Source organism: Mycolicibacterium novocastrense (genome assembly GCF_001499835.1).
GTDB lineage: Bacteria > Actinomycetota > Actinomycetes > Mycobacteriales > Mycobacteriaceae > Mycobacterium > Mycobacterium novocastrense.
On the sequence record NZ_LQIH01000064.1, the window covers coordinates 1 to 57671 of the forward strand.

49 protein-coding genes, 1 tRNA gene and 2 pseudogenes (1 of these 52 running past the window's edge) are annotated in these 57671 nt (G+C 67.2%); 23 read left to right on the plus strand and 29 right to left on the minus strand.

Annotated features, from left to right (window positions below):
• A pseudogene (locus AU072_RS24460) lies at positions 1–758 on the minus strand (hypothetical protein); the annotation flags it as partial.
• Between the two features lie 62 nt (positions 759–820).
• Positions 821–1294: a lipoprotein LpqH gene (locus AU072_RS24465; protein ID WP_064416161.1), complete on the minus strand. Its 474-nt coding sequence runs from the start codon at positions 1292–1294 to the stop codon at positions 821–823.
• 119 nt (positions 1295–1413) lie between these two features.
• On the opposite strand from AU072_RS24465, the gene AU072_RS24470 reads away from it, so the two are divergent.
• Positions 1414–2571 (plus strand): winged helix DNA-binding domain-containing protein, encoded by a 1158-nt coding sequence (locus tag AU072_RS24470; protein ID WP_064416162.1) that lies wholly within the window; start codon positions 1414–1416, stop codon positions 2569–2571.
• A 68-nt stretch (positions 2572–2639) separates the two neighbouring features.
• Here the strand turns inward: AU072_RS24470 and uvrA are convergent, their stop codons facing one another.
• The gene (uvrA, locus tag AU072_RS24475) at positions 2640–5549 is read right to left on the minus strand and encodes an excinuclease ABC subunit UvrA (protein WP_064416163.1); all 2910 of its coding nucleotides are present in this window, start codon (positions 5547–5549) and stop codon (positions 2640–2642) included.
• Between the two features lie 85 nt (positions 5550–5634).
• On the opposite strand from uvrA, the gene AU072_RS24480 reads away from it, so the two are divergent.
• From AU072_RS24480 to lnt, 5 genes and pseudogenes are all read left to right on the plus strand, one after another.
• Positions 5635–6306: an MBL fold metallo-hydrolase gene (locus AU072_RS24480; RefSeq protein ID WP_064416164.1), complete on the plus strand. Its 672-nt coding sequence runs from the start codon at positions 5635–5637 to the stop codon at positions 6304–6306.
• A complete protein-coding gene (locus AU072_RS24485) occupies positions 6300–7160 on the plus strand; it encodes an SDR family NAD(P)-dependent oxidoreductase (protein ID WP_064416165.1) in 861 nt (286 codons plus the stop codon). Before AU072_RS24480 ends, AU072_RS24485 begins: the two co-directional genes overlap by 7 nt.
• A 10-nt stretch (positions 7161–7170) precedes the next feature.
• Positions 7171–10332, plus strand: a complete 3162-nt coding sequence (locus tag AU072_RS24490) for an adenylate/guanylate cyclase domain-containing protein (protein WP_064416166.1) — start codon at positions 7171–7173, stop codon at positions 10330–10332.
• A gap of 107 nt (positions 10333–10439) precedes the next feature.
• Positions 10440–11321: a fructose bisphosphate aldolase gene (locus AU072_RS24495; protein WP_064346245.1), complete on the plus strand. Its 882-nt coding sequence runs from the start codon at positions 10440–10442 to the stop codon at positions 11319–11321.
• Between the two features lie 26 nt (positions 11322–11347).
• A pseudogene (lnt, locus tag AU072_RS24500) lies at positions 11348–12757 on the plus strand (apolipoprotein N-acyltransferase); the annotation flags it as partial.
• Here the strand turns inward: lnt and AU072_RS28730 are convergent.
• Positions 12723–13163 carry a universal stress protein gene (locus AU072_RS28730; protein ID WP_064416167.1) on the minus strand — a complete coding sequence of 147 codons (441 nt, stop codon included), beginning with the start codon at positions 13161–13163 and terminating at the stop codon, positions 12723–12725. The pseudogene lnt and the gene AU072_RS28730 overlap by 35 nt on opposite strands.
• A 224-nt stretch (positions 13164–13387) precedes the next feature.
• Between AU072_RS28730 and AU072_RS24510 the strand changes: the two genes are divergently transcribed.
• Together AU072_RS24510 and AU072_RS24515 are read left to right on the plus strand one after the other, a co-directional pair.
• Positions 13388–14929 carry a glycosyltransferase family 39 protein gene (locus AU072_RS24510; RefSeq protein WP_064416168.1) on the plus strand — a complete coding sequence of 514 codons (1542 nt, stop codon included), beginning with the start codon at positions 13388–13390 and terminating at the stop codon, positions 14927–14929.
• A 35-nt stretch (positions 14930–14964) separates the two neighbouring features.
• Positions 14965–15624, plus strand: coding sequence for a UdgX family uracil-DNA binding protein (locus AU072_RS24515; RefSeq protein WP_064416169.1), 660 nt, complete (start codon positions 14965–14967; stop codon positions 15622–15624).
• Here AU072_RS24515 and AU072_RS24520 read toward each other — a convergent pair.
• From AU072_RS24520 to uvrB, 4 genes are all read right to left on the minus strand, one after another.
• Complete coding sequence (locus AU072_RS24520; protein ID WP_064416170.1) at positions 15621–15893, minus strand: hypothetical protein; 273 nt, start codon at positions 15891–15893, stop codon at positions 15621–15623. The two genes, AU072_RS24515 and AU072_RS24520, sit on opposite strands and share 4 nt — an antisense overlap.
• A 389-nt stretch (positions 15894–16282) precedes the next feature.
• Positions 16283–17695 (minus strand): MFS transporter, encoded by a 1413-nt coding sequence (locus AU072_RS24525; protein WP_064416304.1) that lies wholly within the window; start codon positions 17693–17695, stop codon positions 16283–16285.
• Between the two features lie 47 nt (positions 17696–17742).
• The gene (locus tag AU072_RS24530; protein ID WP_064416171.1) at positions 17743–18540 is read right to left on the minus strand and encodes an HPF/RaiA family ribosome-associated protein; all 798 of its coding nucleotides are present in this window, start codon (positions 18538–18540) and stop codon (positions 17743–17745) included.
• 62 nt (positions 18541–18602) lie between these two features.
• Entirely contained in the window at positions 18603–20753 is a 2151-nt protein-coding gene (gene uvrB / locus AU072_RS24535) for an excinuclease ABC subunit UvrB (RefSeq protein ID WP_064416172.1), read from the minus strand.
• Positions 20754–20815: 62 nt separating this feature from the next.
• Here uvrB and AU072_RS24540 point away from each other — a divergent pair, with 62 nt between their 5' ends.
• Together AU072_RS24540 and AU072_RS24545 are read left to right on the plus strand one after the other, a co-directional pair.
• The gene (locus tag AU072_RS24540) at positions 20816–21322 is read left to right on the plus strand and encodes a ribonuclease FAU-1 family protein (RefSeq protein ID WP_082681016.1); all 507 of its coding nucleotides are present in this window, start codon (positions 20816–20818) and stop codon (positions 21320–21322) included.
• 154 nt (positions 21323–21476) lie between these two features.
• On the plus strand, positions 21477–22007 hold the full coding sequence (locus AU072_RS24545) for an Rv2576c family protein (protein WP_064416174.1): 531 nt from the start codon (positions 21477–21479) through the stop codon (positions 22005–22007).
• Between the two features lie 25 nt (positions 22008–22032).
• On the opposite strand, the gene coaE is transcribed toward AU072_RS24545, so the two are convergent.
• Both coaE and rpsA read right to left on the minus strand, forming a co-directional pair.
• Positions 22033–23244, minus strand: coding sequence for a dephospho-CoA kinase (coaE, locus tag AU072_RS24550; RefSeq protein ID WP_064416175.1), 1212 nt, complete (start codon positions 23242–23244; stop codon positions 22033–22035).
• A 73-nt stretch (positions 23245–23317) separates the two neighbouring features.
• Positions 23318–24760, minus strand: coding sequence for a 30S ribosomal protein S1 (gene rpsA / locus AU072_RS24555; protein WP_064346235.1), 1443 nt, complete (start codon positions 24758–24760; stop codon positions 23318–23320).
• Between the two features lie 168 nt (positions 24761–24928).
• Between rpsA and AU072_RS24560 the strand changes: the two genes are divergently transcribed.
• Positions 24929–26092, plus strand: a complete 1164-nt coding sequence (locus AU072_RS24560) for a PrsW family intramembrane metalloprotease (RefSeq protein ID WP_064416176.1) — start codon at positions 24929–24931, stop codon at positions 26090–26092.
• Here the strand turns inward: AU072_RS24560 and AU072_RS24565 are convergent.
• Complete coding sequence (locus AU072_RS24565) at positions 26077–27312, minus strand: threonine/serine exporter family protein (protein WP_064416177.1); 1236 nt, start codon at positions 27310–27312, stop codon at positions 26077–26079. The genes AU072_RS24560 and AU072_RS24565 overlap by 16 nt on opposite strands.
• 12 nt (positions 27313–27324) lie before the next feature.
• A complete protein-coding gene (gene polA / locus AU072_RS24570; protein WP_064416178.1) occupies positions 27325–30054 on the minus strand; it encodes a DNA polymerase I in 2730 nt (909 codons plus the stop codon).
• Positions 30055–30249: 195 nt separating this feature from the next.
• On the opposite strand from polA, the gene AU072_RS24575 reads away from it, so the two are divergent.
• Genes AU072_RS24575 through AU072_RS24590 form a run of 4 tightly spaced genes read left to right on the plus strand, consistent with a single transcriptional unit; the run spans position 30250 to position 32768 of the window.
• A complete protein-coding gene (locus AU072_RS24575; RefSeq protein WP_064416179.1) occupies positions 30250–30687 on the plus strand; it encodes a Zn-ribbon domain-containing OB-fold protein in 438 nt (145 codons plus the stop codon).
• The gene (locus AU072_RS24580) at positions 30669–31883 is read left to right on the plus strand and encodes a lipid-transfer protein (RefSeq protein ID WP_201028907.1); all 1215 of its coding nucleotides are present in this window, start codon (positions 30669–30671) and stop codon (positions 31881–31883) included. Before AU072_RS24575 ends, AU072_RS24580 begins: the two co-directional genes overlap by 19 nt.
• Positions 31873–32547, plus strand: a complete 675-nt coding sequence (locus AU072_RS24585) for a YwaF family protein (protein ID WP_064416306.1) — start codon at positions 31873–31875, stop codon at positions 32545–32547. The genes AU072_RS24580 and AU072_RS24585 overlap by 11 nt, the downstream gene beginning before the upstream one ends.
• Positions 32526–32768 carry a DUF167 domain-containing protein gene (locus AU072_RS24590; RefSeq protein WP_234787747.1) on the plus strand — a complete coding sequence of 81 codons (243 nt, stop codon included), beginning with the start codon at positions 32526–32528 and terminating at the stop codon, positions 32766–32768. Before AU072_RS24585 ends, AU072_RS24590 begins: the two co-directional genes overlap by 22 nt.
• A gap of 13 nt (positions 32769–32781) precedes the next feature.
• Here AU072_RS24590 and AU072_RS24595 read toward each other — a convergent pair whose 3' ends face one another.
• The 6 genes from AU072_RS24595 to AU072_RS24620 form a co-directional block, all read right to left on the minus strand.
• Entirely contained in the window at positions 32782–33534 is a 753-nt protein-coding gene (locus AU072_RS24595) for an ABC transporter ATP-binding protein (RefSeq protein WP_064416180.1), read from the minus strand.
• A complete protein-coding gene (locus tag AU072_RS24600; RefSeq protein ID WP_064416181.1) occupies positions 33518–34345 on the minus strand; it encodes an ABC transporter ATP-binding protein in 828 nt (275 codons plus the stop codon). The genes AU072_RS24595 and AU072_RS24600 overlap by 17 nt, the downstream gene beginning before the upstream one ends.
• The gene (locus AU072_RS24605) at positions 34342–35511 is read right to left on the minus strand and encodes a branched-chain amino acid ABC transporter permease (protein ID WP_064416182.1); all 1170 of its coding nucleotides are present in this window, start codon (positions 35509–35511) and stop codon (positions 34342–34344) included. The genes AU072_RS24600 and AU072_RS24605 overlap by 4 nt, the downstream gene beginning before the upstream one ends.
• Positions 35508–36554 carry a branched-chain amino acid ABC transporter permease gene (locus AU072_RS24610; RefSeq protein WP_064416183.1) on the minus strand — a complete coding sequence of 349 codons (1047 nt, stop codon included), beginning with the start codon at positions 36552–36554 and terminating at the stop codon, positions 35508–35510. The genes AU072_RS24605 and AU072_RS24610 overlap by 4 nt, the downstream gene beginning before the upstream one ends.
• 82 nt (positions 36555–36636) lie before the next feature.
• The gene (locus AU072_RS24615) at positions 36637–37851 is read right to left on the minus strand and encodes a branched-chain amino acid ABC transporter substrate-binding protein (RefSeq protein ID WP_064416184.1); all 1215 of its coding nucleotides are present in this window, start codon (positions 37849–37851) and stop codon (positions 36637–36639) included.
• 187 nt (positions 37852–38038) lie between these two features.
• Complete coding sequence (locus AU072_RS24620; protein ID WP_064416185.1) at positions 38039–38671, minus strand: two-component system response regulator PdtaR; 633 nt, start codon at positions 38669–38671, stop codon at positions 38039–38041.
• A gap of 92 nt (positions 38672–38763) precedes the next feature.
• Here AU072_RS24620 and AU072_RS24625 point away from each other — a divergent pair.
• Both AU072_RS24625 and AU072_RS24630 read left to right on the plus strand, forming a co-directional pair.
• Positions 38764–38840 (plus strand) — tRNA-Leu (locus tag AU072_RS24625).
• A gap of 47 nt (positions 38841–38887) precedes the next feature.
• Positions 38888–40189, plus strand: coding sequence for an adenylate/guanylate cyclase domain-containing protein (locus AU072_RS24630; protein WP_082681019.1), 1302 nt, complete (start codon positions 38888–38890; stop codon positions 40187–40189).
• Here AU072_RS24630 and AU072_RS24635 read toward each other — a convergent pair.
• The 8 genes from AU072_RS24635 to AU072_RS24670 form a co-directional block, all read right to left on the minus strand.
• The gene (locus tag AU072_RS24635; RefSeq protein ID WP_064416186.1) at positions 40164–40613 is read right to left on the minus strand and encodes an SRPBCC family protein; all 450 of its coding nucleotides are present in this window, start codon (positions 40611–40613) and stop codon (positions 40164–40166) included. The two genes, AU072_RS24630 and AU072_RS24635, sit on opposite strands and share 26 nt — an antisense overlap.
• 121 nt (positions 40614–40734) lie before the next feature.
• Positions 40735–41226: a Dps family protein gene (locus tag AU072_RS24640; RefSeq protein ID WP_064416187.1), complete on the minus strand. Its 492-nt coding sequence runs from the start codon at positions 41224–41226 to the stop codon at positions 40735–40737.
• 55 nt (positions 41227–41281) lie between these two features.
• The gene (locus AU072_RS24645; RefSeq protein ID WP_064416309.1) at positions 41282–43012 is read right to left on the minus strand and encodes a DUF2339 domain-containing protein; all 1731 of its coding nucleotides are present in this window, start codon (positions 43010–43012) and stop codon (positions 41282–41284) included.
• Between the two features lie 43 nt (positions 43013–43055).
• A complete protein-coding gene (locus AU072_RS24650) occupies positions 43056–43709 on the minus strand; it encodes a response regulator (RefSeq protein ID WP_064416188.1) in 654 nt (217 codons plus the stop codon).
• A complete protein-coding gene (gene macS / locus AU072_RS24655) occupies positions 43682–44809 on the minus strand; it encodes a MacS family sensor histidine kinase (protein ID WP_174523818.1) in 1128 nt (375 codons plus the stop codon). The genes AU072_RS24650 and macS overlap by 28 nt, the downstream gene beginning before the upstream one ends.
• A 4-nt stretch (positions 44810–44813) precedes the next feature.
• A complete protein-coding gene (locus AU072_RS24660) occupies positions 44814–45566 on the minus strand; it encodes an amino acid ABC transporter ATP-binding protein (RefSeq protein ID WP_064416311.1) in 753 nt (250 codons plus the stop codon).
• 5 nt (positions 45567–45571) lie between these two features.
• The gene (locus tag AU072_RS24665) at positions 45572–46504 is read right to left on the minus strand and encodes an amino acid ABC transporter permease (RefSeq protein WP_064416189.1); all 933 of its coding nucleotides are present in this window, start codon (positions 46502–46504) and stop codon (positions 45572–45574) included.
• A gap of 11 nt (positions 46505–46515) precedes the next feature.
• Positions 46516–47364 (minus strand): ABC transporter substrate-binding protein, encoded by an 849-nt coding sequence (locus AU072_RS24670; protein WP_082681015.1) that lies wholly within the window; start codon positions 47362–47364, stop codon positions 46516–46518.
• A gap of 255 nt (positions 47365–47619) precedes the next feature.
• Here AU072_RS24670 and AU072_RS24675 point away from each other — a divergent pair, with 255 nt between their 5' ends.
• The 6 genes from AU072_RS24675 to AU072_RS24700 all read left to right on the plus strand — a co-directional run bounded on the left by AU072_RS24675 (position 47620) and on the right by AU072_RS24700 (position 54396).
• Entirely contained in the window at positions 47620–48222 is a 603-nt protein-coding gene (locus AU072_RS24675) for an HdeD family acid-resistance protein (protein ID WP_064416191.1), read from the plus strand.
• Positions 48223–48284: 62 nt separating this feature from the next.
• Positions 48285–49739 carry a cytochrome ubiquinol oxidase subunit I gene (locus AU072_RS24680; RefSeq protein WP_064416192.1) on the plus strand — a complete coding sequence of 485 codons (1455 nt, stop codon included), beginning with the start codon at positions 48285–48287 and terminating at the stop codon, positions 49737–49739.
• Positions 49740–49768: 29 nt separating this feature from the next.
• Positions 49769–50809 (plus strand): cytochrome d ubiquinol oxidase subunit II, encoded by a 1041-nt coding sequence (cydB, locus tag AU072_RS24685; protein WP_064416193.1) that lies wholly within the window; start codon positions 49769–49771, stop codon positions 50807–50809.
• 23 nt (positions 50810–50832) lie between these two features.
• Positions 50833–52383 carry a thiol reductant ABC exporter subunit CydD gene (gene cydD, locus AU072_RS24690; RefSeq protein WP_064416312.1) on the plus strand — a complete coding sequence of 517 codons (1551 nt, stop codon included), beginning with the start codon at positions 50833–50835 and terminating at the stop codon, positions 52381–52383.
• Positions 52376–53866, plus strand: a complete 1491-nt coding sequence (locus AU072_RS24695) for an ATP-binding cassette domain-containing protein (RefSeq protein WP_064416194.1) — start codon at positions 52376–52378, stop codon at positions 53864–53866. Before cydD ends, AU072_RS24695 begins: the two co-directional genes overlap by 8 nt.
• Positions 53863–54396, plus strand: coding sequence for a DUF4190 domain-containing protein (locus AU072_RS24700; RefSeq protein ID WP_064416195.1), 534 nt, complete (start codon positions 53863–53865; stop codon positions 54394–54396). The genes AU072_RS24695 and AU072_RS24700 overlap by 4 nt, the downstream gene beginning before the upstream one ends.
• Here AU072_RS24700 and AU072_RS24705 read toward each other — a convergent pair whose 3' ends face one another.
• The 3 genes in view from AU072_RS24705 to AU072_RS24715 are tightly spaced (at most 26 nt apart) and all read right to left on the minus strand, a layout consistent with a single transcriptional unit that may run on beyond the window.
• A complete protein-coding gene (locus tag AU072_RS24705; protein WP_064416196.1) occupies positions 54397–55257 on the minus strand; it encodes an acyl-CoA thioesterase II in 861 nt (286 codons plus the stop codon).
• Complete coding sequence (gene pyk / locus AU072_RS24710; RefSeq protein ID WP_064416197.1) at positions 55254–56672, minus strand: pyruvate kinase; 1419 nt, start codon at positions 56670–56672, stop codon at positions 55254–55256. Before pyk ends, AU072_RS24705 begins: the two co-directional genes overlap by 4 nt.
• Before the next feature lie 26 nt (positions 56673–56698).
• Positions 56699–57671 carry the 3' portion of a glutamate synthase subunit beta gene (locus AU072_RS24715; RefSeq protein ID WP_064416198.1) on the minus strand. The gene runs 536 nt beyond the window's last position, so 973 of the gene's 1509 nt are visible here — the last part of the coding sequence; the start codon falls outside the window, past its right edge — the gene reads right to left on this strand; the stop codon is at positions 56699–56701.

The window sequence follows — 57671 nt, forward strand, 5'->3', positions numbered from 1 at the left end:
TGGTCGGTGGGGGACCGGCCGCAGGCGCAGACGTTGGTCCACGAGGCATATCCGGCCATCGCCGAACATCTTCGCGCCTCCGCGCGCGCCCCCGCCCGCCGCAGCCAGGGCTCGGCCGCAACGAGCCGACCGGTCTCGACGCAGAACCTGCCATAGCCGGTGGCTCCCAGGACGAGAAGGTGATCGTGGTGTTCACTACCATCACCCGGGCGATCGATCACGTCGATCACGCGCTCCCACAACGGGATCGACTTCACGTGCAGGTCATCGTCGCACAGTGCGACCGCGCACAGGATCTCGGCGTACGTGATCAGGAATCGGTGCTCGGCGGTGAGTCCGGCAACCGGCTCGTCGTCGGTCAGCGCAATCAGCGCGGCCTCGGCGGTCTCGTGGTCCCCGTGTGCAGCGGCCAACCCGGTCTGCAGGAACTGTGCCCGCCGCGAGTACCGGCGCACTATCAGCTCGATCTCGGCCGTCGACATCGTCACCTGTGCCGCGGCCTCGGGCTTGCTGCCCGCGAGGATCGCCGAATAGGCAGCCAGGCACTCACGCATCCGGTGCAGGCATTCCTCGGTGCCGTTGTACGCCGTGCGGACCAGGTAGATCTCGCCGAGCAGCGCGTACACCTCGAGCATCCAGTCGTCTCGGCCGGCCTGTTCGATCTGCGGCACCAGAGACAGCAGGAGATCCTTGGCCGCCTCTTCGTTGGCGGCGAACGCCAGGTGACGCGCACGCTCGAGGTCCGCGGGGATCGCCACGGTCGAATCATAGAAAGCGGCGGGCATGCCTGGCACGCCCGCCGCTTCAGGAGGTGGATCGCTCAACTGCAGTTGACCTTGACGGTGAACGGCTTGGTGATCGACCCTGCCATCGGGTTCGAGATGTCGGCGCCCGTCGCTTCGCCGGTGATGGTGTAGGTGTCGCCGTCGACCTTCACCTCGGCCGAACCGACCTTGGCGCCCATGGTGTTGCTGACCGCGAGGGCGTTTCCGTCGACCACCATGCCCAACGACTCCACCTTCGGGTTCGCCTCATCGCTCATCACGATGCCCAGACCCTGCTGACCGCCGATCGCGCCGCTGGCGACGTTGATCCGGCCACCCTGCTTCACGCACGTGACGGTGTTGAGGTCCAGTCCCTCGAGGTCCTTGCCGTCGACCTTCACCTCGGTGCTGCCGCCACTGCTCACGCCCGCCGCGCTGACCGCGGGGGCGCTTCCCTTGTCGTCCGAACACCCCACCAGCACGGTGGCACCGGCGACCAGTCCGATCAGACCCACAACAACGCGATTCATCGATCTTCCCTTCTTTGGGACGTCGCCCCGATGGCGCCCGTCATGGCGGTAAGTCAAAACCGCGCCGGTCGCTACCGATCCCAAACTTTGTCGGCGCCCGACGGTACGGTTCGCAGGCGATGCGCAGATTCACGATCGACGAGCGGCGGGCACGGCTCGCGCGTCGGCACTTCCTCTGTTCACCGGCGGGCTCCATCGGTGCTGTGGTCGACGGTGTGCTCGGGCTGCATGCGACCGATCCGGCGACCCCGTACCTGTCGATGTGGGCGCGGCTGCAAGGGTTCGACGTCGCCGATCTGGATGCCGAACTCTACGAGCGGCGCACGCTGGTCAAACATCTCGCGATGCGCAGAACGCTGTGGACCGTGCGCACCGCCGACGTGCCGCTGATCCAGTCCGCGGCAAGCGACCGGGTTGCCGACACCGAGCGTCGGCGGCTCGTCGCTGATGCGCAGAAGGCCGGTGTCTGCACCGATGGCGACGCATGGCTCGGCGCGGCCCGCGCGGCGGTCCTGATGCATCTGGCCGAACGGGGACCCACGAGCGCGAAGGACCTGCGCGAGGCGCTACCCGAGTTGGCGGGGTCCTGGGACCCGGCCCCGGGTAAGCGGTGGGGCGGCGAGACCCCTTTGGCACCGCGCATCTTGACCGTGCTGGCGGTGCGCGGCGACATCATGCGCGGCCCCAACGACGGAAAATGGACGACGTCACGACCGCGTTGGGTCGCCACAGACGACTGGATCGGCACGCCCGATGCGGCCGACCCGCAGACGGCCCGCGCGGAGCTTGTGCGCCGCTGGCTCGCAGCGTTCGGCCCGGCCACCGTGGCGGATGTCAAGTGGTGGTTCGGCAACACCCTGACATGGGCGCGGGAGGCGTTGCGGGACGTCGGCGCGGTCGAGGTCGATCTGGACGGCATACCGGGCTTTGCCCTGCCCGACGATCTCGACGTCGAACCCGAACCCGAACCGTGGTGCGCCCTGTTGCCCGGTCTGGACGTCACGACGATGGGTTGGTTCGACCGCGACTGGTATCTCAGGCCATACCGGGCGCAGGTGTTCGACCGGAACGGCAACGGCGGGCCCACCGCATGGTGCGACGGCAGGATCGTCGGTGCGTGGGGCCAGGGTGACGACGGCCGGGTCGAGTTGCGACTGCTCGAGGACGTCGGTCGTTCGGCGCACGCCCGCTTGCAGAAACGGGCCGACGAGTTGACCGCGTGGCTCGACGGTATACGGGTCAGCCCGCGATTCTCGTCGCCGCTGTCCAAGGGCTGACGCCGAGACTGCGCTTTTTGACGGATTTCGACCGAATCCCGTCAGAAACCGCATTCTCGGCGAAGGCGCTATGCGCTGACCTTGGCCCGCTTCCCGTTGCGCGCCTTGGGTTTCGGTCGTGCGACACCCAGGCATTCGGCGAGGAAGTGACCGGTGTAGCTGTCGGGGTTGGCCGCGACGTCCTCCGGGGTGCCCGACGCGACGAGGGTGCCGCCGCCCGCTCCGCCCTCGGGCCCCATGTCGACGATCCAATCCGAAGTCTTGATCACGTCGAGGTTGTGCTCGATGACGATCACCGTATTGCCTTTGTCCACAAGGCCGTTGATGACCTTGAGCAGCTTGCGGATGTCTTCGAAGTGCAGGCCGGTCGTCGGCTCGTCGAGGATGTACACCGTGCGGCCGGTCGACCGCTTTTGCAGCTCGGAGGCCAGCTTCACGCGCTGGGCCTCACCACCGGACAGCGTCGGCGCCGGCTGGCCGAGGCGCACGTAGCCCAGGCCCACGTCGACGAGCGTCTTGAGATACCGGTGGATCGAGGTGATCGGCGCGAAGAACTCCGACGCCTCCTCGATCGACATGTCGAGTACCTCGGCGATGGTCTTGCCCTTGTAGTGCACCTCGAGCGTCTCGCGGTTGTACCGGGCGCCGTGGCACACCTCGCACGGCACGTACACATCGGGCAGGAAGTTCATCTCGATCTTGATGGTGCCGTCACCGGAACACGCCTCGCAGCGACCGCCCTTGACGTTGAACGAGAACCGTCCAGGTTGATACCCGCGCACCTTGGCCTCGGTGGTGGCCGCGAACAGCGTGCGGATCTTGTCGAAGACGCCGGTGTAGGTGGCGGGGTTGGACCGCGGTGTGCGGCCGATCGGTGACTGGTCGACGCGGACCAGCTTGTCGAGCTTGTCCAGCCCCGTCACCCGGGTGTGGCGACCCGGCACCTGCCGCGCCCCGTTGAGCTTGTTCGCCAACACCGACGCCAGGATGTCGTTGACCAACGTCGACTTACCCGATCCCGAAACGCCGGTGACCGAGGTCAGCACCCCGAGCGGGAAGGATACGTCGATCTCGCGCAGGTTGTGCTCGCGGGCGCCGACCACCGTCAGCAGCCGCTTCTTGTCGACCGGCCGCCGGATCGCCGGCACCTCGATCTCTTCCTTGCCCGAAAGATAGGCTCCCGTAAGCGATTCCGGGTTCTTCAGCAGCTCGTCGTAGGGTCCGCTGTGCACTATCTGACCGCCGTGCTCGCCCGCCGCGGGTCCGATGTCGACCACCCAGTCGGCGTGGGCGATGGTGTCGAGATCGTGCTCGACGACGATCAGCGTGTTCCCCAGATCCCGCAACCGGACGAGCGTGTCGATCAGCCGACGGTTGTCCCGCTGGTGCAGCCCGATCGACGGTTCGTCGAGCACGTAGAGCACCCCGACGAGCCCCGATCCGATCTGCGTGGCGAGCCGGATGCGTTGCGCCTCACCGCCGGACAGCGTGGCGGCGGCCCGTGACAGCGACAGGTAGTCCAGGCCGACGTCGAGTAGGAAGCCCAGCCGCGACTGGATCTCCTTGAGCACCTGGCCGGCGATGGCCTGTTCGCGTGCGCCCAGCGTCAGCGCATTGAGGAACTCCGAGCACTCCGCGATGGACAACTCGGCGACCTCGGCGATGGACTTCGGGCCGAACTCGCCCGCCGTCAGCGTCACCGCGAGGATTTCGGGTTTGAGCCGTGTGCCCTCGCACTCCGGACAGGGCACGTCGCGCATGAAGCCCTCGTAACGCTCCTTCATCTGCTCGGAGTCCGTCTGCTCCATCCTGCGCTGCAGGAACGCCATCACACCCTCGAAATCGGCGTAGTACGAACGGGTTCGGCCGTAGCGGTTCTTGTACCGCACGTGCACCTGCTCGTCGCAGCCTTCGAGAATCGCCCTGCGCGCCTTGGCAGGCAGCTTCTTCCAGGGCGTGTTCACGTCGAACCCGAGCGCGTCGCCGAGACCCGCCAGCATCCGCGTGAAGTACTCCGCGGTCTGCCCCATCGACCAGGGCGCGATCGCCCCCTCCGCCAGGGTCAGGTCCGGATCCGGCACGACCAGTTCGGGATCGACCTCCTTGCGTATGCCCAGGCCCAGGCATTCGGGGCAGGCGCCGTAGGGCGAGTTGAAGGAGAACGACCGCGGCTCGAGGTCGTCGACGGCCAACGGGTGCCCGTTGGGGCAGGCCAGCTTCTCGGAGAACCGCTGTTCGCGGTGCGGGTGGTCGTCCTCACGATCGACGAACTCCAGCACGACGATGCCGTCGGCGAGATTCAGCGCGGTCTCGATCGAGTCGGTCAGCCGCTGCTTGGCGCTGGCCTTCACCGTCAGGCGGTCGACGACCACCTCGATGTCGTGTTTCTCCTGCTTCTTGAGCTTCGGCGGATCGGTGAGCGGATACACCACACCGTCGACCCGCACGCGGCTGTAGCCCTGCGTGTTCAGCTTGTCGAACAGGTCGACGAACTCGCCCTTACGCGTGCGCACCACCGGCGCGAGCACCTGGAAACGCAGGCCCTCGTCCATGGCCAGCACCTGATCGACGATCTGTTGAGGCGTCTGCCGGGCGATGCGCTCACCGCAGATGGGACAGTGCGGAGTGCCCGCGCGGGCGTACAGCAGGCGCAGGTAGTCGTAGACCTCGGTGATGGTGCCGACCGTCGACCGCGGGTTGCGGTTGGTCGACTTCTGGTCGATGGACACCGCCGGGGACAGACCCTCGATGAAGTCGACGTCGGGTTTGTCCATCTGACCGAGGAATTGGCGGGCATAGGCCGACAGCGACTCCACGTAGCGGCGCTGGCCCTCGGCGAAGATCGTGTCGAAGGCCAGCGACGACTTCCCCGACCCCGACAGCCCGGTGAAGACGATCAGCGCGTCGCGTGGTAAATCAAGATCGACACTTCGCAGGTTGTGCTCGCGCGCACCCTTGACGACAAGGCGGTCAGCCACCCGGTTTCCTCCCGAAGACATAGTTCAAAACCACTCTATGTGGACCCACCGACAAGCCCCAGACAAGGCGGATACGGTGAAACACATGACCCTCGTCGACGACAACTACACCGGCCACGTCGAGCCAGGGACCGCGGCCCGGCGCGCGCTCCCAGGCGCCTCGATCGTCAAGGTCTCGGTCGGCCCGATGGACAACAACGCCTACCTGGTCACGTGTTCCAAAACCGGCGAAAGCCTGCTGATCGACGCCGCCAACGACGCACCGGTCCTCCTCGACCTGATCGAGAAGCACGCCCCGACACTGTCGCTGATCGTCACGAGCCACCAGCACTTCGACCACTGGCAGGCGCTGGAAGAAGTGGCCAAGGTCACCGAGGTGCCGACGGCCGCGCACCAGCTCGACGCCGACCCGCTGCCGGTCCGGCCCGATCGGATCCTCGCCCACGGGGACAAGGTCGACATCGGGGAGCTGTCCTTCGACGTCATCCATCTGCAGGGCCACACTCCCGGCTCGGTGGCGCTCGCACTCGACGGGGCCGATGAGTCGACGCACCTGTTCACCGGCGACTGCCTGTTCCCCGGCGGTGTCGGCAAGACGTGGGAGGACGGGGCTTTCGACCAGTTGCTGGGGGATGTGACCCGCCGCGTGTTCGAGGTCTACGACGATTCGACGGTGGTCTACCCGGGCCACGGCGACGACACGACGCTCGGAGCGGAGCGGCCGCATCTGGCCGAGTGGAAAGAACGCGGTTGGTAGACGCGCCGGTCGCAGTCGTCACGGGTGCCAGCCGCGGCGCCGGCCGCGGAATCGCACACGCCCTGGGCAGCCACGGCTGCACGGTGTATGTCACCGGACGCACCGAGCGCGCGGGCGAATCGGTGCTCGACGGAACGATTCACGAGACCGCCGAGCTGGTCACGGCGGCCGGCGGCACCGGGATCGCCGTCCGCGTCGACCATGCCGACGACGAACAGACGAAGGCCCTATTCGAGCGGGTCGGGCGGGAACAGGCCCGGCTGGACATCCTGGTGAACAACGCGGTGACCATCCGCGACGAGATGATGGGCCGGACCCGGTTCTGGGAAGAGCCCGTCAACGTCATCGACACCCTCGACGTGGGACTGCGCAGCAGCTATGTCGCGACCGTGTACGCAGCCCCGCTGATGCTCGCGCAGCGGCGTGGCTTGGTGGTGTTCACCTCCGCGCCCGGTGCGGCCCACTATGTGTTCGGCCCGGCGTACGGCGTTCACAAGGCCGGCACCGACAAGATGGCCGCCGACATGGCGGTCGACTTCCGCGACTTCGGCATCGCGACGGCCTCGATCTGGATGGGCGTGCTGTTGACCGAACGCTTCAAGAAGCTCGTCGCGACCGCGCCCGACAAGCTCGCCCATCTCCTCGACAACACCGAGACACCGGAGTTCACCGGGCACCTGATCTGGGCCCTGTTCCACGACCCCCAGTTGATGGACAAGAGCGGCCAGACCTTCATCGGCGCGGAGTTGGCGGCGCAGTACGGCATCAAGGACGCCGAAGACCGCGAGCCGGCGTCGTACCGCGACCTGCACGGAATTCATCCGATCAGGCAATTCGACCGCGTCCTGCGGTGACACTGATGGTGTGGACGACGCGCGCTGTCCGTCGTGTGACACCGAAGTGGGGACGCGGGCCAAGTTCTGCAGCGAGTGCGGAACACCGCTGAGCCGCGCCGCGGGCGCGGCCGAGTACAAGCAGGTGACGGTGCTGTTCGCCGATGTCGTGCGTTCGATGGACATCGCCAGGACGGTGGGCCCCGAGCGGCTGCGCGAGATCATGGCCGATCTCGTCGACGTGGCCAGCTCGGTCGTCGCGCATTACGGCGGCACGGTGGACAAGTTCACCGGCGACGGCATCATGGCGGTCTTCGGCGCGCCGCTCGCGCTGGAGGATCACGCGGTGCGCGCGTGTCTTGCTGCACTGCGCATCCAGACCGAGATGCACGCGGTTGCCACCGACGTCGGCAAGCGCGACGGAGTCGACCTCCAACTGCGCATCGGCCTCAACTCCGGACAGGTGATCACCGGCGATATCGGTTCGGGCGCTTTGGGATACACCGCGATCGGAGAACACGTCGGGTTGGCTCAACGGATGGAGTCGATAGCCCCGCCGGGAGGGGTGATGCTCAGCGCGTCGACGGCGCGGCTGGTGGAGTCGGCGGCCACGCTCGATGCGCCGGAGTCGGTGCGCGTCAAGGGCGGCGACGAACCCATGCCCGCCCGACGGTTGCTGAGCATCGGCCGCGGGCAGGGCTCTTTGCGATCCGATACCGCACTGGTCGGACGGCGGTGGGAGAAGTCGGCGCTGGAAAGCTTGTTGGACAGGGCGATCGACGGTCAGGGCGCCGTTGTCGGTGTCTCCGGACCACCCGGCATCGGCAAGAGCAGACTCACGCGCGAGCTCGCGGCGACTGCGGCCAGCCGAGGAGTGCCGGTGTACACCACGGCATGCGAGTCCCACACCACCCAGGTGCCGTTCCACGTGGTGGCCCGGCTACTGCGGGCGGCGACCGGTGTCGAGCATCTGGATGCATCGACCGCCCGTTCCCTGATCGCCGGGACCTTCCCCGACAAAGGCCGTGACGACGTAGCCCTCCTCGAGGACATGCTGGGCATCGCCGATCCGTCGGTCGAGCCGCCGCGGATCGACGCCGACAGCCGTCGGCAACGCCTGATCGCACTGGTCAATTCGGCTGCACTGGCCACGCCGACGCCTGCCCTCTACATCATCGAAGACGCCCACTGGATCGACGAGTCCAGCGAGTCCATGCTCGCCGCGTTCCTCACCGTCATCCCCCAGACACCGCTGCTGACGGTCATCACGTACCGACCCGAGTATCGCGGATCGCTGACCCAGGTGCCGGGGACGCAGACGATCGCGCTCGGCCCGCTGAACGACGCGGAAACCGCCGATTTGGTCACCACCCTGCTCGGACCGGATCCCTCCGTGCGCCAGATCACGCAGACTATCGCTCAAAAGGCCTTGGGCACACCATTTTTCGCCGAGGAGATCATTCGCGACTTCGTGGAACGCGGCGTACTGCAGGGGCGCCCGGGCGCGTATGCGTCAACCGCGGAGGTCGCCGATGTCAGTGTGCCCGCCACGTTGCAAGCGACGATCGCAGCCCGCATCGACCGACTCGATCCCGCCGCGAAACGCACCCTCAATGCGGCGTCGGTCGTCGGATCACGCTTCGGCACAGAGCTGTTGAAGGCGCTCGACATCGAACCGCGCCCGGCCGAGCTGCTGACGGCTCAGCTCATCGACCAGGTCACGTTCACCGACGAACCGGAATTCGTGTTCCACCATCCGCTCATCCGAGCGGTCGCCTACGAGGCCCAGCTCAAGTCCGACCGGGCAGAATTGCACCGCCGGGTGGCCGCCGCGATCGAACGACGAAGCGCGGGCAACCTCGACGAGAACGCGGCGCTCATCGCCGAACATGCCGAAGCCGCAGGCGATCTGCACGCGGCCTTCGGCTGGCATATGCGAGCCGCCGAATGGTCGAACAATCGCGACGTCTCGGCCGCACTGCTCAGCTGGGAGCGCGCGTGCGGGGTCGCCGATGCCCTGCCCGAGGACGATCCGGGGCGCAATGCGATGCGCATCGCACCCCGCACCTATCTGTGCGCCAGCGGTTGGCGGGTCGCCCGCGAGTGCGGCGCGCGCTTTGAGGAGTTGCGCCAGCTCTGCGATATGACGGGAGACAAGGCCTCGCTGGCGATCGGGATGATGGGGCCGATGTCCGACTGTCACTTCCGAGGCGAGACACTGGAGTCGTCGCGAATGGCCACCGAACAGATGGCGCTCCTGGAATCGATCGGCGACCCTGGGCTGGCCGCACAGGCCGCTTTCGGCGCAATAGGCATCAAGATCCAAAACGGTGAGCTGGCCGACGGTTTGCGGTGGGCCGAGAACACCATCGAGTGGGCCGCAGGTGACCTGACGAAGGGGAGCCTCGTGGTCGGTTCGCCGCTTGCGATCGCCACGGCGTTGCGGGGATTGGCCGGGTGGTGGTTCGGCCTCCGGGGATGGCGAGACGACGTCGATGTCGCCTTCGAGTTGGCGGAGCAAAGCAACGAACCTCTGACCATCGCCCTCACCACCTCGTGGAACCTGGGGCTCGGTGTGGCCTTCGGCGCGGTCTCCTGCGATGGATCAGCGATGGCGAAGGCCGAAGCGACGTTGCGCGTCGCGGAGGCGTTCTCCTACGGCTACGCCGGCGAGATCGCGCGGTACGTACTCGGTGGACAACTGCTGTATCAGGACACCGAGGACGACTGGGACCGCGGACTGCAGATGGTCACTCAGGTCAGGGACGCCTGGACCCGCAACCGGACGATGCTGGTCGAGGTCACCTTCATGGACGCCCTGCTCGGCGTCGATCGGGCAAACCGGGGCGAATTCGACGCGGCTGTCCCCCTCCTCCGAGAGGCTGCCCAAACGATGTTCGGCCGCAGGCAGTACACGTACTGGATTCCGGTGGTCGGTTTCCTCGTCGAAACATTGCTCAAGCGCGGGGCCGACGACGACACCGCCGAAGCCGCCGACATCATCGCCGAATTGGAGCGCGCACCGCTCGACGGATCGGTCATCCGCGACGTCTGGGTTCTCCGAGTGAAGGCGCTGCTGGCCCACACCACAGGCGACGACGCCGCGTATCGCGAACTCGCAGATCGTTATCGGAAGATGGCGCATGACCTCGGATACGAGGGACATCAGAAGTGGGCCGCGGCGATGCCATGATCGTCGCCTGCCACGATCTCGGGGGCGCTGCGACGCCGTTGAGCGGCCATCTGACGATCGGCCTTGCGAACTTCGATAGATTGCCTGGTGACGAAGAAAGGGCAGACATGAACACCGATCAGTTGAAGAAGGCGCAAAGCGGCGCCGGGTTCATCGCGGCACTCGACCAGAGCGGCGGCAGCACCCCCAAGGCGCTGAAGCTCTACGGGATCGCCGAGGACGCCTACTCCGGCGACGACCAGATGTTCGACCTCGTGCACGAGATGCGCACCCGCATCATCACCAGCCCCGCCTTCGACGGCGACCGCATCATGGGCACCATCTTGTTCGAGCAGACGATGGACCGTGAGATCGAGGGCCGTCCGACCGCCGATTACCTGTGGAACGTCAAGAACATCGTGCCGTTCCTCAAGATCGACAAGGGCCTGGCCGAGGAGAAGGACGGCGCGCAGACGATGAAGCCGATGCCCGGCCTCGACGATCTGCTCGACCGCGCCGCCGCGAACGGGGTCTTCGGCACCAAGGAGCGTTCGGTCATCAAGCTGCCCGGCGCCGGCGTGGACGCGGTCGTGGCTCAGCAGTTCGAGGTCGCCGAGCAGGTCCTCGCCAAGGGCCTGGTGCCGATCATCGAACCCGAGGTCGACATCAAGAGCCCGAAGAAGGCCGAGGCCGAGGACCAGCTCAAGGCCGCGCTGCTCGAGGGCGTTGGCAAGCTCGGCGACAAGAAGGTCATGCTCAAGCTGACGCTGCCCGACACCGACAACCTGTACAAGGATCTGGTCGAGCATCCGAACGTGCTGCGGGTCGTGGCGCTGTCGGGTGGTTACAGCCGCGATGAGGCGAACGAGAAGCTGGCGCGCAACATCGGTGTCATCGCGAGCTTCTCGCGGGCGCTGACCGAGGGTCTGACGGCCCAGCAGAGCGACGAGGAGTTCAACTCCACGCTCGACCAGGCGATCGCGAGCATCGCCAAAGCGTCGAGCACCTGATCTCGCTGCGGGGTTACGCGTCGGCGATCGTCGCCGGCGCGTTCCCCGCGCTCGCGTTCCCGGCGCCCGCACTGTGGTGGTTGGCCTGGATCGCGCTGGTCCCGCTGCTGCTCGTGCTCCGTGCGGCGCCGACGGCCGGACAGTCCGCCGCGCGAGCCTGGCTGGGGATGGCCGCGTTCGTCGGCGTCACCCAGTATTGGCTCTGGCCGAGCACGGGTCTGCCGCTGCTCGTTCTCGCGGCCGGACTCGGTGCGTTGTGGTTGCCCTTCGGTTGGGCGGCGCACCGTCTGCTCGTCGGTGATGTCACCTTCGCTCGCGCCGCCAGCGCCGTGGCGGTACTGCCCAGCGTGTGGGTGCTGACAGAGGCGGTCCGGTCGTGGGACCGGCTCGGCGGGCCGTGGGCACTGCTCGGCGCATCGCAGTGGAATCAGCCGGCCACGCTGGCGCCCGCCGCGCTGGGCGGCGTATGGCTCGTCAGCTTCCTCGTGGCGGCGGTCAACACCGCGATTGTCTTGGTCCTGGTGCTGCGTTCGGCGGCGCCGGTTGTCCTGGCAGCTCTTCTTTTGACGGTCGGTCCCGCCTGGTTCTGGTGGGGTCCGGAACCGACGCCCGGTCCGACGGTGCGGGTCGCGCTCGTCCAGCCGGGTGACATCGCCGAGGCCGCCGAGCGCCAGGCCGCCGGCGAAGGTCTGACCGAGCAGCTGGCCGGGCAGCGAGTGGACCTGGTCGTGTGGGGTGAGAGCAGTGTCGGCGTGGACTTGGCGACCCACCCCGAAGTCACCGCGCGGCTCGCCGCCCTGTCCCGGCGTGTGGGGGCGGACCTGCTGGTCAACGTCGACGCCCGGGCGGCATCGGGCGGCATCTACAAATCGTCGGTGCTAGTCGGACCGGACGGCGTGCAGGGCTCGTACGCGAAAACGCGACTGGTGCCCTTCGGCGAGTACGTGCCACTGCGGCCCTTGATCGGCTGGGCCACGTCGAACACCCAAGCCGCTGGCGAGGACCGCCGTCGTGGGGACGGACCCGTCGTCCTGCACACCGACGCCGTCGCGATCGGACCGCTGATCAGCTTCGAGACGATGTTCTCCGACCTCGCCCGGGACGGCGTCCGGCGGGGAGCGAAGCTACTCGTCTACCAGAGCTCGACGTCGTCATACCAAGGAAGTTGGGCGCAACCGCAACTGGCGGCGATGCCCGCCGTACATGCGGTCGAAACGGGCCGGCCCGCGGTTCATGCCGCGTTGTCCGGGGTCAGTTCGGCGTTCGACGCGCGCGGCCACCGGCTGGCATGGATGCCCGCCGCCGAACGTGGGGTCACGGTTGTCGACGTCGCGTTGGACGCGCGAACGACCCTCTATCAGCGGTGGGGCGACTGGATGATCGTGGCGGCGCTGGTGGTGGTTACGGCGTGGTGTGCACGATCAGCACATCGCTCTTGGAGCGGCGTGCGACATTGGCGGGAACGGAACCGAGCAACCGGCCGGCGATGGTGGACAGGCCGACGTTACCGACGACCAGCAGATCCGCCTTGACCTCCTCGGCGAGTTCGACCAGCGCGTCGACGGGGGCGCCGACGACGGCCTTCTCCTCGACGTTTGTGGCGCCCGCCTGGTGGGCGCGTTCTTTCGCCTCGCGAAGGATTGCGTAGATGGGCGCGTTGCCGGCCATCTTGTAGCCCTCGTCCTTGAGCACGTCGGCCGCACGCTGATCTTCGTCCTGGGGGAAGTACGCCGTCGCGATGACCAACTTGGCGTCACCGGCGATCTGACCAGCTTTCTCGACCGCGCGCAGCGACGAGTCCGATCCGTCCGTGCCAACCAAGACGGTCTGATAGGCGCTCATCCACATCCTCCCGATTTCAGTTCCGTTGCCACCCGGAACAGTAGCCGCTCCAGTGGCATTTGCCTGCGATTTCGTCCTACTTCACACCCAACGTCACGCTGGGCCGCCCCAGGTGACGCCGCCTACACCCGGTCATCACGATGACTTCCCCACCGATTCGGCGAGCGCGGTACAAGCGCACACGCTAGCGTTTTGCCGTTCGCGGGAAGGGTGGGTAGCAGCGCGTGGATCTGTCGCTGGTACAGCAACGCCTCGCGCGCCTCGACCCGTCGGGATCCCTTCGCGCCGGCCGGTACGACGCTGCGCTGACGGCGGTGTTCGCGGTCGCGGTGTCGGCGGCGGGCGCGGCCCGGCCGTCGCTGTGGTTCGACGAGGCGGCCACGATCTCGGCCTCGACGCGGTCGATCCCCCAGCTGTGGGGCCTGCTGCACAACATCGACGCGGTGCACGGCCTGTACTACCTGCTGATGCACGGGTGGTTCGCGGTGTTCCCGGCCGCCGAGTTCTACTCCCGGCTGTCGAGTTGCCTGGCCGTCGGGCTGGCCGCCGGCGGTGTTGTCGTCATTGCGCAACGCTTCGCTTCCCGGACGACGGCTGTCTGCGCGGGGATCGTGTTCGCGATCCTGCCGCGCATCACGTGGGCGGGCATCGAGGCGAGGTCCTATGCGCTGACGGCGGCCGCGGCCGTCTGGCTGACCGTGTTGTTGATGCTCGCACTCCGCCGCAATACCCGGTGGCTGTGGGGCTGCTACGGGCTGGCGCTGGTGGGCTCGTCGCTGCTGAACGTCTTCGTCGTGCTGATGGTGCTGGTGCACGCGGTTGCGCTGGCAGCGGTGACTACTCGGCGAACGGTGGTGCGTCGCTGGATCGTCACGGTTGCGGTGGCGATCGCGGTTGTGGGGCCCTTCCTGGCGTTCAGCCGGACGCAGGTCGCCCAGGTGCAGTGGATTTCGCCGCCAGGCTGGCACACGGTCGCAGAAGTGATGCAGGAGCAGTACTTCGACCACAGCGTGGCGTTCGCGGTCTCGGCGGGACTGGTGCTCGTTTTGCTCGCGATCCGACGCTTCCGGCCGACGGAAGCCGGCGTCCGATCGCTGGTGGCGATCAGCGCGGCGTGGATCGTGCTTCCGACGGGAGTGCTGCTGCTCTACTCCGTGTGGTGGGAGCCCATCTACTACCCGCGCTATCTGAGCTACACCTCCCCGGCGATGGCGCTGCTGTTGGCCGTCGGCATCACCGCCGTCGCCAGATCGCGCGAGACCGTCGCGGTGGTGCTGACCGTGTTGGCGGTCGCGGCAACCCCAAACTACCTGCTCCAACAACGGGGTCCGTACGCCAAGGAGGGCATGGACTTCAGCCAGGTGGCCGACGTCCTCACGACGCACGCCTCCCCCGGCGACTGCCTGGTGCTCGACAACACCACCAACTGGGCACCCGGCCCGATTCGACCGTTGACGGCCGCGCGGCCCGAGGCGTACGCCGCGCTCGTGGACCCCGGGCGCGGTCGCCGCGCCGCCGACCGAAACCGCTTGTGGGACGCCCATCTTGGGATCTGGGGTGTGGCCGAGCAGCTTCGGCCGTGCACCGTGCTGTGGACGGTTTCACAACGCGACGCCACCGTCCCGGATCGAGAAACCGGGAACGCGCTGAATCCGGGACCCCGCCTGCGCCGTGCGCCTGCGTACCGGGTACCGCACGCGATGGGCTTCCGGCTCGTCGAGCGCTGGCAGTTCAGCTTCGCTCAGGTGGTCAAGTCGACGCGGTAGAGGGTGACCGCGCCGGAAGCGGGTAACCATCCCCCATGCCTGCAAGGCCGGCCCACACCGCCGCGGAGTTCGTGCCCGACACCCGCGATCTCGCTGCTCTCGCCGAGGCCGCGCACGGTTGCAAGGGCTGCGATCTGTACCTCGATGCGACGCAGGTGGTGTTCGGCGGCGGTTCCTCCAGCGCGGACATGATGCTGGTCGGCGAGCAGCCCGGCGATCAGGAGGACAAGGCCGGCGAGCCGTTCGTCGGCCCGGCAGGCAAGCTGTTGGACAAGGCGCTGGTGCAGGCCGGCATCGACCGTGAACGGGTGTATGTGACCAATGCGGTCAAGCACTTCAAGTTCACCCTGCCCGAACGCGGCAAGAGACGAATCCACAAGACGCCGGGCCGCACGGAGGTGGTGGCATGCCGACCGTGGCTGCTGGCCGAGCTGGATGCCATCAGACCCCAGGTGCTGGTGCTGATGGGCGCGACCGCTGCACAGTCGCTGCTGGGCAGCAAGTTTCGGCTGACCGCGCACCGCGGCGAGGCGCTGGAACTTCCGGTTGTCGACGAGCTCGATGTCGCTCCCGAAGTCGCCGTGACCGTGCATCCGTCATCGGTGCTGCGCGGGCCACCAGAGGATCGGGAGAAGGCGTTCGAGGCGCTGGTGTCCGATCTGCGGTTCGCCGACGGCCTGCGCTCACACCGCTAGCAGGCGGCCGGCGGCACCCACATCGAGACGGCGGGAGGCACCCAGGCGCACGGACCGCCGTAATGCGGGCCGTCCCAGTAGGCCGGACCGTTCCAGCGCTGACCACGACGGTCGTCCCAGTCGTGCCGGTCATCCCACTTGTCGAGCTTCCACGTCATGCCCGGTGCGCTGGGCACCTCGGCGTTGGCGACACCCGCTCCGACGCCCAGTGTGGTGAACGCCAGCGCGCCGACGAGCCCCGCTTGCACTCCGACCTTCTTTACGCTCACGACCAATCCCTCACTATTGCAACAATTATCGGTTCCGACCCGCGTCGATCTTATACTCGCGGCCCTGACGCCGACGACCGGCGTGGCTCGCTTCGAAGCAGCAAAGGGTAGTCCCGATGCGGGGACGGTGCGCTGAAAAGTGCTGTCGCGCAGCTCAGTTGAAATGCGTTAATTTGCTCTTCGGAAATGCCTCATCACGCGCTGCAAAGAGCAACGGCCCATGCGAGCGAGTGGCGGGATTCGAACCCGTGTAAACGGCTTTGCAGGGCGACCGCCGTAGCCACGGCGATGAGCGCCTGCGCGAAGAGGATCAGTGAAGCCACACCCGCATTGACAGTGAGTGTCCCAGCGCGATCAGTCACCGCCCAGCGTTGAAATCGCCGTGATCGTTATCGCGGTTCGCCAGAAGGGTGTCGTCCGCTCCGCGTCGAGCCGACCAGCCCCACCGCGGCCAACGCAGCGAACGCCGCCAGCAGCCACCGCGCCGGCGTGGCGTCGCCGCTGTCGGTCATGTTCACCAGCACTCCGGCCAACCCCGCGCCGAAAGCGCCGGAGATCAGTTGGACGGTGTTGATTGCAGCAGCCGCGGTCGGCCCCTCCGACGGGTCGTCCACCCGGCTCATCGCCCACGCCGACAGATGCGGCCAGGCGATCCCCACCCCGGCGCCCGTCACGATCAGCGCGACCGCCCAGACCGCCACCACGGCGAACGGTGCGTCGTCCCGCATGGTCACCGCCGCCAGCGCGAGGCCAATAGCCATGAGCGCGGGCGCGACAGCGACCGTGCGCTTGATCGCTCGCAGGTTGCTCATCGAGGCGCTACCGATCTCCCCGACCGTCCAACCGAGCGCCAGACCCGCACCGAGAAATCCCGCCGCGACCGGTGTGAGATGGGCCAGCCGCTGCCCGAACAGCGGAACATACATGTCCGCCATCGTCGCAGCCATCAACACAGCGAGGGTCAGGTAGATCCACTTCAGCGGTCCGCGCCCAAAGGTGCTGGGCGGCAACACCCCAGCGGGTAGCCGCCGGTCGACGAACAGGAACACCGCCACCAAAACGCCTCCGAAGCCGAGCAGCACGGCGGTGGGCCACACCCCGCGCGGGATACCGGCTGCGCTGACGGCCAACGCCGCGACACCCAACAACAGCAGCGACCACATGGGTATCGGCGTTCGCGGCGCATGGACGTCGGCGCGAGTGTGCCTGGGCAACGCCAGCGGGACCAGCACCGCGATGGCTGCGGTCAGGATCGCCAGCGCACCGAACGCCCAACGCCACGAACCATATTGGGAGAACAGACCCCCGGCGGCAGGGCCGAGCAACGTCCCAACACCCCACATCGCCGAAACGAGGGCCGACGCCTTGGTCCACAACCACTGAGGCAACGCCGTATTGATCACCGCATAGCCCAACCCGGCCAGCAGCCCGCCCGCCAGCCCCTGCACCGTGCGGCCGACAAGCAGGGCTTCCATCGTGGGCGCCGCCGCACAGGCGACGCTGCCCAGACCGAATACGGACAGCGCCGCCAGATACGACACCCGCGGCCCGATACGCATCAACGTCGAGTGCACGGTGGTCGCGGCGATCACCGAAGCGACCAGGTACACCGTGGTCACCCATGCGTACAGCCGGTAACCGCCGATATCGGCCACCGCGCTGGGCATCAGGCTGATGGTGAGGAACTCGTTGGTGGCGTACAGCGCGACCCCGCCGGCCAGGACGGTGCTGGCGCCGAGGTACTTCGGTCCCAACAGATCGCGCCAGCGCCCGGTACTGGTTGTCGGCGCGGTGTCGGTCACGCCGGACACGCTACGAGCTCAACCTTCGTTCAGGTCAAGCGGCGGCCTCAACCGGCCGGGGTGATGAGCCCGTAGTGGCCGTCGTAACGGTGGTAGAGCACGGCTGCACGACCTTGTGCCGCGTCGATGAAGAACATGAACGGCAGCCCCAGCAGACCCATCCGCTCGGCGGCCTGCTCAACGGTGAGGCACGGCGCCGGCTGCGGACTGATGGTCAGCGGCAATTCGAACGGCGCCAGCTCCTCCTCCGAGGCCGGCTGCACCTGTGCCAGCCGGTGACCGGTCGGGCCGTCCTTGTAGAGCACACTCGCCATCCCGGTGCGCTCCTCGGTGAACAGGTGGAAGTCGTAGTCGAGCAACGCCATCTCCAGCGCCGCCTCGTCAACAGTGCACGGCGCGAGCGTGAAGGACTTGCGCCGCACGATCCGGCGTTCGTCGGGCGCCACGTTCAGGCGGGTCGGCCGTTGCGTCCGTTCGGCGTCGGCTTCGTCGGGAACCCGGATGGTCCGGCCGTCGCGTCGCGCCTCCCAGTGGTCGGCGGCTCGCCGGAGCCGACGTCGGAGGCGCTCCTCGAGCCGGTCGATCGCGTCACGCGCGGTCTCGCCCTCAGCCTCCGCCCGCACCAGCCGGCCATTCAGGTCGAGGTTGCCCTGGGCCAGTACCGGACGCTCGGTATCCGGATCCCCGTGGCGGGTCAGTTTGACGTGGGCGTGCGTCAGCGGGCGGTGGACGAACCGGGACAGGTCGGCGATCTTGGTCCGCGCGTATTCGGCGGCACCCGGAAGATCGCCGCGTGTGGTGACGTCGACGTGGACTGTGGGCGCGATATCGATTCTGTCACTCATACTTTCGTTCTACGTGACCCGCGCCTTAGGCGCTAGGGACGAAAGTCCCTGCGACGCGCCGATCACTTCAGGCCCGCGGCGTCCATCCCACGCAGTTCCTTCTTGAGGTCGTGGATCTCGTCGCGGATGCGCGCGGCCAGTTCGAACTGCAGATCACGTGCCGCGGCCATCATCTGTTCGGTCAGGTCCCTGATCAGGTCGGCCAACTCGGCTCGCGGCATGTTCGAGGTGTCGCGCCCCTCGATGATGCCGGCGCTGACCGCCCGCCCGGGCTCGCTTTGTGCCCGGCGTCCCCGCGACGCGTTCCGCCCGGAACCGCCCACCTCGACATCATCGGCTTCGCGGTACACCTGGTCGAGAATATCGGCGATCTTCTTGCGCAACGGCTTTGGATCGATACCGTGCGCCTCGTTGTAAGCGATCTGCTTGGCACGACGGCGCTCGGTTTCGTCGATGGCTTCCCGCATCGATTCGGTGATGTTGTCGGCGTACATGTGGACCTCGCCCGACACGTTGCGGGCGGCGCGGCCGATGGTCTGGATCAGGCTGCGGGTGGACCGGAGGAACCCTTCCTTGTCCGCGTCGAGGATGGCCACCAGTGACACCTCCGGCAGGTCGAGACCCTCGCGGAGCAGGTTGATGCCGACCAGTACGTCGTAGTCGCCCAGGCGCAGTTGACGCAGCAGTTCGACCCGGCGCAGCGTGTCCACCTCGGAGTGCAGGTAGCGAACCCGGATCCCCATCTCGAGCAGGTAGTCGGTGAGGTCCTCGGCCATCTTCTTGGTCAGCGTGGTCACGAGCACCCGCTCGTCGCGCTCGGTGCGCGCGCGGATCTCGCCGATCAGATCGTCGATCTGCCCCTTCGTCGGCTTCACGACGACCTTGGGATCCACCAAACCCGTTGGGCGGATGACCTGTTCGACGAACTCACCGCCGGACTGACTGAGCTCGTACGGTCCTGGCGTCGCCGACAGGTACACCGTCTGCCCGATGCGGTCGGCGAACTCCTCCCAGGTGAGCGGGCGATTGTCGACGGCCGAGGGCAGCCGGAAACCGAAGTCGACGAGGTTGCGCTTACGCGACATGTCACCCTCGTACATGCCGCCGATCTGCGGCACGGTCACGTGGGATTCGTCGATGACGAGCAGGAAGTCCTCGGGGAAGTAGTCGAGCAGCGTGGCGGGCGCCGAGCCGGCGGGCCTGGCGTCGATGTGACGCGAGTAGTTCTCGATGCCCGAGCAGAAGCCGACCTGACGCATCATCTCGACGTCGTAGTTGGTGCGCATCCGCAGCCGCTGCGCCTCCAACAGCTTGCCCTGCCCCTCCAGCTCGGCCAGCCGCTCCTCGAGCTCCTGTTCGATGGTCGATATTGCGTGTGCCATGCGCTCCGGGCCCGCGACATAGTGGGTGGCCGGGAAGATCCGCAGCGAATCGACCTTGCGCACGACGTCGCCGGTCAACGGGTGCAGGTAGTACAGCTCCTCGATCTCGTCGCCGAAGAACTCGATGCGCACCGCCAGCTCCTCGTAGGACGGGATGATCTCGACGGTGTCGCCGCGCACGCGGAAGGAGCCGCGGGTGAACGCCATGTCGTTGCGGGTGTACTGCACGTCGACGAGCAGTCGCAGCAGCCCGTCACGCGGCACCTCCTGGCCCACCTGCAGCTCGACCGACCGGTCCAGGTATGACTGCGGTGTGCCCAGGCCGTAGATGCAGGACACCGAGGCGACCACGACCACGTCGCGACGGGACAGCAGGCTCGAGGTGGCCGAGTGCCGCAGCCGCTCGACGTCGTCGTTGATCGAGCTGTCCTTCTCGATGTAGGTGTCGGTCTGGGCGATGTACGCCTCGGGCTGGTAATAGTCGTAATACGAGACGAAGTACTCGACCGCGTTGTGCGGCAACATCTCCCGCAGTTCGTTTGCCATCTGCGCGGCGAGCGTCTTGTTCGGCTCCATCACCAGGGTGGGCCGCTGTACCCGCTCGATGAGCCACGCCGTCGTCGCCGACTTACCGGTGCCGGTGGCACCCAGCAGCACCACGTCGTGCTCCCCCGCCCGGATACGGCGCTCCAGCTCGTCGATGGCCGCCGGCTGGTCGCCCGCCGGTGCGTACGGGCTGACCACCTCGAAGCGTCCGCCTTTGCGCACGATCGCATCGACGGGGCGGTACTCCGAGTGCGCGAGCACGGGGTGTTCAGTCGCGAAAGCCATAATCACCCAGGGTAAGCGCGTGCTCTGACAAGTTCATTCCCGCTGCGTCCTATCCTGTCCTCATCCACGCTCCCAAACACGAGACATTCGACCTCGTCGCCCGCACCAACACCGATCCGAAGGGCATCGTGCGGGCGGTCGACGTCTACACCGTCCAACCGTGGGGCCTGTACATGGCCCGCCCCACTCCGGGCCGGGCGCAGTTCCACTATCTGGAGTCCTGGCTGCTGCCCTCTCTGGGACTGCGCGCGACGGTGTTCCACTTCAACGCAGGTCACGAGCGCGACCAGGATTACTACCTGGACGTTGGCCACTACACGCCGGGCCCCGAGGTCTGGCACGCCGAAGACCACTACCTCGACCTGGTGGTCCGAACCGGCCGCGGCGTCGAACTGCACGACGTCGACGAACTGCTCACCGCCATACGGCACAACCTGCTGGCGCCCGAGACCGGTGAGCAGGCCGTCCAGACCGCGGTGGCCGCCATCGACGGGCTGGCCCGCCACGACTACGACCTCAACCGGTGGCTGGCCGAAAGTGGTATGCCACTCACCTGGCGCGACGACTAGACGTGCCCCGCTGCGGCGCCCGACTCGCACGGGGCCGCATCGCGGGGAGAACATCGGCCGACGGGTAACGAACGACCTGCACTTATCGATCTTGATTGCGATGGTTACCGCTACGAATTTGTCTGCCCAGGTAAGGCCGGTATTCTCTCGTCGCATGTCCCCCACAGCCCGCACCGCAGGCGCGACGGCCGCGGCGATGCTCGTGGGCTCGGTCCTGTTCCCGGGTGGCGCCGCGGCCCAACCGAGCGCCGAGACCGAGGCGCAGCCTGCGCCCGAGGTTCTGCACAACGTCATCTACCGAGCGCGCGCGGACGGTACCTCCCGCGGCGCGGTCGTCGCGTACAAGATGGACGACCACAACGTCAACAGCGCGCAGCCCACGCTCCTACCCGGTCAGACGTTCGAGGTCAACGCGGTGCTGGCCGATCCCCAACTGGCCGGGATGGAGATCTCCATCGAATGGCCCTACGGCTCCAACCTGCACTGCGAGATCCTCGTCGACGACCAGGTCGTCGCCAAGGCCGACCAGTTCATCGCGCCGCGCCTGCTCCGGCCCAAGGACGACCCGATGTACGGCGTGCTGCAATGCGGAGCCCCGCTGAACCTCCCGATCGACGGGGTGGGCACCCCACCGCCCGACGCCGGAACCCCACCGCCCGACGCCGGAACCCAGCCGCAGGCCTAGGCGCCGGCGGGCATCCCGCTGGGGACTACGGCCGCCATCCGGTGGCGTCGGCCCATTCCCACGCGCGCCGATAGGCGTCGAGGAACCAGGGCTCCTTCGCGTCGGCGTAGGCACCCGTGGACACGTGTCCCTCCCCGGCGACCCGCCGCTTCAACGAGAGGTAGTCGGCCTGGACGCCGGGGTTCGCGCGCATCCAGTCCACGAACAGCAATGCGAACTGCTGACCCGGCCATCCGTCGACACGAATGTGAAGGTTGGTCGGTCGTCCGGGATCGGCCGAGCTGTGAATACGTTTGTGCCACAACGCCTCGTCGTTGGAGTGGTCGAACTCGGCGACCGTGCTGCGGGCATCCGGCTTGGCGACGTCCGCGGTGACCGGCCCGCGCACATATCCCGCAGCGGTCAGCGCCTCGTCGAGTTCGTCGGCATCCGCGAGCGACGCGACCGTCACCTGAACGTCGATCACGTCCTTGGCGTCCATCCCCGGCACCGCCGTGGAGCCGATGTGGTCGACGCGGACGGCGCGGTGCCCGCATGCGGTGTTGAGCCGCGCCACGATACGCCGCGCGTGATCGGGCCATGCCGGGTCGAAGGGCACCAGGACCGGCTTCGAGGGCGCGGGCCGATTCTCGTGCAGGTTGTGCGCGAACGGCAGGATGCGCTCGTGCCACAGCGCGCGGGCTTTCTCGACCAGTTCGCCCGCCGTACCCGAGTTGTCGAGCCAGACGTCGGCGACCGCGCGGCGCTGTTCCTCGGTGGCTTGCGCGGCGATCCGGGCCCTGGCGTCCTCTTCGGTGAAGCCCCGGTACTCGATCAGCCGCTTCACCCGTAGCTCCTCATCGGCGTGAACGATCACCACCAACGGAAACATCGGCGCCATACCGGATTCGACGAGCAGCGGGATGTCCTCGATGATCACGGCATCGTCGGCCGCGGCCGCGATGAGCTCGGACCGCCGGTGGGCCACCAGCGGGTGCACGATGCCGTTGAGCGTTTGACGCTTCTCCTCGTCGCTGAACGCGATCGCGGCCAGCGCGGGGCGGTTCAACGCCCCGTCATCGTGCAGGATCTCGCGGCCGAACGCGTCGACCAGCTTGGCCAACCCCTCGGTCCCCGGTTCGACGACCTCCCGGGCTATCACGTCGCCGTCGACGACGATGCCCCCCAGATCACTGAACGTCGAAGACACAGTCGATTTTCCGGCGCCGATACCGCCGGACAGGCCAATGCGCAGCACGGCACCAGTCTGTCAGGGCCTCTCGACGACGAAGGCCCCGGCTCGGGGAGCCGGGGCCTTCGGTCGTTGACAGTTAGGCGTTGCCTGCGAGCTTCTCACGCAGCGCCGCGAGCTGCGCGTCGCTGGCCAGCGAGCCGCCCGCCGACTGCTCCTCGCCGCGTGAAGCGCCGTTGGCCGCCGGACGGCTGGCCGCCTCAGCCTCGGCCGCGGCGAACTTCTCCATCTGCGCGGTGTGCATCTTGTGCCGGCGCTCGGCCTCGGCGTAGCGGGACTCCCACTCCTCACGCTGCTTCTCGAAACCCTCGAGCCACTCGTTGGTCTCGGAGTCGAAGCCCTCCGGGAAGATATAGTTGCCCTGCTCGTCGTAGCTGTCGGCCATGCCGTACTTGCTGGGGTCGAACTCCTCGGTGTAGTCCTCGTTGGCCTGCTTCAGGCTCAGCGAGATGCGGCGACGCTCCAGGTCGATGTCGATGACCTTGACCATCGCGTCGTCGCCGACCTGGACCACCTGATCCGGGACCTCGACATGGCGCTCGGAGAGCTCGGAGATGTGCACCAGACCCTCGATGCCCTCTTCGACGCGGACGAACGCACCGAAGGGCACCAGCTTGGTGACCTTGCCGGGCACGATTTGACCGATCGCGTGGGTGCGGGCGAAGTGGCGCCACGGGTCTTCCTGAGTTGCCTTGAGCGACAACGAAACCCGCTCGCGGTCCATGTCGACGTCGAGCACCTCGACGGTGACCTCGTCGCCCACCTGAACCACCTCGGACGGATGGTCGATGTGCTTCCAGGACAACTCGGAGACGTGCACCAGGCCGTCGACGCCGCCGAGATCGACGAACGCACCGAAGTTGACGATGCTGCTGACGACGCCCTTGCGGATCGCGCCCTTCTGCAGCTGGTTGAGGAACTCGCTGCGCACTTCGGACTGGGTCTGCTCCAGCCACGCGCGGCGGCTCAGCACGACGTTGTTGCGGTTCTTGTCGAGCTCGATGATCTTGGCCTCGATCTCCTTGCCGATGTACGGCTGCAGATCGCGGACACGACGCATCTCGACCAGCGACGCCGGCAGGAAGCCGCGCAGACCGATGTCGAGGATCAGGCCGCCCTTGACGACCTCGATGACGGTGCCCTTGACGGCCTCGTCCTTCTCCTTGAGCTCCTCGATGGTGCCCCAGGCGCGCTCGTACTGGGCGCGCTTCTTGGACAGGATCAGGCGGCCTTCCTTGTCCTCCTTGGTGAGAACGAGGGCTTCGACCTCATCGCCCACGGAAACGACCTCGTTGGGGTCGACGTCGTGCTTGATGGAGAGCTCACGGGAAGGGATGACGCCTTCGGTCTTGTAACCGATGTCGAGCAGGACTTCGTCACGGTCAACCTTGACGATGGTTCCCTCGACGATGTCGCCATCGTTGAAGTACTTGATGGTCTTGTCGATGGCGGCGAGAAAGTCCTCGCTCGAGCCGATGTCGTTGACGGCTACTTGCGGCGAGGTGACGGAGGGACTTGGCATGTGGTGGGTTGCTCCGGACAGGTTTGATCGTAGGGACTTAGGACATTCGAGTTATTGGTGTTACCCGCCGCAGAAGATGACGAAAACCACAGACAGGTACCCGTAGAGGTTACTCGACTGGGCACATGCTGGACAAACTCGGTCCCCACCGGCCGCTAGTCTGCTCTGGTGTCACATCCCGGCGCCCCGCATCACCCCTGGCTGGTTGCACCGCCGTTCCAACGCAAGGTTCGCAAAGTCGGGGCGCCGCTGGCGGTGCTCATCCTGCTCGCCACCGTGGTCGGGCTGATCATCATCGGGCTGACCGCCCTCAATCCGATTGGGGCCGGCATCGGGCTGGTGCTGTCGAGCCTGGCCATGGTGGTCGTGGTCCTGGCGTATGTGTGGCTGGACCGCTTCGAGCCCGAACCGCCGCGGTTGTTGGCCTTCGCCTTCCTGTGGGGCGCCTCGGTCGCGGTCGTGTTGTCGGTGATCCTGGGGCTTTACCTCGAGTCGTTGATCGTCACGGGTGACTCCGACGGGGTCAGCCCGGTTTCGGTGGTGGTCATCGCGCCGGTCATCGAGGAGGCGGCCAAGGGCGCGTTCCTGCTGGTCATGATGACCGGCCGACGCCGCCGGGAGCTGAACTCCCTGACCGACTGCCTGGTCTACGCCGGGCTGGTCGGCGCGGGATTCGCCTGGCTGGAGGACATCCTGTACATCGCCAGCGGTGAATCGCTCGGCGACTCGCTGCTGACGGCGGCATTACGGCTGGTGATGGCTCCGTTCGCGCATTCGCTGTTCACCACGTTCTTCGGTATCGGCGTCTATTTCGCCCTGCACCGCCGCGACTCGTCCGCCAAGGCCGGCGTTGTTCTCCTGGGGTACCTGGCCGCGGTGTTCACCCACGCGCTGTGGAACGGGTCGTCACTGCTGGGTGTCGGCTGGTATTTCGGCGTCTACCTGTACTGGATGATGCCGCTGTTCGCGCTCGCGATCGTCCTGGGCCTGCAGAGTCGCCGACGCGAGCAGGCGATCGTCGCGAGCAAGCTGCCCGGCATGGTGCACGCCGGTCTGGTCACGCCTGTCGAGGCCGCCTGGCTGGGCTCGCTACGGAACCGCAAACTGGTGCTCGCCCAGGCTGCCCGCCAGGGAGGGCGTCCGGCCCGAAACGCGGTCAAGAGGTTCGCCGGCCAGGTCGTCGAGCTGGCGTTCGTACGCGACCGTATCGACCGCGGGTTCGGCGATCCGCGGGTGCAGGCGATGCTGGTCGAGGAGACCTACGCCCTCTACGCCGCCCGAGCGGCCGCCGGCCCGGTGCTGCAGTCGTTGGCCGGCTACCGCGCGCCCTGACCCTCCCGTCCGCGGTGCTGGGCCAGTTGCCACAGCACCAGCCCGGCTTGCAGCCCCAGCGCCACCGAGATCATCGAGATCACCGTCGCCGGGAAGGCGGAGTCCCCGTCGGCGCCGAAGAGTTCGGTCACCCCGATCAGGCCCAACGACCCCGGCACGAGCAACCAGAAACCGGGCAGGATCATCGTGATCGCCGGCGGTGCACCGCGTCGGCGGGAGATCGCCAGCGCGGCGACCGTGAGTACCAGCCCGCCGCAGAAGCCGCTGGCGTAACTCCCGAACATGAGGTCGCCGGCGAACTGGGCGGCGAATGCGGTGTACACGATCAGCGTGAGCCACGGCAGGAATGACAGGGGCGGCGCCAGGAAGAGCAGTACGCCGACGGCATAGACCGCGACTCCCACCCACGGCGACCACGGCCCGATCTTGTTGACCACATCGGGACTGAGCTGGCTGCCGTCTGCGCCTAGTAGCTGGGTGGCGATGAGAATGCCGAAAGCCAACTGGGCGATCTGCATGAAACCACTGATCAACCGGCTGGAGCCGGAAATGACGTCGCGGGCGGTCAATTCGACCACGGCCAGCGTGATGGCGGCACCGGGCAGGAACGTCGCCAGCGGCGGGATCAGGGCCCGCAGGCTGACGTGGTCGAGGCCCATGCGCTGTGCGCCGGCGATGCAGATCGCCGACACCGCGAACGCGCTGATGGCCGGGATCAGATGTTGCAGCACGGCGACGCGGCGCCCGGCCGCGCTGAAGGCACCCACCATGAACCCCAGCACGGTGGCGACCAGCAGATTCAACGGCGTCGGCTCCATCACCAGCGCGAGACCGGCGCTCTGGACGCCGTACCCGAACACGGTGACCCAGCTCGGATACCTACTGCGCATCGCCAGGATGTCATCGAGTCGGGCTTCACCCTCCTCAGGAGATACCCGGCCGTGCCGGGCATCGGAGATCAGCCGCGCCAGCGGGAAAGTCTGGTCGAACCGCAGGTCCTGATCGAGGTTCGCCGCCTCGACCACCGTCCCGCTATCGGTGGAGGGACCCACCACCTGCACGTAATTGGGCAGCGCGATGTAGTGGTTGGGCACGCCATAGGCCGCCGATACCTGAGCCAGCATCTGCCGGATCAGGGTGACCGGATAGTTGGCGGCACCCATGGCCGCCCCCAACCGAGCGATGAACCGGATTTGTTGGTGGGCAACGGATTCGGTCATCGCGATGGGTCTCTAGTGCGCCGCGGCGTCCCAGCTGCGGCCATAGCCGACCGACACCTCGAGCGGCACGTCCAGCGGATAGGCGTTGCCCATCTGCTCGCGGACCAGGGCCTCGACCGTCTCCCGTTCGCCCTCGGCGACCTCGAAGAGCAGCTCGTCGTGCACCTGGAGCAGCATCCGCGACTTCAGGCCGGCGTCCTTGAGCGCCGTGTCGACGTTGATCATCGCGACCTTGATGATGTCGGCCGCGCTGCCCTGAATCGGCGCGTTGAGCGCGGCGCGCTCGGCGGCCTCGCGGACGTTGCGGTTGCTGCTGTCCAACTCCGGTAGATAGCGCCGCCTGCCGAACACGGTCGACGTGTAACCGTCCTTGCGCGCCTGGTCCACCACGTTGCGCAGGTAGTCGCGCACCCCGCCGAACCGGTCGAAGTACTGCTCCATCTGCACCTTGGCTTCTTCGGTGGAGATCTTGAGCTGAGCGGCCAGCCCGTAGGCGCTCAGCCCGTAGGCCAGCCCGTACGACATCGCCTTGACGCGGCGCCGCAGTTCGGCATTGACCTCGTCGATCGGCACCGAGAACGCCCGTGATGCCACGAAGGAGTGCAGGTCCTCTCCGGTGCGGAATGCCTCGATCAGACCCTCGTCCTTGGACAGGTGTGCCATGATGCGCATCTCGATCTGGCTGTAGTCCGCGGTCATCAGCTCCGCATAACCCTTGCCCACCACGAAGGCATCGCGGATCCGACGGCCGGCGTCGGTGCGGATCGGGATGTTCTGCAGGTTGGGCTCGGTCGACGACAACCGCCCGGTCGCCGCGATCGTCTGGTTGAACGTGGTGTGAATGCGGCCATCCGACGCGACGGAATTGAGCAGCCCGTCGACGGTGACCTTCAGCCGCGTGGCGTCGCGGTGGGCCAGCAGATGCTGCAGGAACGGATGGCCGGTCTTGTCGAACAGCGACTGCAAGGCGTCGGCATCCGTCGTGTAGCCGGTCTTGGTGCGCTTGGTCTTGGGCATCTCCAGCTCGTCGAACAGCACCACCTGCAGCTGCTTGGGCGAGCCGAGGTTGATCTGCTTACCGATCACCGCGTACGCCGCCTCGGCCGCATCGCGGATGTGGTCGGCGAACTCGCTCTGCAGCCGGCCGAGTTCCTCGAGGTCCACCGCGATGCCCGCGGTCTCCATCTCGGCCAGCACCCGCTGAACCGGCAACTCCATGTTGCTCAGCAGCGCCAGCGAGTCGATGCGGGCCAATTCCTCGTCGAGCGCGTCGGCGAGGTCCATCACCGCGCTGGCCCGCAGCATCACGGTCTGCACGGCCTGGTCATCGACGCCGTCCGTATCGTCAAGCAGCGAAAGTTGTTGCTGCTCAGGGTTTTCGGCCCGCAGTTCACGCTTGAGATAACGCAGCGAGAGGTCGTCGAGCGTGAAGCTGCGCTGCCCGGGCCGCACCAGGTATGCGGCGAGCGCGGTGTCCGAGGTGACCCCCGCGAGCTTCCACCCGCGGCCCTCGAGGTCGTGCATCGCCAGCTTGGCCTCGTGAAGCGCCTTCGGCGGGCCGGGGTCGGCGAGCCATGAGGCCAGTGCGGCCTCGTCGTCCTCGGTCAACGTGGCCGTGTCGATGTAGCGCCCGTCGCCGTCGGCGGCGACGATGCCCAACGCCGTCGCGTCCGCGTCGAAGGCCAGATGTGTGCCGACGACGGCCAGCCCGAACCGCTTGCCCGAGCTGTGCTCGGCCAGCCATGCCGCGAGCTCTCCCGGTTCCAGGGCCCGCCCGCGCACGTCGAAGCCCTGATCGACCTCGGGATCCGCCGAGGCCAGCGTGTCGAACAACCGATCCCGCAGGACGCGGAACTCCAGGTCGTCGAATAGCCGGTGGATCTGGTCGCGGTCCCACGGCTGCATGCGCAGGGTGTCGGGGGTTTGCGGCAGCGGCACGTCCTTGACGAGATCGGTCAGTTCCCGGTTGAGCACGACGCTGGACAGGTTGGCCCGCAACGCGTCCCCGACCTTGCCCTTGACGGTGTCGACGTTGTCGACCAACGCCTGCAGCGAGCCGAACTCGGCGATCCACTTGGTCGCCGTCTTCTCGCCGACACCGGGGATGCCGGGCAGGTTGTCGCTGGGGTCGCCGCGCAGGGCCGCGAAGTCGGGGTACTGCTGCGGGGTCAGGCCGTACTTGTCCAGCACCGCCTCCGGCGTGAACCGGGTCAGTTCGCTGACGCCCTTGCGGGGATACAGCACCGTGACGTCATCGCTGACCAACTGCAGCGAGTCGCGGTCGCCGGTGACCACAAGGACCCGGTAGCCGCCCTGCTCGGCCTGCGTGGCCAGCGTGGCGATGATGTCGTCGGCCTCGAAGCCCGGTTCGGCGAGCACGGTGATGCCCAGCGCGCCGAGCACCTCCTTGGTGATGTCGATCTGCCCGCGGAACTCATCGGGCGTCGACGAGCGGCCCGCCTTGTACTCGGGGTATTTGTCCACGCGAAACGTTTGGCGCGACACGTCGAACGCGGCGGCGATGTGGCTGGGTTGCTCGTCGCGCAGCAGGTTGATCAGCATGGCGGTGAACCCGTACACCGCGTTGGTGGTCAGCCCGCCCTGTGTCTTGAAGTTCTCGGCGGGCAGTGCGTAGAACGCCCGGTATGCCAACGAATTGCCGTCGAGCAACATCAATGTCGGCTTCTGGTCGGTCGGCTGGGACGCCGTCTTCTTGCCGGTGGCGGTGGTGGCAGGGCTCACGGCCCTAACTCTATGCATCCGGCCCGACATCGAGACCACCGCCGCAGCGACCAACCCGGGCCCGCGAATGTGCGATTTCATCCCCGACTCGCCGCTGCGTCGAATCATTTCGCACACTCACGACGTGGCAGACCGTTCGTCCCACTGAACTGGAACACGTTTCAGTTCTGCCGCACGACTCGGTACTCTGAGCGCGTGTCAGCTTCCACTCAGCCCGCGATCGACGGCTGGTTCGCCACCGACGGGTCCGGAGAGGCCTATCTGATCGGCGGCAAGTGCCACCAGTGCGGCACCTACGTTTTCCCGCCCCGCGCCAACAACTGCCCCAACCCGGCATGCGACGGTGACGAACTGGCGCAGGTTCCGCTGTCGCGGCGCGGAACCCTGTGGAGCTACACCGAGAACCGTTACGCTCCCCCGCCGCCGTATCCCGCGCCGGATCCCTTCGAGCCCTTCGCCGTTGCCGCGGTACAGCTCGCCGACGAGGGCCTGATCGTGCTCGGCAAGGTCGTCGAGGGAACCCTGGCCGCCGACCTGAAGGTCGGGATGGAGATGGAACTGACCACGATGCCGTTGTTCGTCGACGACGACGGTGTCGAACGTGTCGTCTACGCATGGAGGCCCGCCTCATGAGTCCCGAACCGCTGTACATCCTCGGCGCCGGCATGCACCCGTGGGGGAAATGGGGCCGCGACTTCACCGAGTACGGCGTCGTGGCCGCGCGGGCGGCGCTGGCCGAGGCGGGTCTGGATTGGCGTCAGATCCAGCTCGTCGCGGGAGCCGACACGATCCGCAACGGTTACCCAGGATTCGTGGCCGGCTCGACGTTCGCGCAGAAGCTGGGCTGGAACGGTGTGCCCGTGTCGTCGAGTTACGCCGCGTGCGCCAGCGGCTCGCAGGCACTGCAGAGCGCCCGGGCTCACATCCTCGCCGGATTCTGCGATGTGGCGCTCGTGATCGGCGCCGACACCACCCCGAAGGGCTTCTTCGCCCCGGTCGGCGGCGAGCGGAAGAACGACCCCGACTGGCAACGCTTCCACCTGATCGGTGCCACCAACACCGTCTACTTCGCCCTGCTGGCTCGCCGCCGCATGGACCTCTACGGGGCCACGCTGGAGGATTTCGCCGCGGTGAAGGTGAAGAACGCCAAGCACGGGTTGGACAACCCGAACGCGCGCTACCGCAAGGAAGCCACGATCGACGACGTGCTCGCCAGCCCGGTGGTCTCCGATCCCCTTCGGCTGCTTGATATCTGCGCGACGTCGGACGGCGCGGCCGCGTTGGTGGTGGCGAGCAAGTCGTTTGCCGAGAAGCATCTGGGCTCGGTCGACGGGGTGCCGTCGGTGCGCGCGATCAGCACGGTGACACCGCAGTACCCGCAGCATCTGCCCGAATTGCCGGACATCGCAACCGATTCCACGGCAGTGGTGAATGCGCCCGAGCGAGTGTTCAAGGACCAGATCCTCGACGCCGCCTACGCCGAGGCCGGTATCGGCCCGGAGGACCTGAGCCTGGCCGAGGTGTACGACCTGTCCACCGCGCTGGAACTCGACTGGTACGAGCATCTGGGTCTGTGCCCCAAGGGGGAGGCCGAGCAACTGCTGCGCAGCGGTGCCACGGCGATCGGCGGGAAGATCCCGGTGAACGCGTCCGGCGGCCTGGCGTGTTTCGGCGAAGCCATTCCGGCGCAGGCCATCGCGCAGGTGTGCGAGCTGACCTGGCAGCTGAAGGGACAGGCGACCGGCCGCCAGGTCGAGGGTGCCAAGGTCGGCGTCACCGCCAACCAGGGCCTGTTCGGGCACGGCTCGTCCGTGATTGTTGCTCGCTAGGCAGTTCGAACCGTACGGCCCCTCGTACTGGGGCGCCATCGCCGTGTTCGTGGCCGGCGCCGTCGTGCTGGTGTGGACGGGCCGCAGACAGACGGATGCCCAGGCACAGCGGTGGGGCCGTGCGCTCGGCGGGCTGACGGCGCTGATCTACGCCGCGATCCTGGTTTACAACCTGGTGCCGCCGACGCTGGCCGGTTCGGTGCCGCTTCAGCTCACCGACCTGGCGACCGTCGTCGCGGCCTACGCACTGTGGTCCCGACGGCAGTGGGCGTATGCACTCACCTACTACTGGGGTCTGGTGCTGAGCGTGCAGGCGCTGATCTCACCGGTGTTGCGGGGCCCCGACTTTCCGCACTACCGCTTCCTGGCCTTCTACGCGATCCACCTGCTCGTGGTGTGGGCGGCGATCTATCTGACGTGGGGCCGCGGTATGCGGCCCGATTGGCGCGACTACCGCCTGGCGGTGGCGGTCACCAGCGTGTGGGCGGTGGTGACCGTCGTGTTCAACAGGATCGCCGACACCAACTACGGCTTCACGAACTACAAACCGGATACCGCGTCGGCGTTGGACATCCTGGGGCCGTGGCCGGTGTACGTCGTGGTGACCGCCGCGCTGGTGTTCGCCGTGTGGGCGTTGATGACATGGCCCTGGGTGCGGCGATGATCGTCGTCGTCCGGGTCAAGCCCGGCAGCGCGAAGGGTCCGCTGGTGGAGGTCGACGACGCCGGCGAGCTGACGGTGTACGTGCGTGAGCGCGCCGTCGACGGTAAGGCCACCAAGGCCGTCACCAAGCTGCTTGCCGAACATTTCGGGGTCGCGCCAAGCAGGGTCACACTGGTCTCCGGCACAACGTCGCGGATCAAGCGCTTCACAATCGAGCGTTGAGCGCAAAGTCAGGTCAGGCGACGCCGAGGTAGGCGGCGCGAATGCTGTCGTCGCTCAACAGCTCTCGGGCGTTCCCGGTGCGCGTGACCTCACCGGTCTCCAGGATGTAGGCCCGGTCCGAGCGGCTCAGTGCCTGCTGCGCATTCTGTTCCACCAGCAGCACGGTGGTGCCCTGGGCGTTGATCTCGGCGATGATCTTGAAGATCTGTGAGATCACCATCGGTGCCAGGCCCATCGACGGCTCGTCGAGCAGCAGCACCCGCGGCCGGGCCATCAAAGCACGGCCGATCGCGAGCATCTGCTGCTCACCACCCGACAGCGTGCCGCCGACCTGGCTGCGCCGCTCGGCCAGGCGCGGAAACGTCTCCAGGACCCAGTCCAGCCGCTGCTTGTGCTCGGAGCGGGAGGGGAACCTGCGGCCGTAGCAACCCATTTCGAGGTTCTCCACGACCGTCATCCCCGGGAACACGCCGCGCCCCTCGGGCGCCTGCACCAGTCCCTCGATCACGCGTTGGTGGGCCTTGACCTTGCTGATGTCGCGACCCTCGAACCAGATCGAGCCCGCCGTCAGGGGCAGCAGACCCGAGATGGCGCGCATGGTGGTCGTCTTGCCGGCGCCGTTGGAACCGAGCAGCGTGACGAGCTCACCTTCGTGAACCTTCAACGAGATACCGTGCAGTGCACGGATTCTCCCGTACTGCACGACGATGTCGCGCAACTCGAGGATGACGGGTCGTTCGGATGCCTGATCACTCGACAGCGTCATCGGACACCCCCAGGTAGGCTGCGATGACCTTCGGGTCCTCACGGATCTCGGAAGGCAGGCCGTCGGCGATCTTGCGCCCGAACTCCAGCACCACGATGCGGTCGGTCACCCCCATCACCAGCCTCATATCGTGTTCGATCAACAGCACCGTGTAGCCGTCGTCGCGGATCTTCTGGATCAACTCGATCAGGGAAGCCTTCTCGCGCGGGTTGAACCCGGCGGCCGGTTCGTCCAGACACAACAGCTTCGGTTCGGTGGCCAGTGCGCGCGCGATCTCCAAGCGGCGCTGGTCGCCGTAGGGCAGATTCTTGGCCTTCTCCTCGCCGCGGTGCCCGATCCCGACGAAATGCAGTAGCGCCGCCGATCTTTCGATGGCCGAGCGCTCCTCGCGGCGGTGACGCGGGGAGCGGACCAGCGCGCCCGGCACCGAGGTGAAGTGCCGGGCGTCGGTGCCGACCATGACGTTCTCCAAAGCCGTCATCTCCCCCCACAACCGGATGTTCTGGAAGGTGCGGGCGATACCGCGCCGGGTGATCTGGTGACGTTTGATCCGGCCCAGCGGCGCACCGTCGAACGTGACCGTGCCCGACGTGGGGCGGTACACCCCGGTGATCGCGTTGAAGCATGTGGTCTTGCCCGCGCCGTTCGGCCCGATCATGCCGAGGATCTCACCGCGGCGGATGTCGAACGACACCGAGTCCAGGGCTGTCAGGCCGCCGAACTTCATTGTGAGATCGGTTGTCCGCAAGAGGATTTCACCCTCAGCGGCCTGGATCTCGCGGTGGACGCCCGCCAGCTCTTCGATGGTCATCGCGCCGACTCCTTCTCCGGCGAACGCAGCAGGTCGCGTGCGGCCTTGCCGTAGGCCAGTAACTGCGCTCGTGCCGGGAACAGGCCCTGCGGCCGGAAGATCATCAGCATCACCAGCGCCAGCCCGAAGAACAGGTACTTCAGGTCACCGAGGTTGATGCCGAGGAACTCCACACCCAGCAGCCGGTTCGGCAGGTAGACGATGATGAACGCACCGACCACCACGCCGAGCTTGTTGCCCTGCCCGCCGAGCACCACCGCGCACAGGAACAGCATCGAGTTGATGATGTTGAACGTCGGTGGCGCCACGAACTGCACCTGGCCGGCGTACAGCGCGCCCGACAGCCCGCCGATCGCCGCCCCGATGACAAAGGCCCACAGTTTGAACCGGAACGTGTTGACGCCCATCACTTCCGCGGCGTCCTCGTCCTCGCGGACCGCGATCCAGGCACGTCCGACGCGGCTGCGTTCGAGGTTACCGACCAGGACCAGGATGCCGATCATCAGCACGATGCCCAGCCAGAACCACCACGTCCCGTAGTTGGCGTCGCCCGCGGAGTTACCGCTGGAGAAGACGCCGTCGGGCACGCGTTCGCTGGCACCCACCCGCGGGTAGGCGACCTCGTTGAGGCCGCGGGGCCCATTGGTCACCTCGGAGAGGTTGTCGGCCATGAGCCGGATGATCTCGCCGAAACCCAGCGTGACGATCGCCAGATAGTCGCCGCGCAACCTCAGCGTCGGCGTGCCCAGGATGAGACCCGTCAGTGCGGTGATGGCCATCGCCAGCGGCACACAGGCCAGCCACGCCCAATCCTCGTTGAACCATCCCGTGGCGCCCATCTTTTTCCACGGACTGTTCGGACTGGTCAGCAGCGCAACGGTATACGCACCGACGGCGTAGAAACCGACGTAGCCGAGGTCGAGCAGGCCGGCCTGGCCGACGACGACGTTGAGGCCGATCGCGATGATCGCGACCATCGCGAACTGTGCCATGGTGCCGCCGAAGCTGATGTTCGGCGTGTCCAGGAAGGGCGGGGGGAACAGCGGCAGCAGCGCGAGCAGGCCGAACGCGATCAGACCGAAGCCCCACTTCTGTACGCGGGAAAGCCCGTCCCACCAACGACGCAGTGCGTCGCCGGGTGCCAAGACCTTCTCGCTGGCCCTCATGCGCGCGCCTTCCCGAGGCTTTCCCCGAGTATCCCCGTCGGCCGGAAGAACAGAACCAGGACCAGCAGCACGAAGGCCACGACGTCACGCCACTGGGTTCCGAACACGGCCTGCCCGTAGTTCTCCATGATGCCCAGCAGGAGCCCACCCAGCAGGGCGCCGCGCAGGTTGCCGATGCCGCCGAGGACCGCGGCCGAGAACGCCTTGATGCCCAGCAGGAATCCGCCGGAGTAGATGATGCCCTGGGGCACCTTCAGCGTGTACAGCAGCGCGGCGGCCCCGGCCAGCAGGCCTCCGATCAGAAACGTCGTCATGATGATGCGTTCGCGGGAGACTCCCATCAGGGTCGCGGTGTCCGGGTCCTGGGCCACCGCCCGAATCCCGCGCCCGAACCTGGTTCGGTTGATGGTCAGGTCGGTCATCAAGGCGAGGACCAACGCCGCACCGACGATGATCAGCGTGATGTTGGAGACCGCGGAACCGAACACCGTGAACTGGGTTTCGGGGGCGACGAGCCGGATCGGTTGTTGCGCGTTGGATCCGCCGTACCCGTCGATGATCTTCGGCAGGATGAAGTGCACGAACTCCTGCAGCACGAACGACATGCCGATCGCGGTGATGAGAAACGACAGCCGGTCGGCTTTCCGTCGCCGCAGCGGCCGGTAGGCCACCGCCTCCAGGCCGACCGCGGTGGCGCCGGACACCGCCATCGCGAACAGCATGGCGATACCGAGATAGAGCACCGTCAGCGCGATGCCCTTGTCGTAGGTGTTACCGCTCGGTGTGAAGCCCAGGATCATGTCGAGGCAGAAGTAGGCGCCGAACATGCCGAACATGAACACTTCCGAATGCGCGAAGTTGATCAGCTTGAGCACGCCGTAGACCAACGTGTAGCCGACGGCCACCAACGCATAGATCGCGCCCCACGACAGGCCGTCGATCGTCAACTGCCAGAAGCCGTCTCGCAACCCGTCCAGGTTGAAGCTGATGTTCGCGGCCAAGCAGGTGTACTGGTCGACGCACTCGGGTGGGATCCCGGTCATCCGGTGGCGGCTCCTCGCGGGAACGGGCCTTTAGCGAAAACGCGTCCGAGCCTTGCGGTCTCGGACGCGTTCGCCTCAGCGGCTATTGAACTTTGTAGATCCAGATCAAGCTGGTGGTCAGCTCACCGTTCGGGGTCCACTGGTACTGCCGGGCCACGCCGCGACCGTTGTAGTTGCGGACGAAGTCGAGCAGCGCGGGCCGGGTGATGGCGCCGGAGTCGATGCCCTTCAGCAGGATGGTGCCCAGGTCGTAGCCCTCGCTGCTGTAGGTGCCCGGTTCCTGGTTGAACTTCTTGGTGTACTCGTCGGCGAAACTGCCGGTGGCCGGGCCGCACGGGCAGGACAGCACGGCGTCCTTGGACGCGTCGCCGGCCTGCTTCACGAATTCGGGGTCCTTGGTGCCGTCGGCGCTGGCGAACGTCCCTTCGTACCCGCCGTCGCGCAGCTGCTGTACGAACGGCGCCGCCTCGGCGTAGTAGCCGCTGAAGAACACCGAGTCCGGGTTGGCGCCCTTGATCTGGGTCACCGCCGCCGAGAAGTCCTTGTCGCCCTTCTTGACCGAGATGTTGCAGGATGAGTCGGCCACCGGGCCGAGCGTCTCGCGAACGGTCTGCCCCAGCCCCAGGCCGTAGTCCGTGCTGTCGTCGACCACGCAGACCTTCTTGTGGCCGAGAGTGTTCTTCAGATAGTTGGCCACCGAAGGCCCCTGCACGCCGTCGTTGCCCAGACCGCGGAAGAAGGTTCGCCAGCCCTTGTCGGACAGCGTGACGTTGGTCGCCGAGGCCGTTGCGGCGACGAGACCGGCCTGATTGAAGACGTCGCCGGTGGCCATGGTCTCGCCGGAGAAGGCGGGACCGATCAGGCCGATGGTGAACGCGTCGTTGATGATCTGCGGCGCGATCTGGGTGGCCTTCTGCGGGTCGCCTTCGGTGTCGAAGGTCTTCAACTGGACCTGGCAACCCGGGTTCGCGGCGTTGTGCTTGTCCACCGCCAGCTGGATGCCGTTCTTGATGTTGATGCCCAATGCCGCGTCGGGGCCGTTGAGCGCACCGGCCATGGCCAGCGACACCGGCGGGCACTGCGCGTTACCGTCACCGGCGGGATCGGCGGGCGCGGCACCTTCATCGGCCTTGACCTCGGCCCCGCTCTCGTCGATCTGCACCTGCTCGACGATCTTCAGGGCGGTCTGCGCCTCACCGCCCTCGGTCGGCTCGGCCTGTTGGCAGCCGGCCATGCCGAGCACAACCAGACCAGCGCTGCTGATAGCAAATGCTTTCCGTGCCACGCGACCGCGCACGCTTCACCTCCGGGTCGTTGTGTTAGTCGGCTCCGGCGCCTCAGCCCGGCGGGCGGGGGCGGCGACGTTCCGGGAAGACCATAGCCAACGCTCGGCGCTGGTGCGCGCTGTTGAACGACGCGTCGCGGTCGCCGCGGTCAAACCGCGTCACCGGAAACGCAGTTTTTACCGGGCGCCGGGGCGGAAGTCAGCTCGGCTCCGACGCATCGCTGGGCGTGTCGAGGGTTTCGAGGACCACTTCAGCGACGCGTTTCATGGTGGTGCGCCGGTCCATCGCGGCGCGTTGGATCCACTTGAACGCCTCGGGTTCGGTCATCCCCTGTTTGGTCTGCAGCAAACCCTTGGCCCGTTCGACGAGCTTGCGCGTCTCGAGCCGGTCGGACAGCGTGGCGACTTCCTGCTCCAGCGCGGCGATCTCCCCGAAGCGGCTCACCGCGACCTCGATGGCCGGGATGAGGTCGGTGACGGTGAAGGGTTTGACCAGGTAGGCCATGGCGCCGGCATCCCTGGCGCGTTCGACCAGTTCCCGTTGGCTGAACGCGGTCAGGATGACGATCGGCGCGATGCGCTTGCTGGCGATCTCGGCCGCGGCGTCGATGCCGTCGCGACGGGGCATCTTGACGTCCATGATCACGAGGTCGGGTTTGAGGCTCTCGGCGAGATCGACGGCCTCCTGTCCGTCGCCGGCCTCACCGACGATCTCGTAGCCCTCTTCGCGGAGCATCTCGGCCAAGTCCATCCGGATGAGCGCTTCGTCCTCGGCGACGAGAACGCGGCGGCCCTTCCCGGCGTCGGGTGGTGCCCCAGCAGCGGTTGCCATGGAAACCATTGTGGCGGTAGCAGTGCCGTTCAGCGAGTTCGGGGCATCATCTAAGGTGGTAAGCCGCGCAACAGAGCCGTACACCTACCAGAGCCCTCGTAGCCCAATTGGCAGAGGCACACGACTCAAAATCGTGACAGTGTGAGTTCGAGTCTCACCGAGGGCACCACAAATCGGCAGGTCCAGCCCGTTCGGCGTTACGCTCTAATCGTGGAGATGAGGCTGCGGCCGGTCTGCGTGCCCGAAGTGGCGCTCCAGAACCGGACGCCCGCCCGGGTTCGGCACCACGCGGAAAGGTCCGTGCGACGCCGCCGGGTGCTCGACGTCACCGCAATGATCAGCGCGGCCATCAGCGCCTTCTTCGGGTTTCAGGGCCTGCTCGTCGGCGTCGAGGTGTGGTGGATCCCGGTCCTCAGCCTGGTCAGCGCCGTTGCGTTCGCCACCATCCCCCTGCTGTGCCGATTCGGCGAGCTGGTCGCGCCGCTGGTGTTCTTCGCCGTCGCGTACGTGACCATCGCGATCCAGTGCATACAGCTCGGCACGGGGTCGGGGCTGCAGTTCTACTTCGTCGTCGCGGCCGCGATCGTGGTGATCATCCTCGGCATCGACCACATCGTGCTGGCTTCGGTGCTGTCGGCGCTGGGCGCGGTGACGGTGGTGGCCCTGGAGTTCTTCGTCCCCGAAGACACCGGCATTCAACCGGACTGGGCCCGCACGACGTCGTTCATCCTCACCGTGGCCACGGCGTGGATCCTCGTCGTCGCCACGCTGTGGTTCGCGCTACGGGAGATCCGTCGCGCGCGGTTGGCGATGGAGGCCGAATACGAGCGCTCCGAACGTCTGCTGGCCAACATCCTGCCCGCGACCATCGCCGAGCGGCTCAAGGACCCGACCCGTACGGTCATCGCCGACAGGTACGACGACGCATCGATACTGTTCGCCGACATCGCCGGGTACACCGAGCGGGCCAGCGACACCAATCCCTGCGACCTGGTGCGGTTTCTCGATCGGCTCTACACCGATCTGGACGCACTCGTCGACCGTCACGGCTTGGAGAAGGTCAAGACCAGCGGCGATTCCTACATGGTGGTCAGCGGTGTGCCACACCCCCGCCCGGATCACCTCGAAGCGCTGGCCTGCCTGGCGCTCGACATGGCCGACGCCGTGGCCGACCTGCGCGACCCGCGCGGACGCAAGGTGCCCCTGCGAATCGGTCTGGCCGCGGGACCGGTCGTCGCCGGGGTCGTCGGGGCACGCAAGTTCTTCTACGACGTGTGGGGCGATGCGGTCAACGTCGCATCCCGGATGGAGACCACCGACGTCGAGGGACGCATTCAGGTGCCCCAGGACGTGTATGAACGCCTACGCAGCACGTTCGTGCTCGAGCCTCGCGGCGAGGTCGAGGTCAAAGGCAAGGGCGTCATGACGACGTGGTACCTGGTCGGACGTCAAGACGACGCGGCCGTGCGCGACGCGGTGGAACTCGAACCGCTCAGTTTTCGACCTCAGTCGGCTTGAGCCGCTCGGCCAGCGCGGCCAGCCGCCACAGGGTCTCCCGGTTACGGGGGTAGACGGCGATGTCGGTCAGCTTGTTGGGCATGACCGCCGCGGGACCGCTCACCGGGAACTCCGTCATCTCCACCCGGCAGCCGTCGGGGATGTCGTGCAGGCGCAAGATGATTCGCGCGCCCCCGAACGGACGACCCTTGGCGTGCAGTACCAACTCCTCGAGCGGCACACTCTTCTCGACCACGGTCTTGTCGTCGAGCAGCAGCGGCCAGACACCCACCGAATGACGGATCTCGGATCCCGGCGCCGGCCAGTTCGGGTCCACGGCGCGCATCCGGCTGTTGCCGACCACCCATTGCGAGTACGTCCACCCGTCGGCCATGACATCCCAGACCTGTTGACGGGATGCGTGAATATCGCGTGTCACAGTCACGGCCGGAGATATACCCGCATCGCGGAAAACGACTCACCCCCACGACTGTGCGATCGCAGACGCAAAACGCCGCGACCGGCGTTGTGAAACGCACAGTCGCGGCGTCGGTAATTCAGTCCCTCTAGACCTTGCGGTTCTCGGACTTGATCAACCAGGCCAGCTTCTCGAGGCCTTCGATCAGCTGATGGAGGATGTCGGCGGAGGTCGGGTCCTCGGCGTCCACGGAGTCGTGAACCTGACGCATCGTGTCGACAGCGGCGTACACCCGGCCCGTGATCAGGTCGACCGCATCCTGCGTGCTCACCGCGTAGGCGGGGAACTGCGGCAGCGAGGTGCCGGCGGTGACCGTGTCCGACCGTCCGTCGGGCCATGCTTCAAGCGCGCGCATCCGCTCGGCGATGGTGTCACTGCCCTCACGGGCGAAGTCGACGAGTTCGTCGAGCTGTAGATGAAGGTCGCGGAAGTTGGTGCCGACGATGTTCCAGTGCGCCTGCTTACCCTGGAGATGCAGCTCGACCAGATCGACGAGAACCCGCTGCAGGCTGTCGCTGAGTTCCGGCGAGGCCTCGAATGCCTGGATATCTGCTTCTGAACGACGTGTTGTGGTGGTCATGATCGCTACAACCCCTCCTTGTTTGGACTGATTCCAGTTTAGCATATTTTCCTGGTCAGAGGCTGTTTTGTTGGTCCTGTTTTTCCAGGAGACGGGCGTATCCGGCGCCCATGCCCAGCAGCACCAGCCCGACGACGATGAACACCACGACCCGGAAGATGCCGTCGAGGGTGCCCAGGTCGAACAGGAACAGCTTCGCCATCGCCGCGGCCACCAGCGCCAGTCCTCCGGCGATCGGAACGGACCGGTCGGCTCGGCCCAGCCGCGCCGCGTAGCCGAACAACGCGGCGGCCAGGCCGATCCAGCAGATGGTCGCCGCCATGTGCCCGGCATAGAACCCGCTGTCGGTGCCACCGATCAGTACGCCGGTGGTGACGGCGAAGGTGGTGACGGCGTATCCCGCGACGACGGCGGCGGCCGCCCACCAGGCGGAGTTGCGGCGGTCGAACGCCCACACGATCGTCACCGACCACGCGATCAGCAGGATGCTGGCGATCAGCGTCGACGCGGCCACCCCGGCGCTGGTCGACGTTCCCCACAGCAGCGTGTACGTCGGCGCCCAGCTCAGGTAGTAGATTGCGCCGACGGCTGCGAAGCCGATCGAGATCGCCTTGGCCATGGCGTGCTGCCGCCCTGCCGTGGCGACCACCAGCGCCATCGCCAACAGGACCGGCCCCGCGATCGGGCCGTCGAATGCCACCACCACCGCGGTCAGCGCCGACAGCGCCGAGAGCACCGTCCAGATGCGCCGCACCGCACCGTCGACTCCCGGCAACCGGTCGCTGATGAGCACGATGGCGAGCAGACCGGCCGCCAGTGCGGCCGCCATCAGCGCCGCGACGACGCGGTCGACGGCCAGCGCGACCGACAGCACGGGCAGCACCCCAGCGGCCGTCAGCACGGCCATCGCCGACTTGTTCGCCGTACCCGGCAGCAGGATGAGCGCGGCCGCGATCGCAAGCAGCGCCGCGATGCCACACGCCCCGACCAGCCACGGATCGCGTCCGTCGGCGAAGTACACCCCGAGCAGCGCCACCAACAGCGGCAGCGTGCCCGCCGCGATCCGGGCGGAGTGCAGCCAGAGCCAGTCCTTGCCGATCTGCACGGGCAGCGAGGCCGCCGACAGCGCAAGCATGAAGGCCACGAGCAGCAGCGTGACACCACCGACCACGATCGGCGCCAGCACCAACAACGGCACCAGCACGAGCAGCCCCAGCTGCTCGGAGTCCCAGCGCCTGGCCAACGTGAGCCCGCCGCCGCCGATCAGTGCGGCGAGAACCAGTCCGGCGGGCGCAGAGACCCAGTCGTAGATCGTCGTCAACGCGATGACGTCCATGTAGGCCGCGGCGATGCCGGTCGCCGTCAAGGCGACCGCCCCGGTGCGGCCGCCCGGCCTGCGGTACAGCCACCAGCCGGCACCCACAAGTCCACCGGCCAGTGCCGCCCCCGCCGCGACGCGGATCTCCGGCCGCAACAGCCCCGCCTGCGCGGCGAGCACGAGCAGGAACACCACCCCGATCAGCGTCACCGCGACACCGGCGACCGCCAGCAGCTTGCCGATCCAGCCCTCGTCCCGGGCCGGCTTCGGCGGTGAATACCCAACGGGCTCAACGTGTTGCGGCTGGTACTGCGGCGGCGCGGCGTAGGCGGGCGGCACGTGTTGTGGCGACGACGCCAGCTGCCGGTCGAGTTCGGTCAGGTCCGCCGACACCCGCGCCAGATAGGCGGAGATCGCGGCGACGTCAGCGGACAGGCGGGCGACAACAGCACGCTGCGGTTCGGTCATGCAGCCATCGTCGCAGCGCGACGGCGCCACGGGATGAGTAGGACTACTCGTCGAGCCCGTGTTCGATCGCGTATCGCGCCAACTCGACGCGGTTGGCGACCTGCAGCTTGCGGAACGTGGCCTGCACGTGGTTCTCGACGGTGCGGTGGCTCAGCGACAGCCGCGCGGCGATCTGTTTGGCGGTCAGCCCTTTGGCGACGTAGCGAAGTATCTCGGTCTCACGTTCTGTCAGGCTCGGGGTTTCCGGCCCGCTCCGGGTCTGGGCGATCCGCCGGTACTCGCCGAGCACCAGGCCAGCCAGACCTGGGGTGAACACGGCCCTGCCCTCGGCGGTGGCGCGCACCGCATCGCCGAGTTCCTGTTTCGATGCGCTCTTCACCAGGTAACCGGTCGCCCCGGCCTTCACCGCCTCGAGCACGTCCTCTCGTTCGTCGGATGCCGAGAGCACGAGGATCTTCGACGACGGCGACACCGCGAGCACTTCCGCGGTCGCCTGCGCGCCGTCACCGTCGGCGAGCCGCATGTCCATCACCACCACCTGGGGCTGGACCGCTGCGGCGCGGCGCCGGGCAGCGCCCACGCCGTCGGCGGTGGCGACCACGGTGAAACCGTCCTCTTCGAGGTCGCGGGCCACCGCGTCGCGCCAGATGGGATGGTCGTCGACCACCATCACCGTCGGGGTAGCGTCAGTTCCCATTCCGTCCCGCTCTCCGGCCCGGTGGTCAGCTTGGCGCTGCCACCCAGCCAGTTCATCCGTCCGACAATCGATTTCGCGACACCGATGCGGCCCTCGCGCACCGCTTCCTCGAGCCGTCCCTCGGGGATCCCGGTGCCGTCGTCACGGATGCTCACCGTGATCGTGTCGCCGAGGTCTTCGAGGAGCACATAGGCATGGGCACCCGGTCCGGCGTGGGCGACCACATTGTCGAGCGCGTTGACGACCGCGGCGGACAACTCCGTGGCGACGACGGCGTCGAGGAGCACCGGTTCGGCGGGCAGGCTGACCGAGACGCGGTCAGACGCGCGCTGTCGCAGCAACGCGCCGACGTCGGTCATCGCCCCGACGCGTGGTTCGGCCTCACCGGAGCTGACCAGCCGCCTCAACGCACGTTCCTGCTCGCCCGCGAGTTCGGCCAGTTCGGCTGTCGCTCCCCCGATTTCGCGGCCGCGGCGCGAGACCAGCGCGAGCACCTGGATGGCGCCGTCGTGCACTTCCCGAGACAGCCGTTCGCGCTCCTGATGGGCCGCCGCCAGCCGAGTCGCCTGCTCCAATTCGAAATGGGCCCGTCGCGCGGTCTGCGCGGCCATGCCCACCGCGAGGCCGACGGCGAGTTCGATGACGATGGTCGCGTTGCGGCCGAGGTCGTAGTTGATGAAGCCCTTGACGACGGTGCTGGCGGCCATCACGAGCACGCCGGTGAACATGCCCGCGATCGGCCCCGCGACGATCGCCGCCGAGATCGTCGCATTGGTGGCCCACAGCGTCGTCGGCCACGACTGGTTGTCGAACGCCCACTGGGAGGAGGCGACCACCTCGGTCGACAGAATCAACGTCAGGACCACCCCGATCTCGGCCAGGACGAACGCCGGGCGTCGGCCGAACCCCTGCAGATAGGCGACGGCGCACACGGCACTGAACCCCAGCAGCACGGCGAACAACGTCCACGCCACGCCCGGGCGATCCAGGTCGGGGTTCACCGACACCTGAAATCCGAGTGCGTACAGGCAACTCAGCAGTCGGAACACCTGGGCGGCCCGCCACAGCGGTGTCGCCGGATCCGGGGCATTGGCCGGCATCTGTCTACAGCACCTTGGACAGAAACGCCTTCGTGCGTTCGTGCTTCGGGTTGGACAGCACTTCGCGCGGCGGTCCGCTCTCCACGACCACGCCGCCGTCCATGAACACCAGTTGGTTGGCCACCTCGCGGGCGAACCCCATTTCGTGTGTCACCACCACCATCGTCATACCCTCGGCGGCAAGCGTTTTCATCACTTCGAGGACTTCACCGACAAGTTCGGGGTCCAGTGCCGAGGTGGGTTCGTCGAAGAGCATCAGCTTGGGGCTCATCGCCAGGGCGCGGGCGATCGCGACACGTTGCTGCTGGCCGCCCGACAGCTGGGCGGGATAGGCGTCGGCTTTGGTGGTCAGTCCCACCTGGTCGAGCAGGTCTCGGGCGCGCGCCACCGCCTCGTCCTTCTTGACGCGTTTGACGTGAATGGGCGCCTCGATGACGTTCTCGAGCACGGTGCGGTGGGGAAACAGGTTGAAGTGCTGGAAGACCATGCCGATGTCGCGGCGCTGCCGGGCCGCCTCCCGCGGGGGCATCTCGTGGATTTTGTTGCCCCGCTGCCGGTATCCGATCAGCTCCCCGTCCACATACAGGCGCCCGGCATTGACCTGTTCGAGGTGGTTGATGCACCGCAGGAACGTGGACTTGCCCGAGCCGGACGGCCCGACCATGCACAGCACCTCGCCGCGTCCGATCTCGAGCGTGACGCCCTTGAGAACCTGCAGCGCCCCGAAGTTCTTGCACACGGCCTCGGCTTTGACCATCGGTGTCACGGGTGCGCCTCCCCCAGCGTCTGCGCCTTGGCCAATGCCTCGAGTTGTTTGGTGGTCAGCTTGCGCGACGCACCACGCGAGTAGTAACGCTCCAGGTAGTACTGGCCGACCATGAGCACGCTGGTGATGGCCAAATACCACGTCGCGGCGACCAGCAGGAGTGGAACGGGTTCGAAGATGCGCGCGGCGATCTCGCGCGAGGTGATGCCGTACAAATCAAGCGTGAAAGGCACCGCGGTCACCAGCGACGTGGTCTTCAGCATGCTGATCACCTCGTTGCCGGTCGGTGGGATGATCACCCGCATCGCCTGCGGAAGCACGGTGCGCCGCATGGTCATCCCCCACGACATGCCCAGCGCCGTCGAGGCCTCGGCCTGCCCCTCGGGCACGGAACTGATTCCCGCACGGATGATCTCGGCCATGTACGCGGCCTCGTTCAGCGCCAGTCCGAGGATTGCCAGCAGGAAGGGGATCGACAGCGACTGCAGGTCCACCTGAAGCAGCGAGGGCCCGAACGGCACCCCGAGCTGAACGTTCTGGTAGATCGTCGGCAACAACCCCCAGAACACCAGCTGCACATACACCGGGGTGCCGCGGAAGATCCACAGATACACCCACGCAACGGCTTTCAACACCGGGTTCGGAGACAGCCGCATCACCGCGAGCAGCACACCCAGCACGATCGCGAGAACCATCGAGTAGATGGTCAGCTGCAATGTGTTGAGCACCCCGACCGTCAACACCCGTTCGTTGAAAAGGTACTCCCAGTACGTCGACCAGCGGTAGGAGTCGTTGGTCGCCGCGCCGTAGAGGAACAGGGCGACGAGTATGACGATGACGACCGCCGCCACCCACCGCCACGGATGGCGCAGCGGCACCGCATCGATGGCGGCAGGGGCATCGGGTGATGACGTGTCGACATCGCTCATGGAAACGTCCTCTACGAGACCGCGCCGTTGATGACGGGTTTGTCGATCATCCCGTTCTCAACGCCCCAGTTGACGGCGATCTCGCGGTAGGTGCCGGTTTCGATCAGATGCTCGAGCGCCTTCTGCAGTGACTGCGCGAGGGCCGACCCCTTCTGCACCGGCCATCCGTACGGCGCCGAATCGAAGATGTCACCGGCGGGTTCGAGCTTGCCGTTGCTCTGCTTGATCGCGTACGAGGTCACCGGGGAGTCCGCCGACATCGCGTCGACCTGACCGAGCACCACCGCGTTGGTGGCGGCGTCCTGCCCGTCGAACGGAACGATCTCGATCGGCGGCTTGCCGGCATCGGTGCACGCCTTACTCTTCGCCGGAAGTTCCTCGGCCTCTTGGGTGGTGGTCGCCTGCACCGCCACCTTCTTGCCGCACGCGTTGTTCGGGTCGATCGAGGATCCCGGCCGCTGCGCCCACATCGTGCCCGCGTTGAAGTAGGTGACGAAATCGACGGTCTGCTCGCGCTCTTTGGTGTCGGTGAACGACGACATCCCGACGTCGTAGGTGCCGCCTTGGATCGACGGGATGATCTTCGCGAAGTCCGATTCCCGGTAGTCGGGCGTCAATCCCAGGGTGGCCGCGATCGCGTTCATCAAGTCGACGTCGAAGCCGACGATCTTGCCGCTCGGATCCTTGAACTCGTTGGGCGGGTACGGAATGTTGACACCGACGACCAGCTCTCCGGACGACTTGATGTCCTCCGGAACGGTATTGGCGATCGCTTCGACCTTCGCCGCCGGCGCCGTGGGCGACGGACTGGTGGCATCCTCACCGGCACCGCCTCCCCCGCCGCTTGCGCATCCCGACATCGCCAGGGCGCCGGCCGCGGCGAATACGGCTGCGAAACGCCAGAATCTACCTCGACGGTTGTGACACTCACTTAACACGGATGCCTACTTTCTGCGTCGTGGGATCGGTGCGCAGCACCGGTACCGGAACAGTAGTAGAGACGCCACGCTGGGGCAGGGGAACCAAACGGCGCATGCGCCGGGGCTGACGACTGACGCCCGAATCGATATCGAAATGCGACGATCATTTCCGTTTGGCTATGCCACACTGCGCCCATGACTAGCACCGCGCCGCCCAACCTGATGCGGCATCTGTGGAAAACAACCCTGGTCTCCGGACTTCTCGCCGTCATTCTCGGCGCCCTCATCTGGCTGTGGCCTGGCAAGACAATCGTGGTCGCGGCGATTTTCTTCGGGGCGTACCTCTTGGTCGCCGGCATCACTCAGGTGATCTTCGCGTTCAGCCTCGACGTCTCAGCCGGCGGCCGCGTTCTCCTGTTCATTTCCGGCGCCGCGGCGCTGGTCCTTGCGGTGCTGTGCTTCCGTAGCCTGCAGGAGTCGATCCTGCTGCTGGCCATCTGGATCGGCATCGGCTTCATCTTCCGCGGCGTGGCGACGGCGGTCTCGGCCATCAGCGACCCGACGCTTCCCGGTCGCGCCTGGGAGATCTTCGTCGGCGTGATCAGCCTTATCGCCGGCGTGGTCATGCTCGCGCTGCCGTTCGAGTCACTCGCGATTCTGACGGTCGTGGCCGGCATCTCGTTGGTCGTGATCGGCATCTTCGAGATCGTGTCCGCCTTCGGGATTCGCAAGGCCTCCAAGCACCTTGACAACGCCGGAACACCCACCTCACCTGCGGCCGAGGAGCCGGTGAGCTAACCCACACTGACGTCTACTACACCCTGTCGTAGGCTGGAGCCACAGCCACGGAAGAGGGTGAGATGGACGCACTCGATGTGTCGCGGTGGCAGTTCGGCATCACGACCGTCTACCACTTCATCTTCGTCCCGCTGACCATCGGGCTGGCGCCGTTGATCGCCGCCATGCAGACCGCGTGGCTGATCACCGGGAACTCGTCCTGGTACCGCCTCACGCGCTTCTTCGGCAAGCTGTTCCTGATCAACTTCGCCCTGGGCGTGGCCACCGGCATCGTTCAGGAATTCCAGTTCGGCATGAACTGGAGCGAGTACTCGCGGTTCGTCGGAGACGTTTTCGGCGCACCGCTGGCGATGGAGGGGCTGGCCGCCTTCTTCTTCGAATCGACGTTCCTCGGCCTGTGGATCTTCGGGTGGACCCGGCTGCCCCGCCTCGTGCACCTCGCCTGCATCTGGGTGGTGGCCATCGCGGTCAACCTGTCGGCGTTCTTCATCATCGCCGCCAACTCATGGATGCAGCATCCCGTCGGCGCCCGGTTCAACCCGGAGACCGGCCGCGCCGAGTTGACCAGCATCGTCGCGCTGTTCACCAACAACACCGCGATCGCCGCGTTCACACATGCGGTGTTCGGGGCGTTCCTCACCGCCGGGACGTTCGTCGCAGGTGTGTGCGTGTGGTGGATGATCCGCGCGCGAGACGACAGGCGTTCCGAAGCGCAGACGATGTTCCGGCCGGCGGCGATCATGGGCAGCCTGGTCGTCCTCGCGTCGACGCTCGGACTCGTCGTCACCGGCGACTTCCAGGGCAAGCTGATGTTCGAACAGCAGCCGATGAAGATGGCATCGGCAGAATCCCTGTGCCACACCGCAACCGACCCCGACTTCTCCATATTGACCGTCGGCACCCACAACAATTGCGACAGCGTCACCCACCTCATCGAGGTGCCCTACGTGCTGCCGTTCCTGGCCAAAGGCGAATTCGACGGCGTTCGGCTCGAGGGCGTCAAGGACCTTCAGGACCAGTACGTCGAGAAGTTCGGACCGGGCGACTACCGGCCCAACCTGTTCGTCACATACTGGTCGTTCCGCGCCATGATCGGATTGCTCGCCGTACCAGCGCTTTTCGCGGTGGCGGTGTTGTGGCTGACGCGTCGTCGCCGGATTCCGCAGTCGCGCCGGCTGTCCCGCTTCGCCCTGGCGGCGCTGCCCGCACCGTTCCTGGCCAACAGCGCCGGATGGATCTTCACCGAGATGGGCCGTCAACCGTGGGTGGTGGTGCCCAATCCGACGGGGGATCCGACGATTCGGCTGACCGTCGCCGACGGCGTCTCCGGGCACCCGGTCGGCATGGTCGTCCTCTCCCTGGTGGCCTTCACGCTGGTGTACGCGGCGCTCGCGGTGATCTGGTTCTGGCTCATCCGCCGCTACACGGTCGAAGGGCCGCAGGAACACGACTCCGAGCCCGCAGCGCCGCTACCACCCGGCAGCGACGAAGTGGCGCCCTTGTCGTTCGCATACTGAGTCGTTCGCTTACTAGAGGAGTGGTGGCAATGGCGCTTACCGAACTGTGGTTCGTGGTGATGGCCGGTCTGTTCCTCGGCTTCTTCGTCCTGGAGGGCTTCGATTTCGGCGTCGGCATGCTGATGGGGATGTTCGGCCGCGCCGGAGGCGGTGATCCCGAGCGGCCACGTCGCGCGGTGCTCAACACCATCGGGCCCGTCTGGGACGGCAACGAGGTCTGGCTGATCACCGCGGGCGGGGCCATGTTCGCCGCCTTCCCCGACTGGTACGCGACGATGTTCTCGGGTCTGTACCTGCCGCTGCTGGCCATCCTGCTGTCGATGATCCTGCGGGTCGTGGCGATCGAATGGCGCGGCAAGATCGACGACCCCGGCTGGCGGCGGTGGGCCGACATCGGCATCGCCGTCGGATCGTGGGTGCCCGCCGTGCTGTGGGGTGTGGCGTTCGCGGCGCTGGTGCGCGGGCTTCCCGTCGACGCCGACAAGCAGTTGCGCACCTCGATCGGCGATCTCGTCAACGGTTACACGCTGCTCGGCGGCCTGACCACCGCGGGACTGTTCCTGTTCCACGGCGCGGTGTTCGTGGCACTGAAAACCGAAGGCGCCGTGCGCGAAGAAGCGCTGCGATTCGCGAGCCGGCTGGCGCTGCCCGTGACGGCGGTCCTGGCGTCGTTCGGGCTGTGGACGCAGCTGGTGCACGGCAAGGACTGGACATGGCTCGTGCTTCTCGCGGCGGCTATGGCACACCTGGCGGCGACGCTGCGGGTGTGGCGCGGTATCGGCGAAGGCTGGGCGTTCGCGTACACGACTGTGACCGTCGCGGCGGTCGTGGTTCTGCTGTTCGGCGTGCTCTACCCGAACCTGATGCCGTCGACGATCGATCCCGCCTACAGCCTGACGATCGACAACGCGGCGTCCAGCCCGTACACGTTGACCATCATGAGCTGGGCGGCGCTGATCTTCGCACCGCTGGTGCTGCTGTATCAGGGATGGACGTATTGGGTATTCCGGCAACGCATCTCGGCCGACCGGATCCCCGAGCCGGTGGGACTGACGCGGCGGCGGACATGAACCTGTGGCGGACCTCGCCGGCGATGCGTCGCTATCTGGTCGCATCGGTGCTGTGCGGGGTGCTCATCACCGGCGCGACGATCGGTGCGGCCGTCGTGCTCGCCGACGTCGTGGCAGGGGTGATCACCGACCCCACCACGCGCCACCTTCGCCACTGGGCGGGCCCGCTCGCACTTCTGTTGGGGCTGTGGGTGATCCGTACCGTCGCACACTGGCTCCAGAGCAGGCTGGCCTCGACGGGCGCGACACAGGTGATCGCCGACCTGGCCGGTCAGGTGCTCCGCGCGGTGACGGCGTTGCCGCCGCGGCTTCTCGCCGCCGAACGCGACACCACAGCCGCGTTGATCACCCGGGGCCTCGACGGTCTGCGACCCTTCCTGACGGCCTATCTTCCCGCGGTGTTCCTCGCCGGCATCCTCACGCCGGCTGCGGTGCTGGTGATCGCCGCGGTCGACTGGCGTTCGGCGCTCATCGTTCTGATCGCGCTGCCGCTCATTCCGGTATTCATGGTGTTGATCGGGCTGCTGACCAGGGAACGCTCGGAGGCCGCCTTGGCGGCGATGAGCACGCTGCAGTCGCGGATGCTCGACCTGGTGGCGGGCATACCGACGCTGCGGGGGTTGGGGCGGCTCGACGGCTCTGTGGGCCGCATCACCGAACTGGCTGCGGCGCATCGTCGTTCGACGATGGGCACCCTGCGGATGGCGTTCCTGTCCGCTTTGGTTCTCGAACTGTTGGCCACGTTGGGCGTCGCGCTGGTCGCGGTCGGCATCGGCCTGCGGCTGGTATTCGGCGAAATGACATTGACCGCGGGCCTCACCGCGCTGCTGCTGGCGCCGGAGGTGTTCTGGCCGCTTCGCCGCGTCGGCGTGGAGTTCCACGCCGCCCAGGACGGCAAGACGGCGGCCGAGGCCGCACTCCGGCTTCTCGACAAGCTGCCGCGCCGACCGGCGGCAGCCCGTACCGTTCAAGCGGCCGGGGCCACCATTCACCTCGGGGCGCTCGACGAGGATGTGGAGCCGGGGCGGGTGACTGTGCTGACCGGTCCTAACGGTGTCGGCAAGTCGACGCTGTTGCACATGATCCTCGGGCTGCATCCCGGCGAGGTGTCGATCGACGGAATCGATGTCGGTGACCTCGACCTGCCGTCATGGTGGCGCCAGGTCTCCTGGTTACCGCACCGTCCGATGCTGGTCCCGGGCAGCATCCGCGACAACCTCGAGTTGTTGGGGCCGAGCGCAGACCTCGACGAAGCTTGTCGCTCAGCGGGTTTCGACGAAGTCCTCGCATCACTCCCCGAAGGCCTGGACACCGTGCTCGGCCGCGACGGTGCGGGGCTGTCGCTCGGGCAGCGCCAGCGCCTCGGGCTGGCCCGGACGCTGGGCTCGGCGGCGCCGGTGCTCCTGCTCGACGAGCCGACGTCTCACCTCGATGCGGCGATGGAAGCCCGTGTGCTCGACGCGATTGTGGCGCGGGCCCGCGCCGGCGCCACGGTGCTGGTGGTCGGTCACCACGATCCGGTGCGCGCGATCGGTGACCGCGTGCTCTTCATGAGGGAGCTCGCCGATGCGTGAACTGCTGAGGGGCCGGGTGGGTCGATTCGCGCTCGCGGTCCTGCTCGGTGTCCTGTCGCTGGGCAGCGCGCTGGCGTTGGCCGCGATTTCGGCGTGGCTGATCACGAGGGCGTGGCAGATGCCGCCGGTGCTGGACCTCACCGTCGCGGTCGTCGCGGTGCGCGCGCTCGGTATCTCTCGCGCGGTGCTGGGGTACTGCCAGCGGCTGGCGTCACACGACACGGCGCTGCGGTGCGCTGCCGATACCCGTGAGGCGCTGTACCGCAGCCTGGCCGAAGCGCCTGCCGACACCGCGATGCGGATGCCCAGCGGTGAACTGGTGGCACGGATCGGCGCGTCGGTCGACGACCTCTCCGACGTCGTGGTGCGGGCGATGCTGCCGATCGCGGTGGCGGCCGTGCTCGGACTGGCCGCAGTCGTCGGCATCGGTCTCATCTCCCTCGAGGCGGCGATCGTCCTGGCGCTGTGCCTGCTGATCGCGGGCGTCCTCGCGCCCGCGATGGCTGCCCGCGCCGCTGAGGCGACGGAAGTCGCTGCCACACAACATCATTCGGGGCGAGATGTTGCGGTCATGCGTGCCCTCGAGCACGCTCCGGAGCTACGTGTCGGCGGACGTCTCGACGCGGTACTCGCCGAAGCCGAAAGGCGACACCGTACCTGGGGACGGGCCATCGACACGGCGGCGGCCCCCGCGGCGGTGGCGGCCGCGGCGTCGACCGCGGCGATCGGCGCCAGCGTGTTCGGCGCCGTGATCGCCGCGATCGCGATCGCCGACTCGATCGCACCGACGACGCTCGCGATCCTGATGCTGTTACCGCTGTCGGCGTTCGAGGCGAGCGCGGCATTGCCGGCGGCTGCGGTGCAGCTGACAAGGTCGCGTATCGCGGCGCGCCGGCTCGCCGAGATCACCGAACCGATCGATTCACCGCGCGAGCGACCGGCCGTTCCCGAGGTGTCTGTGACGCCCGGTGACCGCCTCGCGATCGTGGGCCCGAGCGGATCGGGCAAGACCACGCTGATGCTCTCGATGGCCGGGAGCGACCCGTCCGCAGTCTTCGTCGCAGAAGACGCCCACCTGTTCGCCACCACCGTGCGGGACAACTTGTTGGTGGCTCGCGGTGATGCGAGTGACGACGAGATCCGGGCCGCGATAGGGCGCGTAGGTCTGCGCGACTGGCTGGACACGTTGCCGGAGGGGCTGTCCACGGTGCTGTCCGGCGGGGCCGCCGCCGTATCCGCCGGACAGCGTCGGCGTTTGCTGTTGGCGCGCGCTCTTCTGACCACGGCCGCAACGGTGTTGCTCGACGAACCCACCGAGCATCTGGACGCCGCCGCCGCCGACCAGATTCTGGTCGACCTGCTCACCCCCGGTGCGCTGTTCGGTGCCGACCGCGCGGTCGTCGTCGCCACCCATCATCTGCCCGAGCACCTTGAGTGTCCTACCGTCATTCTCGCTGGTCACGGAGTAACCTCCTCGGCATGAGCGAGCCGGAGAAGCCCGAGACGCCACCGCAAACGCCACCCCAGTCACCACCGCCACCGGCGCAGTCGCCGCCACCGTCACAGCCGCAGTACGGGGCTTATCCAGGTGGTTATCCCCCGCCTCCGCCGCAGGGTTACGGCTACCCACCGCCGGCCAGCGCCCCCAAAAACGGCATCGGCATCGCGGCCCTGGTGGTCGCCATCATCGCGCTGCTGTCCGTCTTCGGCGGCGTCGTGCTCGGCGTCGTCGCCGTGATCCTCGGCTTCATCGGCTGGGGACGGGCCAAGCGCGGTGAGGCCACCAACGGCGGTATCGCCGTGGCCGGCATCGTGCTCGGCTTCTTGAGCATCATCGAAGCCATCGTCGTCATCTGGTTGGCCGTTTGGGGTTTCAACGAGGTGGGCGGCAGCGACTACATCGACTGCATATCGCGCGCGGGCAACGACCAGGACGCGGTGCAGCAGTGCGCCGAGGAGTTCCAGCACCGTGTCGAGGATCAGTTCGACGTGACGATCACGCCGACGCCGTAGTCAGCGTGGCGGGAAGTACTTGACGATCCCCTCCTGCACCACGGTGGCGACCGGCTGACCGGACCGATCGAAGAAGTGGCCGGTGCCCAGGCCACGGGAGTCGGCGGCCACCGGTGAGGCGGTGGAGTACAGCAGCCACTGGTCGAAATGCACAGGCCGGTGGAACCACACCGAGTGATTCGTGGTGACCGCGAAGATCCGGTCGTACCCCCATGACAGGCCGTGCGTGGTGATGATCGAGTCGAGCACGGTGGTGTCCGAGGAATAGACGAGCGCGGCGGCGTGCAGCACCGGGTCGTCGGGCATAGGCCCGAGCGCCTTCATCCACACCCGGTTGTGCGGCAGCTTCTCGCCCTTGTCGCGCATCACCCAACTCGGATCGTTGGTGTAGCGCCACTCGATGGGCCGCAGCGCGTTGACGAAATGCGGGACGACTTCCTCGTAGCCGCGCAGCAGTTCGTCCACCGGCGGCACCGACTCCGGGTCGGGCAGGTCCGGTGGGGCGATCGCGTGCTCCAGGCTGCGGCCGCCGGCCAGGAAGGACACCATCGCCGTGGTCAGCAGCTGGCCGTCCTGCATGACGTCGACACGGCGGTTGGCGAACCGGCGTTCGTCGCGGAGCCGCACCACGTGGAACTCGAGATCCTTCTCCGGGTCCCCGCCCGCGATGAAGTGCGCCGACAACGCACTGGGCGGCGTCGGGTGCTTCAAGCTGCGCCCGGCCGCCACGAACGACTGGGCCATCATCTGGCCGCCGAAGGTGCGTACGGGGTTCTTGCTGGGATGGGAGCCGACGTAGATGTCGTCGGCGAGCTGGCGGAGGTCGAGTATCGCGAGCAGTTCGTCGAAATCCGCCGTCACACGTCGTCCTCGCCGATCCGGTGCACGTGGATCAGATTGGTGGAGCCGACTGTGCCCGGCGGAATGCCGGCGATGACGACCACCAGGTCCCCTCGCTTGTAGCGACCCAGCTCGAGCAGCGACTTGTCGACCTGGCGGATCATTCCGTCGGTGGTCTGGATGTGCGGCACGATGAACGTCTCGGTGCCCCAACTCAGCGCGAGCTGGCTGCGCACCTCCGGCAGCGAGGTGAACGCCAGCAGCGGCAGCGGCGTGTGCAGCCGCGCAAGCCTGCGCACCGTGTCACCCGACTGGGTGTAGGCCACGAGCGCCTTGGCGTCGAGGCGCTCACCGATGTCACGGGCGGCATAGGAGATGACGCCGCGCTTGGTCCGGGGCACATGGGTGAGCGGCGGTGCGGCCACCGAGTTCTCCTCGACCGCATGGATGATGCGCGCCATCGTCTTGACCGCTTCGAGCGGGTATTTGCCGACCGACGTCTCACCGGAGAGCATCACTGCGTCGGTGCCGTCGAGGATAGCGTTGGCGACGTCGGACGCCTCGGCGCGGGTGGGCCGCGAGTTCTCGATCATCGACTCCAGCATCTGGGTCGCGACAATGACGGGTTTCGCGTTCTCCCTTGCCATTTGGATCGCGCGCTTCTGCACCAGCGGGACTTCTTCGAGCGGTAGCTCCACGCCGAGGTCACCGCGGGCGACCATGATCGCATCGAATGCCAGCACCACGGCCTCGAGGTTGTCGATAGCTTCGGGCTTCTCGAGTTTGGCGATGACGGGCACTCGGCGGCCGACCCGGTCCATCACCTCGTGCACGAGTTCGATGTCGGCCGGCGAGCGGACGAACGACAGCGCGACGAAGTCCACGCCGAGGCGCAGGGCGAACTCGAGGTCGTCGATGTCCTTCTCGGACAGTGCCGGCGCGGACACGTTCATCCCGGGAAGCGACATGCCCTTGTTGTTGCTGACCGGGCCGCCCTCGGTGACGGTGCAGATGACGTCGTGGCCCTCGATGCTCTCGACAACCAGGCCGACGTTTCCGTCGTCGACGAGGACCCGGTCGCCGGGGGTGGCGTCCTCGGCAAGGCGCTTGTAGGTGGTCGACACGCGATCCGACGTTCCCTCGACGTCGTCGACGGTGATGCGCACGGTCTCCCCGGCGGCCCAGAAGGTGGGGCCGTCCTTGAATCGGCCGAGGCGGATCTTGGGACCCTGCAGGTCGGCGAGAATGCCGACGGCCCGGCCGGTGGCGTCCGACGCGGACCGGACCCGCTTGTAGTTCGCTTCGTGATCGGGATAGTCGCCGTGGCTGAAATTGAGCCGCGCGACGTCCATTCCCGCAACGACCAGCGCACGGACGGCGTCATCGGTCGCGGTGGCCGGACCGAGGGTGCAGACGATCTTTCCGCGTCTATTCACGACACTCGAGCATAGTCGTTATCGATTCAGACGACGGCCAGCGGAAGCGCGCCCGGGGTCACCGGGGCGGGCAGATCCGACTCCCCCATCAGGAACGTGTCGACCGCATGCGCGGCGCTGCGGCCCTCCGCGATCGCCCACACGATCAGCGAGGCGCCGCGATGGGCGTCGCCGCAGACGAACACGCCGGGCGACGCGGTCTGCCAGTCCGATCCGCAGGGCAGGGCGCCGCGCCCGTTGAGCGTCAGGCCCAGTTCGTCGAGGAGCGGCATGCGCTCCACGCCCTCGAAACCGATGGCCAGCAAGGCGAGTTCACAGGGAATTTCGATCGGTTCGCCGACCGGAGTGATGACGCGACGGCCCTGAGCGTCGCGTTCGACCGTGACTTCGGCGATCTCCAGCGCGCGGAGGCGACCGCTGTCGTCACCGACGAATCGCTGGACCGCAACCTCATAGCGCCGGTGACCGCCCTCGGCGTGCGCCGGTGAGAGGCGGGTGCGCAGCACGACGGGCCAGGTCGGCCACGGTGTGCGCGATTCGTCGCGGGTTTCGGGCGGTTCGGGGTTGTAGTCGAGTTGCGTGACCGACAGCGCGCCCTGTCGGTGCGCGGTGCCCAGGCAGTCGGCGCCGGTGTCACCGCCTCCGATGATCACGACGTGCTTGCCCTTCGCGCTGATCGTGCTGGGTCCGTCGCCCTCGCATTCCTTGTTCGCGGGAACGAGGTGCTCCATCGCCAGGTGGACGCCCTCGAGGTGGCGCCCCTCGACTTCGTAGTCGCGTGCACGCAATGCACCGACGGCGAGCACGACGGCGTCGTACTGTGCCCGGAGCTGCTCGACGGAGACGTCGACGCCGACTTCGGTTTCGGTGACGAATCGCGTTCCCTCCGCGCGCATCTGAGCCAGCCGCTGATCGAGCGTCGCCTTCTCGAGCTTGTATTCGGGGATGCCGTAGCGCATCAACCCGCCGATGCGGTCGTCGCGCTCGTAGACGGTCACT

Coding starts and splice junctions, on each gene's coding strand:
- AU072_RS28730 (WP_064416167.1), bottom strand. CDS start 13,163: ATGAGCGCCTATCAGACCGTCTTGGTTGGCACGGACGGATCGGACTCG.
- AU072_RS24660 (WP_064416311.1), bottom strand. CDS start 45,566: ATGGTCAAAGCCGAGGCCGTGTGCAAGAACTTCGGGGCGCTGCAGGTT.
- AU072_RS24675 (WP_064416191.1), top strand. CDS start 47,620: ATGACTAGCACCGCGCCGCCCAACCTGATGCGGCATCTGTGGAAAACA.
- AU072_RS24610 (WP_064416183.1), bottom strand. CDS start 36,554: ATGACCGGGATCCCACCCGAGTGCGTCGACCAGTACACCTGCTTGGCC.
- AU072_RS24640 (WP_064416187.1), bottom strand. CDS start 41,226: ATGACCACCACAACACGTCGTTCAGAAGCAGATATCCAGGCATTCGAG.
- AU072_RS24650 (WP_064416188.1), bottom strand. CDS start 43,709: ATGGGAACTGACGCTACCCCGACGGTGATGGTGGTCGACGACCATCCC.
- macS (WP_174523818.1), bottom strand. CDS start 44,809: ATGCCGGCCAATGCCCCGGATCCGGCGACACCGCTGTGGCGGGCCGCC.
- AU072_RS24515 (WP_064416169.1), top strand. CDS start 14,965: ATGCCTGCAAGGCCGGCCCACACCGCCGCGGAGTTCGTGCCCGACACC.
- AU072_RS24530 (WP_064416171.1), bottom strand. CDS start 18,540: ATGAGTGACAGAATCGATATCGCGCCCACAGTCCACGTCGACGTCACC.
- AU072_RS24695 (WP_064416194.1), top strand. CDS start 52,376: ATGCGTGAACTGCTGAGGGGCCGGGTGGGTCGATTCGCGCTCGCGGTC.
- AU072_RS24565 (WP_064416177.1), bottom strand. CDS start 27,312: ATGACCGAATCCGTTGCCCACCAACAAATCCGGTTCATCGCTCGGTTG.
- AU072_RS24580 (WP_201028907.1), top strand. CDS start 30,669: ATGGAGGCCCGCCTCATGAGTCCCGAACCGCTGTACATCCTCGGCGCC.
- AU072_RS24620 (WP_064416185.1), bottom strand. CDS start 38,671: ATGGCAACCGCTGCTGGGGCACCACCCGACGCCGGGAAGGGCCGCCGC.
- AU072_RS24545 (WP_064416174.1), top strand. CDS start 21,477: ATGTCCCCCACAGCCCGCACCGCAGGCGCGACGGCCGCGGCGATGCTC.
- cydD (WP_064416312.1), top strand. CDS start 50,833: ATGCGTCGCTATCTGGTCGCATCGGTGCTGTGCGGGGTGCTCATCACC.
- rpsA (WP_064346235.1), bottom strand. CDS start 24,760: ATGCCAAGTCCCTCCGTCACCTCGCCGCAAGTAGCCGTCAACGACATC.
- AU072_RS24470 (WP_064416162.1), top strand. CDS start 1,414: ATGCGCAGATTCACGATCGACGAGCGGCGGGCACGGCTCGCGCGTCGG.
- AU072_RS24465 (WP_064416161.1), bottom strand. CDS start 1,294: ATGAATCGCGTTGTTGTGGGTCTGATCGGACTGGTCGCCGGTGCCACC.
- cydB (WP_064416193.1), top strand. CDS start 49,769: ATGGCGCTTACCGAACTGTGGTTCGTGGTGATGGCCGGTCTGTTCCTC.
- AU072_RS24665 (WP_064416189.1), bottom strand. CDS start 46,504: ATGAGCGATGTCGACACGTCATCACCCGATGCCCCTGCCGCCATCGAT.
- AU072_RS24495 (WP_064346245.1), top strand. CDS start 10,440: ATGAACACCGATCAGTTGAAGAAGGCGCAAAGCGGCGCCGGGTTCATC.
- AU072_RS24670 (WP_082681015.1), bottom strand. CDS start 47,364: ATGTCGGGATGCGCAAGCGGCGGGGGAGGCGGTGCCGGTGAGGATGCC.
- AU072_RS24680 (WP_064416192.1), top strand. CDS start 48,285: ATGGACGCACTCGATGTGTCGCGGTGGCAGTTCGGCATCACGACCGTC.
- AU072_RS24600 (WP_064416181.1), bottom strand. CDS start 34,345: ATGACCATCGAAGAGCTGGCGGGCGTCCACCGCGAGATCCAGGCCGCT.
- AU072_RS24645 (WP_064416309.1), bottom strand. CDS start 43,012: ATGACCGAACCGCAGCGTGCTGTTGTCGCCCGCCTGTCCGCTGACGTC.
- uvrB (WP_064416172.1), bottom strand. CDS start 20,753: ATGGCTTTCGCGACTGAACACCCCGTGCTCGCGCACTCGGAGTACCGC.
- AU072_RS24595 (WP_064416180.1), bottom strand. CDS start 33,534: ATGACGCTGTCGAGTGATCAGGCATCCGAACGACCCGTCATCCTCGAG.
- AU072_RS24630 (WP_082681019.1), top strand. CDS start 38,888: ATGAGGCTGCGGCCGGTCTGCGTGCCCGAAGTGGCGCTCCAGAACCGG.
- AU072_RS24605 (WP_064416182.1), bottom strand. CDS start 35,511: ATGAGGGCCAGCGAGAAGGTCTTGGCACCCGGCGACGCACTGCGTCGT.
- AU072_RS24480 (WP_064416164.1), top strand. CDS start 5,635: ATGACCCTCGTCGACGACAACTACACCGGCCACGTCGAGCCAGGGACC.
- AU072_RS24700 (WP_064416195.1), top strand. CDS start 53,863: ATGAGCGAGCCGGAGAAGCCCGAGACGCCACCGCAAACGCCACCCCAG.
- AU072_RS24590 (WP_234787747.1), top strand. CDS start 32,526: ATGGCCCTGGGTGCGGCGATGATCGTCGTCGTCCGGGTCAAGCCCGGC.